Genomic DNA, 57,671 nt, shown 5'->3' on the forward strand with positions numbered 1-57,671 from the left:
CCTCGACGTCTGCGTTGACAAAGTTCAGCGTGACCGGCGTACGCGATTTCAGGGCCGGGCTGCTGATACGTGCAGCCGGTGACTTGGCAATGGAGTCGTCATTGACCTGCGCCAGCACGGGGCCGGCGGCAATGGACAGCGCCAACAACGAAAAACCGGCGCGACCCGGAGAACGACTTGACAGACGTTTCATGCTCATCCAATCGAAAAGACGGAACGGTCGCCCTGGCGGCGGCCGATGATATTCAGGAGATTGTTCAGGGCGTCTTCGCGCCCCGGGGCCGCGGTGGCTTCCAACGTGAAGCGCGGTTTGCCCTGGGTGACGCTGCCTTGGCCATTCAAGATCAGCGCGCCGTCCAGCGTACTCAGTTGCAGCAGGCTGGTGTCGACGTGACTGGCCTGTGCCGTCTGTGCGATCACGCTGAGCCGGTAGCTGCCCAAGGGCGCCAAGGTCGACACGCGGGACGACACATTGAGCAGGTCGATATCCAACTGACCGAACTGCTGCATGCGACCTTGCGCCCAACTCAGGCGAAAGTCTTTGGCGGCAAGGCGCATGGAGCCGCCGAGTTGTAGCGTGTTCCAAGGGGCGCCCAAGCCGGCCAGCCAGCCGGCGGGCCAGCGGGCGAGCCACTCAGCGGGCTGGACCACGCTGAGGTCAAAACGGTTCCAGCCGGGGCGCAGCAGGAGTTGCACGGTGCCATTGATGCAGCAGTCCTGCCGTGCGTCGAGGCGCAACCCTGCGCCTTGCAAACCCATCGACCAGCTCAGGCGCCCGGGCAACTGGCTGGCGTCATGGCTGCCTTCGCCGCCACTCAGCACCAGCACGCCGCTGCCGTGCCAGATGCTGCCACGCGAATCAGTGATCAGCAGGTGCTGCCCACTGGCCTTGGCCAGGCTGCGCGCCAGCCAACTCGCCGGGGCAAAGGCGATCAAGGCCATGAAGCCGCCGGTCAGCCCGCCTGCTACGGCCCAACGCAGCACCTTGCTCGAGCTTTTTCGTTGAGCGGTGTCAGTGTTGATGCCTAGCGTTGCTTGCGCTCCGGCGGGCTGCTTGCGCCCTGAGAATGCCCAGGCACTCATGGCGCGTTGGCTCCCAGGCTCAGCACCACGGTGCCGGCGAATCCCTTGGGTCCGCGCTGTAGTTGCGCCTCGACCGGGCGGGCCCGGGCCGCGCTGCGCACTTCGCCCAGCCAGGCTTGCAGGGCCTCGCTGCTCACGCCATTCAGGGTGAGCACCGCACGATCACCGTTCAAGGTGAGGTGGGCACCGCTGCCCAGATGGTCACTGGCCGCTTGCAGCGCCTGGGTGGCGGCTGCCGCAGGCACGGGGGGAGTGGCCCGCAGCGCTTTTGTTTCTTGGGCCAACGCTTGCATTTCCTGCAATTGCAGATCAACCGCTTCAAGCTGGGCCGGGCTTTGCGCCAAGACGTGCAGGGCCGGCTGGACGGCCACCAGCCACAGCAGCAACACGCCCAGGGCGGCGCCTGTGATTTTGAGCAGTCGGCGGTCGCGCGGGCCCAACTGCTGCCAATGGTTTTGCACATTGTGGGCAGCGGCCTGCCAGGGGGAAAGAGGGCGCTCGCTCATGTCTTGTTGGCCTTGTCTTTGCCACTGCTATTGTTGTTGTCGCGGCCATCAACGCGGGCTCCTGCGCCCCCGTCCTTGCTGTTGCGCGGGTCGATGCGGGCGCGGCTGAGTGTCAATTTGCCCTCGCTGGCATCAAGCATCCAGCCTTCGCTGCGCAGCCGGCTCCGAAATTCTTGGATTTGCGCCTCGCTCCAGCCTACGGCAGACAGCACTAGGCGCCCAGGTTCGAAACTGAGACTGTCCATCGGGCCGCGGTCGGCGGGCCAGGCGGTGGCGGCAGCGGAGAGCAGTGACTCAAGGTCGTGCGCGCCCGGGCGGCCAGCCATGGCGCGCAGGCCATCGGTCTCACGGCGCATTTGAGTCGGCGCGTCGTAGACCGCGCGAACCCGGGGATAGCTTTCCAGCAGCGTCTTGCCGAGCGCCGCCTGGCGGGTCTGCAGTTGTTGGCGTTGCTGCCAGGCCAACAGGTTGAGCCCCAACAATTGCACAAGCACCAGCCCGGCCAAGCCCCAGCGAACGGCCTGCCATTCACGTTGCATGAAGCTTCGATAGAACTGGCGCAGGGTGCGGGTGCCGCGTGTGCGTTGTGCCAACTCGAACTGGCGCAGGTTCCAGGGGCTGTCGATCACCCGCAAAGCGCGCTGGGCGGGGCTCAGCAGGGTGACGGCGGCACCCAGCCAAGCTTCGGCTGCGGCTGCGGCTTCGGGTGTGGCGCTCCAGAGGGTGTCTTGATCCGTTGCCGCAGGCAGCAGTTGCCGAGCCAGCCCGCCGTTCAAAGGCAAGGTGCTCACGCCGTCGGGGTGGCTCCAGCGCAGGGCCAGTGCGGGGGTGTCCAAGCCCGTGGTGTAAAAATGCCCGCGCGGTGACTCCGGCCACGACAGGGGGGTCACCCGGTCCACGAAAACATGAGCCGCTTCGAGTGTGCTCAGGTGTTGTTGCAGCCAATTGCGCTCGCACAGGGCCACCCAGGCCAGGTCTGCGCCTTGCGCGCCGGGCTCAAGGGCGAAGTGAAGGTGCTCGGGGTCGTCCAGCAGACTCTCTTCAAGCATGCCCGCCAAAGCGGCACGCATTTGCCGGCCCGCTTTGGGCAATTGCACCCGTTGCCACGCCACGTCGGAGTCGGCGGGGATCACGATCACTGTGTCGGCATGTGGCAATTGGCTGGCGCTTTGTGTGCCTTGGCTGAGGATGTGCTGGCCGTCTCCGGTGAGCAAAAAATCGTAGTCGCTGTTCAGTGCTGTGGCGGGCGTATGCCCCAGTCCTTCGGTGGATTGCACGGCACGGCCCTGCGCTCGCAAGCGACTGCGGGGAGGAAGAAAAACAAGCAGAGTACTCATGGGCGCAAGTTGGCGTCACTGGACCGGACACGCAGAAGTGCTTGAATCGGCCACAAAGGCTGGCGCATTCTAGGAGGGGAAAATTGCTGAATTGCGAGGGTCGTACCCGATTCACACATTATTTGAATTGAGTTCAGCGCTCCCCGGGGCGCGTTCATGGTTTGTCGGCGCGTCCGTCGAGTACCCGATTGACCCGTTCACGGTCGATGATCAACACGTCCAAGTCGCGCCTCTGGACGAGCGAGCGTTCTTCCATGACGCGTTCATCCAGGCGCATGCGGCCCCTGACGATAAAGTAGGCGCTGACCGAGTTGACCCGTTCGGCGCTGAGTACCGCTGAGCTGGGCAGGTAGTTCTTGGCCTCTTGGGGCGATTTCAAAGGGGTGGATTGACGGGCTTGTACCAGCCGCTGGGCCGAGGCCAGATCGACGCCGTCCAGCACGCCGGCAATCACTTCACGCGGCGCCGTGTTGAGGTTGACCGGCGTGGCTGTTGGCAGCAGGGTGACGAAGGGCCGCAAACGGTTCAGGGTGTCTTCACTCAGGCCAAACCAGGCCAATTGGTCCAAATTTTGGGGTTGCAGCGGCACATCGCTGCTTGTCGACGTGGTGGTTTCTGTGTTGCCTGAACTGCCTGCGGCCACCTTGACCGGAAAGGCACTTCGCAACTTGGCGATGATCAGGGCTGCGGTACCCGGGGGCGCTTGCGCGCTCTCGCAGAGGCGTTCCAGCGTGCGTTGTTCGAGCGGCGCCACCTGTGCGCCGCCTGTCAGGTTGCGCAGGTTGTACTGCGCCTGGGCATCGGTGATGCTGCCTGACAGGTAGGCTTCCGGCCCCGTGTTGGTGTCGTTGCCGTCCAGGGCCAGGAAGGTGGAGATGCGGCCTTCGGCCACCGGCACCGCCCATACCTCGTTGAGGTTGTCGGTTGGCGTGGTCCGGTTGCCCACGGCATCTTCACGCAAGATCAGGCGAGCCCAGTCCAAGGCGCCGCGCAACATCAGGGCCGACTGCGCGCGGGCGCGCTCGGCACTTTCGATCTGAACGGCACGGTACTGGCGCCACACCATGGCCGCGGCCAAGCTGGCCACCAAGGTGACGATGATCATCGCGGTGAGCAGCGCGGCCCCGCTTTGATGCGGACGCCTGGCCACCGGCGGTTTGAATGGCGGAGGTGTCATGGCTTACATCCCCAGGGTGATCTGGCGGGTCAAGGGGCCCGCAAAACCACTGGCCGGCGCGAATTGCAAGACCACGCGCACCCCCGTGGGCAAGGCCGTGCGCTGTTTGTTGTCACTGTTGCTGCCAGCGCTCTCCTGCAGGTTGTCGCTGGACTGCGCATTGCTCCAACTGTTGCCCCGGTAGTAGTAGAGCTGCCACCCGGCCACGCCCGGCAAGGCCAATAATTGGCTGGCATCTTGATTGACTTGGAGTTGGCTGCGTTGGTAGCTTTCTTCCAGGGCGGCGAGGGTCTGAACCGTGGGCCCCTCCCATCGGTACAGACTGCCGCTTCGAACGGTCCAGGCCACCACTTGCAAACCGCCGGGCTGATGGCGGGTCAGGCGCAAGCTGGCACCGTCAAAACTGAGCGCATCCACCCCGTTGGACGCTTGCACCGAGTGCATGTCTTGTTCCCACTGCGCCATCACCGTCAGCAGGCGCATGCTCTGCTCAAGGTGGGTTTGTGCAATGTCCCGGCTTTTCACCAGGGCATCAAGACCTTGCCAGGAGACCATCGCCATGATGGCCATCACCAGCAGCGCCACCAGCACCTCAACCAAGGTGAAGCCGGCTTCTTGGCTTGGGGCCCGCCGCTGACGGATGTTTTCAGCCATGTCAGTAACGCCCCAGGATGGCGCTGAGCTGCAGTTGATGGCCGCTCACGGGATCACTGACCACGGCATCAACCCGCCGAAGATTGGCGTTAGGCGTGGCACGCACGGTCAAGCGTCCGATGTAGCTGCGCCCCAGTTGGTCGCAACTGAAGTCGGTGTCGCCGATGCCGGGGAATTGTTTGCTGAGACGCAACTCGGTCAGTTGGTTTTCAGCGCACCACTGTGCGGAGCTGATGGCCCTCAGTCTTTCAGCGTTATCGGTCAAGGCGCCCGCTGCTTTGATGCCAGCACCAAGAGCGATGGCCACAATGACCAAGGCAACCAGCACTTCGATCAAGGTGAAGCCGCGAGCGCTCTGCAAGCTGCGTGGTGTGGGCCAGGGCCTATTGCTGCGCACTGCTGCTGGTGATTTCAAAGGGCGACAGACCATCGGTGGCCAAGGTGATTTGTTGCGAGCCCAAATGCAGGCGCACTTGTTGGGCGCCGATCATGGGCTCTGGGCCTAGACGCACGCTGGCGCCGTTGGCAATTTCAACGCTAAGGGGTTGGCCCAGCCAACGGTGCGGCAACTCCACGCGGCCCGGCAGACCGATGAAGCGGAATTGCTCATCGTTGTCGCTGCCGTTGTTATTGCTGGCTTGAACAGGCGCCCACTGAACCATCACGCCCGCGGTGCGGCTTTCAACCCGTGCAGTTTCGAACAAGGCAACGAGGCGCTCACCTTCCCGCTCGAGTTGATTGGCAGCGGGGTCGCGCAAGGCGAGGCTGACCGTGGCGGTGGCAATCGCAATGAGGGCCACCACGACCAGCAATTCGATCAAGGTGAAGCCGCGATTCAGGTGGCCTGGGTCAGGCAATGCGCTGGCCCGGGAGCTGCATGCCCAAACCGAGCGGGCGGCGGGGCTTGTCAGCGTTTTCAGCGCTGTCGGTGTTATTGCCACGACCCAATGTCTGCATCGTTGCCTTCGCCGCCAGCGCGGCCATCGGCGCCGTAGCTGTAGACATCAATTTCCCCTTTGATACCAGGGTTGGCGTACTGATAGGGGCGGCCCCAGGGGTCGTTGGGGAGCTTGTCGATATACGACTTCCAGTTGGGCGGCGGGGTGCCAACGGTGGGCTTTTGGACCAGCGCCTCCAGGCCTTGCTCGGCACTGGGATAGCGTTGGTTGTCAAGTTTGTAAAGTTTCAGCGCCTGCATCAGCATATTGACGTCAGTGCGTGCGGCGGTTACTCGGGCGTCGTCAGCCCGGTTGAGCACATTGGGGACCACCAACGCGGCCAGCACGCCGATGATGACAAGCACCACCAGCAACTCAATCAGGGTGAAGCCACGTTGCCGCCGCAGGGCGGGCGGTGCAGGTAGTGCAGGGACGGCGACAGAGTGTTCTAGTGTGGACATGGCAACGAGTGCGTGCGTGATGACGAAGATGTGACGACCATGGAAGCCGACTCAAGAATGGGCTGGAGGCGGTGAAGTTGGATAGCTTAGGGCACAACCCATGACACAACGCCAGTGCGGGCCAACAAGGGCCGACGAGGGCGCTACGCTTGAATCATAATCCGCCCATGCTTGCACGAATAATGGCTTTTGGGGTGTGGGGCTTGTTGGCCTGCAGTGGTGGCTATTGGCTGATCCAATTGTTGGCCAAGCCATTGCCGACGCCGGTTCAGGCTGTGGCTGTGGGTGAGCAGGGCGGGCCGGTGGCTGATTTGACACGCCTGTTGGGCGCGCCTGAGGCTGCGGCCGTTGACGTTGCACCGGCGATTGACAGCCGGTTCAAATTATTGGGCGTGGTCGCTCCCAAAAATGAACAGCAAAGCCGCGCGGGTGAAGGTGTGGCGCTGATTGCGGTGGATGGCGTGGCACGCACGGTGCGCATTGGCGCCGTGCTGGATGGTGATATCCGCCTGATTGCGGTGGACAAGCATTCGGCCAAACTGGGCGCGGCAGGGGTGGTGAGCATTCAGTTGCAGATGGCGGCGCCCGTCTCGGCGGCAACGGGTGCTTTGCCACCCGCCCAGGCCTCGCTGACCAATTTGGGTGGCGCGCCCTTGCCGGTTGGCGCGGTCGCTGGCGCACCAATTCCCGGGGCGCCTGGCACGGTTGCACAGATGGTGGGGACGTTGCCGCCGACGCGGGTTCCGGTGCCTGGACGTTTCCCTAAAATGCCGGGACAGCCGCAACAAGCGCAAACGGCCGATCCCTCGGGCCTAGTGAGCCCCTCAAACGGCGACCCGTTGGTGCCGCCACTGGACGCCACGGGCAATCCCATTCGCTGACTTTTTAGAGGTTCAGCGGATTGTCGAGGGCTTGGTGAAGGGTCGGCAACGAACTGCTGTTCAAGAAATCGGGCGACCCCGGCCCTTCGTGCAGGTCCGCCAGCAAGGCTGCAGCACTGCGGATCATGGGCCAGGCGAGGGCTGCGCCGGTACCGTCGGCGCTGTCCATGCCCAACTCGAGCAGCGCCGATGCGTGGAATTGCGCCAGGGCTTCGTCCAGGCCCCGGTGGGCGTGGCTGCGACAAAAAACCGCATAGTCGGTCACCGGTGAAGCAATTCGTGCGGCGAGTTTGAGGGCGGCGCACGCGGTGATGCCGTCCACAATGATCAGGCTGCGTTTGGACGCGGCGACCAGCATGGCACCCACCATTACCGCCATTTCATAGCCACCAAAGGCCGCCAAGACTTCCATGGGGTCTTGAACGTCCCGGTGTCTGGTTTGTGCGGCACTCAGCACCGATAGCAGGTGCGTCAGGTCCTCCTGGCGCATGTCCGGGCCTGACACCACGAAATCACGCACCGGGCAGTCGGTCAACCGGGACAGCACCAAGGCCGCGCTTTCTGCGGAGCCCTGGCCCATGCCCGCGCACACCAGCGCGTTGCCCGCCAGCTTGTCAGCGATTTCCATGCCGACGCGCACGCCAGCATGGGCTTGTTCGAGGCTCATGGCGGGGCCGACCCGGCAGTTGCGGGTGCCATGGGCGATCTTGCGAGACAGCAGGCGAGGGTGCGGTGTCAAATTTTCGGCGACACCACAGTCGATGACGCTCAGCTGCAGCCCTTGGAGTCTTGCAAAGGCCGCCAGGGGTAGCCGGCCTTGCAAGGCCATTTGCGCCTGTTCACGGGTGCTGCGGCCCCATTGGTGGCCGATACCGTCGACGACCAACCCGTGATCCGCTGCGAACAGGGCCAGCAGCGGATCGCGGAATTTCGGCGTCAGGCTGTTTTGCACCAGCCCCAGGCGCACGGCCAGGGGCTCTAATTCCCCCAGTCCCCCGGCAATCGCGGCATGCCGTTCGACGCGCTCGCGCAAGGCCTTTTCCAGGTCTGGATTGGCGGTGGGCGAAATCAAGGACTGTTGGACGGGCATGGCGGACAGGCAATCATCGAACGGCGAAGCAAGGCGTGCGGGCGCACGAAGAACTCATCGCAGGAAGAAACGGTAAACCGGATTGTTGCTCTCGTCCTCAAACGGGTAGTTGAGCGTGCCGAGGAATTGTTTCAAGGCGGCATTGTCACTCTTGGGCACTTGCAATCCAACCAAAATACGGCCGTAGTCTGCGCCTTGGTTGCGGTAGTGGAACAGGCTGATGTTCCAGTCCGGGTGCATGCTGGAGAGGAATCGCATCAAAGCGCCGGGGCGCTCGGGGAAGATGAAGCGGTAGAGGCGTTCGTCCTGGGCCAACTCGCTGCGTCCGCCCACCATGTGGCGGACATGCTGCTTGGCGAGTTCGTTGTCGGTCAGGTCGGTGGCGGCGAAGCCGGCCTTGGTGAACGCCTTCAGAAGCTTTTGCGACTCTTCGCGATTTTGAGTGGCAATGCCCACGAAGATGTGGGCTTGGGCGGAGTCTGAGATGCGGTAATTGAACTCGGTCACACTGCGCGGGCCCAGCAATTCACACAGGCGCTTGAAGCTGCCCTGCTGCTCTGGGATGGTCACGGCGAACAGCGCCTCCCGGTGCTCGCCGACTTCGGCCCGCTCGGCGACAAAGCGCAGGCGGTCGAAATTCATGTTTGCGCCGCAGGTGATGGCGATGAAGGTCTTGCCCTTGCAACCTTGCGCCGCGACGTACTGCTTCACCGCAGCAACGCCCAGGGCGCCAGCCGGCTCCAGGATGCTGCGGGTGTCCTGAAACACATCCTTGATGGCAGCGCAGACGGCGTCGGTGTCCACGCGGATGTAGTCGTCTACCAGCGCGCGGGTGATGCGAAAGGTTTCCTCTCCCACCAATTTGACCGCCGTGCCGTCCGAAAACAGGCCAACGTCTGCCAACTGCACGCGCTTGCCGGCCTTGACCGAGCGGATCATGGCGTCTGAATCGTGGGTCTGCACGCCGATGATTTTGATCTCGGGCCGCACCGCCTTGATGTAGGCGGCCACACCAGAAATCAAACCCCCGCCGCCGATGGCCACGAAGATGGCGTCGATCGGCCCTTGATGTTGGCGCAACAGCTCCATGGCAATGGTGCCTTGGCCTGCGATCACGTCGGGATCGTCAAATGGGTGGACGAAGGTCAGGCTCTGCGCATTTTCAAGCTCCAGGGCATGGCCATAGGCGTCGGTGTAGCTGTCGCCGAACAATACGACCTCGCCGCCCAAGGCCTGGACGGCGTCGATCTTGAGTTTGGGCGTCGTAACAGGCATCACGATAACCGCGCGGCACCCCAGCTTTTTGGCGGACAAGGCCACGCCCTGCGCATGATTGCCGGCGGAAGCGCAAATGACGCCTTTGGCCAACTGCTCAGCAGTCAGATGCGCCATCTTGTTGTAAGCGCCACGCAGCTTGAAGCTGAAGACGGGTTGCTCGTCCTCACGTTTGAGCCAAATCTTGTTGCCCAGGCGCTTGGACAGGCTTTTGGCTGGCGTCAGCGAGGTTTCCTTCGCGACGTCGTAGACCCGCGCGTTCAGAATTCGTTGCAAGTAGCTGTTGCTGTTGGGAATCAAGGAGGGCATGCCGGCGGCGGCTTCGCTCTTGCCTTTGCTTTTTGTAGGGGTCGGGGTCTTGCGCGCGCGGGCGGGGGTGGCCATGAAGTCTCCGTTGCAATCTATTGCAGCGCAGCATGATAAGGCAGGCGTCCGGGTCGCTGCTCAGCACCTCACCGGGCGTCAAAGCAAAAAAAACCCGAGCCTCTTGCGGGGCTCGGGCTGAATCCACCATGGAGGCGGTGGAGGAGACAAACGGTGCGCTGGAAGTTTGAGCGGGCTTGAAATCCCTCAAGAATCGGGGTTCAGCATCAAAGTTCTGAGCGCTTGGCTAGAATTTTAAGCGCAAGCAATGCTGCGCTGCAATAATTTTGCGTGACTTTTGTCGGGTCTCCAGTCTAGAACTAGGGGGTAGACCGGCGAGGCGCGTCCACAACGGAGAATTTTATGGAATGCACGGTCGATTGGATGGGCGCTGGCGGTATGGCGTTTGCGGCGGAAACCGGAAGCGGGCATCTGGTGACCATGGACGGCGCTCCCGAAGCTGGCGGCCGCAACTTGGCCCCCCGCCCCATGGAACTGCTGTTGGCCGGGACAGGGGGGTGCACGGCGTTTGATGTCGTGCTGATCCTCAAGCGCGGACGGCACGACGTGCGTGGGTGCCAAGTCAAACTCAAGGCCGACCGTGCCGACACCGAGCCCAAGGTGTTCACCGCCATTCATATGCACTTTGTGGTGACGGGCAAAGGGCTCAAGCAGGAGGTGGTGGAGCGTGCCGTCGCCATGTCGCACGAAAAATACTGCTCGGCCAGCATCATGCTGGGCAAGACGGCGGCGATTACCACGTCAGTGGAGTTGGTGGAAGGCTGAGCGCTCCGCGCCCGCAGGGTGTCGCCCTGCGCATGGTGCGCGATGCGCAGGGAAGCCGCTCCGCTCAGATGTAGTGGGCTGTCTGGGTCATGACGCCTGCGGCGAATTTCATGGCGGCCTTGATGGGCTGCGGTACGAGCCGTGCGCCCGCTGCCATCGCTTCATCAGCATGACGGGCTTCTTCTTCTTTCATTTGGGCGACGATGGCTCGTGAGGCGTGGTCCTCCTCGGGCAGACGGTCCATGTGGCTGGCGAGGTGCTGTTCGACTTGCCGTTCGGTTTCGACCACAAAGCCCAGGCTGTAGGCGTCGCCAGCCAATCCGGCCAGGCAGCCCATCCCGAAGGCGCCCGCATACCAGAGCGGGCACAGCAGGCTGACACGCCCTCCCAACTCATCCAGGCGTTGCTGGGTCCAAGCCAGGTGATCTTTTTCTTCGATGGCGGCGTGAGCGAAATGTGCGCGGAGTGCTGGGTTGCGCGTCATCAAAGCCTGTGACTGGTACAGCGCCTGCGCACAGACCTCGCCCACATGGTTGACACGCATCAATGCACTGGACAGTGCCACTTGCTTGGCGCTCGGCGGTGGCGCAACCTGCGATTCAGCCGCCCGGGGCATGGCGCGGGCGGCACCCGATTTGCCGAACACCGTGTGCAGTCCTTGCTGCACGCTTGAGAGCAGGCGGTCGAGCGGAGGGGGCGGCGGGAAGGGGGGCATAGAGGAAAGGTGTTGCTGCGGGGGGTAAAGGGCGTTATCTGCCTGCGATCCAGTCAGAAGTTTACGTGGCCCCCGAAATGGCTGCACCAAAAATGGCTGCACCTAAATGGAAAGTACTCTTAGTAATGTGTCTGATTTGTGATAGCTAACATTCGTTGTGCGATCACAACGTAAACCCTATATTTCAACCTGCGCAAGCCGGTGTAAGGCCATTCGTCTGGTGAAATAGGGCAACTTCCACTGAGGGGGTTGGTCCGGTGGGCTTGCTGTCGAGCTCTGCAGATCGGGACCTCGTTGAATTCTTAGGAGTAATCGAATGAAGAAATCTCTCGTTGCATTGGCCGTTCTCGGCTCTTTCGCTGGTGTTGCTGCCGCTCAATCGTCGGTGACCCTGTTTGGCGTGGTTGACGTTGCTGCTCGCTACACCTCGGCCAACGACCAACACGTGTACAGCCTGGCTTCGGGTGGCAACACCACCAGTCGTTTCGGCGTGCGTGGCGTTGAAGACCTGGGTGGCGGCCTGAAGGCTGGTTTCTGGCTGGAAAGCGGCATCAACGTCGACACTGGCACCACTGACTCTGCCTTCTGGGCACGTCGCTCCACCGTCAGCCTGATGGGCAACTTCGGTGAAGTGCGCCTGGGTCGCTTCAAGTCTGCTGCTCAGCTGCAGATCGAAGACTTCGACCCCGTGGCCACCACCGGTCTGGGTTCGGTTGAAAACCTGTACTCGGCTCTGGGTTCGGGCGTGAACTACAAGCGTTTCGACAACCAAGCTACGTACATCCTGCCCGAGAACCTCGGCGGTTTCTACGGCTCGGCTGAAGTGGCTGCTGGCGAAGGCACCAACGCCATGAACAAGATGGTCGGTGGCCGTCTGGGTTTCAAGGCTGACGCGTTCAACGTGAGCGGTTCTTACTTTGAAGCTGGCGTGTCGACCAAGTTCAAGCTGACGACCGTGGGCGGTTCTTACGACTTCGGCATGGTCAAGCCTGCCTTCATCTACTCGACGACCGAATTCGGTTCGTTGAAGCAAGAACTGTGGACCGTGTCCGCTACGGCACCTCTGGGCGCTGGCTCGCTGTGGGCTTCGTACACCGATGCCAAGAACAAGAGCTCCGTGGCACTCAAGGGCTTGGGTGATTCTTACCAAGTCGCTGCTGGCTACGTGTACAACCTGTCCAAGCGCACTGCGCTGTACACCACCGTGTCCTACATCGACAACGGCGCTGGCGCTACGTTCAACCTGAACGGCAACACCCCCGCTGTGGTGGCCGATGGCCGTTCCGGTGGTGTTGACGTTGGCGTGCGTCACAGCTTCTAAATCAAGAATCGGGCTTCGGTCTGATGCTTCAAAAGCCGCCTTCGGGCGGCTTTTTTTCGTTCTGAAATTGGTGGCAGTCACCCATGAGACAGGGTTATTGCTTGTTGGCGGTGTGCAACGCTATTGCCCCTAAATAAAGCGACACGTCCAGAATCAGCCATTGAGACGAATTTCAAACAGGAGACATCGATATGAAGAAAGCTACCCTGATCTTGAGCCTGCTGGCTGCCAGCACTTCCGCCGCTTGGGCCCAGTCCAGCGTGACCATGTACGGCATTGTCGATGTTGGCGTGCGCTACCTGAGCAATTCGGGCACGGTTCCCGGCACGGGCGCGCTGTGGCAGGTCGTCCCTGGCGGCATGTCGCAGAGCCGTCTGGGTTTCAACATTACCGAAGACCTGGGGGGCGGTTTGAAGGCCATCGCCAATTTGGAGCACCGTTTGAATTCGGACACTGGTACGGTGGCGGCCGCTGACTTCTGGCGTCAATCCTGGGTGGGCCTGCAGTCGGCGGACTTCGGCCGTATTACCGTCGGCCGTCAGTACAACGTCTTGTTCGACATCTACACCTCGACCTACGCATCGTTCAAATATTCGCCTTACATCGAGGCATACAAGCCTGAAATCGGCTTGTCTATGGGCGCTCGCCAAGACAATATGGTCAAGTACATGGGCGAAATGGGCGGCTTGCGTGGTGAGTTGCAAGTCAGCGCCGGCGAAGGCACGGGTCCTAACAAGTCCATGGGCGGTCTGCTGCGTTATCAGATGGGTGACTTCGCACTGGGCGGCGCCTATTTGGAGGTGACTGAAGTCAATGGCAAGAAGGCAACCGGTGGCACTTTCGGTGGCGCCTGGAGCAGCGGCCCCTGGTACGTCAATGCCTCTTGGGCCACCAATAAATTTGATGCAGGTGGCATTTTGGGCGGCGCCTATACGGCCGGCCTGATTGGCTCTGGCGTGCTCAATGCCGCTGCCAATGATGTGAAGCAGCGCGATATGTACGCCGCAGGCCTGACTTATCAACTGACCACACAATTGAATCTGGGTGGGCATTACTGGCATGCTGACCAGACGCACTATGTGGTGGGCCCCGCCACCAGCAAGGCCGACTATTTTGCGGCTGTGGCTGACTTTGCATTTTCCAAGCGTACCGATGCCTATGCTGAAGTGGACTACACCACATTCAGCGATGGCTACGTGAAGCTGGCCAACAGCGCGACGCACCGCTACGGCGCGACGGTGGGCTTGCGCCATCGTTTCTGATCCCCACGCCACTGCGTGTGTGACAAAAAGGGCCGCGATGCGGCCCTTTTTCCTTTGCGTGATGCTTGTGCTTGGGAGTCTGTTCAAATCCCGTGCATGAAGTTGTTGAAATTCGTGAGTTCAGGGCGCGCACGCCATTTCGTATGGGCGAGTTCTGGGGCTTTGCTTCGGGTGCTGGTGGCGCTTGGCTTGGTCGGTGTGCAGGCTGCATGCATGACACCAACGCGGGCGCCGGCGCCGGGGCGGGAGACGGCTCCGGCGAAGCATTTAGGTGTGGAAACCGCGCTGGCCGACTGGTCGGCCAGAGAGCTACCGGGTAAGCCGGCCACCCACTATTCGGTGATCGAGCGAAGTGGGCGTCCCTGCGTGTTGGCGCAGGCGAACGAGTCAGCCAGCCTGTGGCGGCGGGGCATGGCTTTGGATGCCCATCAAATTGCCCGGCTGCAGTTTGATTGGTGGATTGGCGGCTTTGCACCCCAAGCCAGTGTGCTTGAGGCTGAAACCGATGATGCGCCTGCGCGCATCTTGTTGGGGTTTTCGGGGGATGAGTCGCAGTTGTCTTTTCGCAATCGCATGCAATTCGAGTTGGCGCGCACCTTGACCGGCGAGTCGCCACCCTACGCCTTGCTCATGTATGTGTGGGATGCCAATGCCGCGGTGGACACCTTGACCATCAGTTCGCGCAGTGACCGCATCCGCAAGATTGTTGTGGGCACGGGCCCTCGCCAGGCGGCCAACAAGGGATGGGTTCGTCTGGAGCGCGATCCCGTTGCGGACTTCACGCGTGCGTTTGGCGAGGCGCCTGGCCGCTTGATCAGCATGGCATTGATGACGGACGCCGACAATACGCACAGCCAGGCTGACGCGTGTTATGGCAACATCCTGCTCTTGGACCCTGAGGGGCGGATCTTGCCTGGCAGCTTGCGCTTGTAGCCCTGTTGGCCACCGCCCGGTGCTGCGTGAGCCCGCTTGGCTTGTAGAGGTCGCCTGTGTCAGTTGAGTCTGAATGCTAGTTTTCATCCTTCGCCGATTGGCCCAGGCCGTTGGTGTCATGCTCTCGGTGAGTTTCATTGCCTTCATGCTGTTTCAGTATGTGGGGGATCCGGTGACCAACCTCCTGGGGCAGGATGCGACCCAGGCGCAGCGCGTGGCGCTTCGGCATGATCTTGGCTTGGACGCGCCATTTCCTGCGCAATTTGCGCGCTTTATCGGGCGTGCGCTGCAGGGTGAATTTGGTTTGAGCTTGCGTCAGGGGCGTCCAGTGGCTGAGCTCATCGGTGAACGTCTGCCGGCCACGGTTGAATTGGCGGGCGGGGCGGCACTCTTGGCACTTGGGGTAGGCGTGCCCCTAGGGGTGGTTGCGGCGCTGCGGCGGGGCAAACCGAGCGCACAATTTTTGATGATGTTTTCTCTCCTGGGCGTCTCGTTGCCGACTTTTTTGATCGGGATTTTGTTGATTCTGGTGTTCTCGGTCTGGCTGAAATGGCTGCCCAGTTTTGGCCGAGGGGAGTTGGTTCATTTCGGTGTGTGGAGCACGGGCTTGTTGACCCGTGATGGTTGGCGGCATCTGCTGTTGCCGGCAGTCACTTTGTCCGTCTTTCAGTTGGCCTTGATCATGCGCCTGGTACGGGCGGAGATGCTGGAGGTTTTGCGCACCGATTACATCAAGTTTGCCCGCGCGCGTGGTTTGAGCATGCGCAGCATCTATTTTGGCCATGCCTTGAAAAACACGTTGGTGCCCGTGATCACGATCACCGGGCTGCAACTGGGCTCGCTGATTGCGTTCTCCATCATCACGGAAACCGTCTTTCAGTGGCCGGGCTTGGGCTTGCTGTTCATTCAGGCGGTGCAGTTCGCGGACATCCCGGTCATGGCGGCCTATCTGTGCCTGATTTCCTTCATGTTTGTCTGTATCAATCTGGCGGTTGATCTGCTGTATTTCATGGTCGATCCGCGCTTGCGCGTGGACGGCCGGGGCGCTTGACGATGCGTACAGTTCTCGAAACCACAAGGCGCCATCCCGTGCGCACGCTCATGCGTTTTTTCGACGGTGACGTCTGGCATTCGTTCACGTCATCGCCGGTGGCGATGGGGGCGGCGATTGTTGCCATGCTCTGCATTTTCTGCGCGGTTTTTGCGGGCTTTGTGGCGCCGCACAATCCGTTTGACCTTGCCACCCTGGACTTGATGGATTCTCGCCTGCCGCCCTTTTGGATGGAGGGTGGGCGCCACAACTATTGGCTAGGCACTGACGACCAGGGGCGTGATCTACTGTCGGCCCTGGTGTATGGCGCACGAATTTCGCTGTTGGTAGGCTCGGCGTCAGTGATGGTGTCGATGTTGATCGGCGTCAGCCTGGGCTTGGTCGCGGGTTTTGTGGGCGGTACCTTGGACGCATTCATCATGCGGATCTGCGACGTGATGTTGTCTTTTCCGTCCATCCTCGTCGCCCTTTTGATCGATGGCATCGGGCGCACGATTTTTCCGCAAGCCCATGATGCGTTGGCTTTTGGCGTTTTGATCCTGGCGATCTCGCTGACGGGGTGGGTTCAGTACGCGCGCACGGTTCGTGGGTCGACCTTGGTGGAGCGCAGCAAAGAGTATGTTCAGGCCGCGCGGGTGATAGGCGTGTCACCGCTTCGCATCATGCGTCGGCACGTGTTGCCCAATGTGATGGGGCCGGTCATGGTGCTTGCAACGATTCAAGTTGCTTCCGCCATCATCACCGAAGCGACGCTGTCTTTCTTGGGCGTGGGCGTGCCGCCCACCAGCCCCTCCTTGGGGACGCTGATCCGAGGCGGCAATGATTTTCTGTTTTCAGGCGAATGGTGGATCGTTGTTTGGCCTGGCGCCATGCTGGTGCTCATCGCTTTGAGCATCAACCTCCTGGGCGACTGGCTGCGTGATGCGCTCAACCCGCGCCTGCGCTGAATAGCCATGAATACGCCTTTGCTGGAAGTTCGTCATTTGCGGGTTGAGTTCCCGGGCCGTCATGGTGCCTTGCTGGCGCTGGACGACATTAGTTTCGAGATTGCGCCTGGGGAAATCATGGGCGTGGTGGGTGAATCCGGTGCGGGCAAGTCGCTCACGGGCGCGGCCATCATCGGTCTCCTGGATCCGCCTGGCCGTATTGCAGGCGGAGAAATCTTGTTGCAGGGGCAGCGGATTGACAATTTGTCGCCAGCACAAATGCGCCATATTCGCGGGCGTCGGATTGGTGCAATTTTTCAGGACCCGCTCACGTCGTTGAACCCGCTGTATACGGTAGGCCGGCAGTTGGTCGAAACCATCACCACCCACCTGGATTTGAGCCCGGCACAGGCCCGTCGCCGTGCGATTGAGTTGCTCGGCCAAACGGGCATTCCGGCGCCTGAAGCCCGGCTGGACCACTACCCCCATCAGTTCTCGGGCGGCATGCGCCAGCGAGTGGTGATCGCACTGGCTCTGGCCGGTGAGCCCCAACTGATCGTGGCGGATGAGCCGACCACAGCTCTGGATGTGTCCACCCAGGCTCAAATCATTGTCTTGCTCAAACGGCTTTGCAAAGATCATGGCGCGGCCGTGATGCTGGTGACGCACGATATGGGCGTGGTGGCTGAAACCTGTGACCGCGTGGCGGTGCTGTACGCTGGCCGCATGGTCGAGGTGGGGCCTGTGCAGGAGCTCATCCATCGGCCGGTTCATCCCTATACCGTCGGGTTGATGGGCGCCATTCCGGCCATGGATCAAGACCGCGAACGGCTGCTGCAGATCGACGGGGCAATGCCGCGCTTGAATGCCATTCCTGCCGGCTGTGCGTTTCACCCGCGTTGCCCGCAAGCCATTGCGCTGTGCCGCAACGAACGACCTGAAATGCGTTTGCAGGGGCGCACGGCTGCGGCGTGTTGGCTGACGGCCAATCCTGCGGAGGCACTGCCATGAGTTCGCCTTTGCACTCCAGGGTGACGCTTGAAAATCCAGCGCTTGAACTCAAGCCTTCAGAGGCCCGGCAGCCGTTGGTCGAGGTGCGTGATCTCGTGAAGACCTTTGATGTTTCGCTGCCTTGGTTGAATCGCGTGATCGAGCGAAAGGCCCGCGAACAGGTGCATGCGGTTGACGGCGTGAGTTTTGCGATTGAGCAAGGCAAAACCTTTGCGCTGGTGGGTGAATCTGGCTGTGGAAAAAGCACTGTGGCGCGCCTGCTGGTGGGCCTATATACGCCCACCAGCGGCACGGTCAGCGTGGGCGGGGCTGACTTGTTTGAGACCTTGGCATCGCCTCAGGCGCAGACGCTGCGCCGCCGTATGCAAATGATTTTTCAGGACCCCTATGCCTCGCTCAATCCACGGTGGACGGTCCAGGAGTTGGTGGCCGAACCCCTGCGCGAGCACGGCCTGATACGCGGCGCGAATGAACTCCGCGCCCGCGTGGGTGAATTGCTCCGGTCGGTCGGTTTGTCGGAGGCAGACGCCGGCAAGTTTGCCCACCAGTTCTCAGGCGGGCAGAGGCAGCGGATTTGCATCGCGCGGGCATTGGCGGCGGAGCCGGAGTTGTTGGTTTGCGATGAGCCCACCTCGGCACTGGATGTGTCCGTTCAGGCGCAGGTGCTCAATCTCATGAAAGACCTGCAGCGTCAGCGCGGGCTGAGCTATTTGTTCATCTCGCACAACTTGGCGGTGGTTCGTCATGTGGCCGACCAGATCGGGGTGATGTACCTGGGGCGCTTGGTTGAAGTGGCGGACAAACGCGATCTTTTCAGCCGCCCACAACACCCGTACACGCGCATGTTGTTGGACGCCATCCCAGACATCCACAAGGCCGGCCGTGCGCGCGCCCCTGTGTTGGGCGAGGTGCCCAACCCGCTGCACCCGCCGACCGGCTGCGGCTTTCACCCCCGCTGCCCCCATGCCCAGCCACGCTGCAGCGCTGAGCGCCCGGCTATGACCCGTTTGAACGGCGTTCAAGTGGCTTGCCACGCGGTGCAAGAGGGGCGTCTTGTGCCCGATACGGTGCCAACGCGCTGACCTGTAAGTTGCTAAGTTTGGCCGTGAGCTGAATGGGGCGCTGCCCCGTTGCAAGTCAGGGGCGTGATGGCGCTGATGCAGCAGCCGGCACCGCTGCAGTTGCTGGCGCGGCAATCACCATAGCCAGAGGGGTTTTAGGCGGCGTCAACGGGCCCTTTTGACCGCAAGCTGCCAGCAGGCTCAGTGCGAGCGAGGCGGCCAGCAATGCCCCTGACCGTGCAGGAGCTCGCGGTGAGAGGTCTACACTGTGCTGAGTTGAAATTTTGTCCATCTTGGAAGTTTAGGATATGACCACCCCCCCACTCCCGTCTTCATCCGCGCACGCCACCGTGCCCGCGGCGACACCCCTGAGTGATGCCGACTATCAAGCGCAAACCCGTGCTGTGTTGAATCGCATTGAAGCCACTGTCGACCAATGGTTGGACAGCGATGTGATCGACATTGACACCCATCGGTCTGGCGGATTGCTAGAACTCAGCTTCCCGAATGGCAGCAAAATCATCTTGAACACCCAGGCGCCGCTTCAAGAGCTTTGGCTGGCGGCCAAGGCGGGCGGGTTTCACTTCCGCTATGTGGAGGGCGTGTGGCGCGACACCCGCGATGGGCGCGAGTTTCACGCGCTGCTGTCAAGTTTGGCTTCGGCGCAGGCGGGGCAAGCCCTCGCATTCCTGCCGGCTTGAGGCGTGCCGATGGAGGCTGAGATCGCAGCGATCTCAGCGCCGGAATAAATCGAGAATTCCTTTTTTCTCGTCATCAGTGCCAGCGGCCGGCAATTTGGCCTCGTCATTGGCCAGGCTGCGCACGCCCTCCTTGCCACTGTACTCGTCGTAATACCATTCGCCATTGAGGTTGATCACGCCCTCCGGGACGGCAGGCTCCGCGACGGGCTTGCCTCGCAGCGCAAAGTTCATGTATTCAATCCAAACAGGCAGGGACAGGCCACCGCCCGTTTCGCGGTCGCCCAATTTGCGGGGCTGGTCGTAGCCGATCCAGACCACCGCGACGAGCTCTTGCTGATAGCCGGCAAACCAGGCGTCCATCGAGTCGTTCGTAGTACCCGTTTTGCCGTAAATGTCGGGCCGCTTCAACTGCGCTTGCGCCTTGGCGGCGGTGCCACTGCGGGTCACCTCTTGCAGCAGGCTGCTCATCATGAAAGCGTTTCGCGCCTCAATGACACGTCTGTCGTCGCTCAGCGCATTGGCCGGAGCTTCATACAAAACGCGGCCTTTGTTGTCAGTCAGGCGCGCAATCAACTGCGGCGCCACCCGGTAGCCGCCGTTGGCAAACACGGCGAAGCCCTGGGCCATTTGCATCGGAGTGACCGAACCAGCGCCCAGCGCCATAGTCAGGTAGGCGGGATGCTTCTCGGGTTCGAAACCAAAACGGGTGATCCACTGTTGCGCGTAATGGACGCCAATGGCGTTCAGCACCCGGATGGACACCATGTTCTTGGACTTGGCAAGCGCCCGGCGCAAGGTGATTGGCCCGTCAAAGGTGCCGTCGTAGTTTTTCGGCTCCCAGGGCTGGCTGCCCGTGCTGCCGGCGTCGAAGAACAAGGGCGCGTCGTTGACCACTGTGGCCGGTGTGAAACCCTTTTCAAGCGCCGCCGAATAGATGAAGGGCTTGAAGCTGGAGCCTGGCTGCCGCCACGCCTGGGTCACGTGATTGAACTTGTTTTTAGCGTAGTCGAACCCGCCCACCATGGCACGTACCTGGCCATTGCGTGGGTCCAGTGAAATGAAGGCACCCTCTACCTCGGGCAACTGCGTGATGGTCCACTCGTCCTTGCCGGCGCGGGTGGACTTGATCACGCGGATGATGGCGCCCCGTCGGATGCGCGTCTTGGGGTTGCCCTTGTCTGATAGCCCCGAAGTTGCGGGCTTCAGCCCTTCGCCGGTGATGTTGAGCAACTCGCCGCTTTGCAAGGCCGCTTCGACTTTACGGGCATCGGCCTGGAGCACCACGGCCGCCAGCAGTTCGTCATTGGCGGGGTGATCCGCCAACGCCTCGGCAACGCGAACGTCCACCTCTTTGGGGTCTGCAGGGAGGTCGGCATAGGCCTCGGGGCCGCGATAAACCTGACGTCGCTCATAGTCCATGATGCCCCGACGCAGGGCCCGGTAGGCAACCATTTGCTCGTCGGCCCGCAAGGTGAGGTAGACGTTCAAGCCTCGCGTGTAGGCGTCGTCACCGTACTGATTGAAGATCAGTTGCCGCGCCGCTTCGGCCACGAATTCGGCGTGGGGCAGCGAGTCGCTCACATTGCGGTAGTGCAGTACTTCAGCTTTGGCCAGGTCGCGCTGCTCGGCGGTGATGAAGCCATTTTCAAGCATGCGCTCAATGATGTATTGCTGGCGGATATTGGCCCGGCGCGGGTTGTTGATTGGGTTGTAAGCCGAGGGTGCCTTGGGCAAGCCGGCCAGCATGGCGGCTTCGGCGATGGTGATGTCCTTCAGGGGTTTACCGAAATAGACTTCGCTGGCTGCCGCAAAACCGTGTGCGCGGTGACCCAGGAAAATCTGGTTCATGTAGATTTCAAGGATCTTTTCTTTGCTCAGTGCATGTTCAATCTTGAGCGCCAGCAGGATTTCGTAAATCTTTCGGGTGAGCGTCTTTTCGGTCGAGAGATAAAAATTGCGGGCCACTTGCATGGTGATGGTGGAGGCGCCCTGGCTGCGGGATTCACCCACATTGGCCAAACCCGCGCGAATCACGCCGAGATAGTCCACCCCGCCATGCTGATAGAAGCGAGCATCTTCGATCGCCAGCACGGCGTCTTGCATGACTTTCGGAATGTCTTTGATGGCCAGATAGCTGCGCCGCTCTTCCCCGAATTCACCCAGCAATACGCCGTCGGAAGACATCACGCGCATGGGCAGTTTGGGGCGATAGTCCGTCAGCCCGCTGATGTCCGGCAAATTGGGGTAAGCCATGGCCAATGCCAAAGCGAGCAAAAGCGCAACACTCGCCACCATGGCAAGGCCCAGGCCAGCCAGCCAGAGCAGCGCACGGGAGGCCAGTGAGCCGGCAGCGTGCCGGGATGCGGTGCGGGGCTCAGATTTGGAACTCTGAGGGGATTTCTTCTGGGTGTCGCTCATGGGCCTCCGAATGAGTCCGACCATTATAGAAACAGGGGAAAAACCCTGAGCGCCTGTTTTGTGCTGCAAATCGCCCACATTCAAGGTTGGGGCATTGCCGTGTGGATTGCCCCCTTGGCGGGCACAACAGGAGGCGCTGTTTGCGGGGTGCTTGCGAGAAATCCCCCTCTTTTTCGGCGTTTAAGAGCGATCCGTCCCGTGTATGTTTCGCAACGAGCTGTTACTCGCTGTTCTGGCGAATCCTGGGCGCACAAGGACTTTGCTGCTAGCATTCAAGTAACATATTAATAGTCCGGGCCAAAACGTTGGGGGATTCGGGGCGTGGGAATACTTGACGTAGTTTTTAGGCGTAAGCATCCGCCAATGATTGGTTTGGATATCAGTTCCAGCAGCGTTAAGTTGGTGGAATTGAGTCAATCTGCCAACGGCGATATGGTGCTGGAGCGGATGGCCACTGAGCCCTTTGAAAAAGGCTGGATCACCGATGGCCAAATCGAGAAGTTCGATGAGGTGGCCGATGCCGTGCGTCGCGTGTTGGCCCGCAGCGGCAGTAAAACCCGCGACGCGGTGCTGGCCATGCCGCAGTCGGCCGTGATCACCAAAAAAATCATGTTGCCAGCCGGGCTGCGTGATGAAGAGCTTGAAATTCAAGTCGAGGCCGAGGCCAATCAATACATTCCTTTTTCGCTGGATGAAGTGAGCCTGGATTTTTGCGTGATCGGGCCCAGTCCGACCTCGGTGGGCGATGTTGAAGTGTTGATTGCCGCATCGCGCAAAGACCGCGTCCAAGATCGTCAAGGGTTGGCTGAAGCAGCAGGCCTGCGCCCTGTCATCCTAGATATTGAATCGCACGCGTCGCGCATGGCCATGGGGCGTTTGATCGCCAACCTGCCCGGTGGCGGCAAAGATGCCCTGGTGGCCTTGTTTGAAATCGGCGCCGATACGACCAGCCTCAAGGTATTGCGTGACGAAGAAATGCTCTACGACCGCGATCAGGTATTTGGTGGCTCGCAGTTGACGCAATTGATTTCTCGTCAATACGGGTTTTCGTTCGAAGAGGCTGAGCAAAAGAAATTGGCAAATGACTTGCCGGAAGATTTCGAGGCGGCGGTTTTGAATCCATTTGTCGACAGCCTTTCGCAGGAGATCGGGCGGGCATTGCAGTATTTCTTCACCAGCACACCCCATCACAAAGTGCATTACGTAATGTTGGCGGGGGGGACGGCAACCCTGCCGGGCTTGAAGGAGCGCGTGACTGATTTGACCGGTTTTGCCTGCATGGTGGTCAATCCCTTTGAAAACATGACCTTGGGCTCGTCGGTCCGGGAGTCCAAGCTGCGCCGGGAGGCTCCTGCCTATTTGACGGCCTGTGGCTTGGCGATGCGGAGGTTTTTCCAGTGATTCTGATCAACCTACTGCCCTACCGGGAAGAAAAACGCAAACGCCGCAAAGCGGCGTTCTTCGCCGGGCTCGGCTTGTCGGCGCTGGTGGGAGTCGGTTTGCTGATGGCGACATTTGCATTGCTGCAGTACCTGACTTCGGAGCAGCAGCGGCGCAACCAATTTCTCAGCGTTGAAATTGGCAAGCTCGACAATCAAATCAAGGATATTGCCAATCTGCGCGCAGAAATTGAAGCGCTGAAGTCGCGCCAACGTGCCGTTGAAGACTTGCAAACGGACCGCAATACACCTGTGCAATTGCTCAATGAGTTGGCTCGCCATACGCCTGAGGGCGTCTACCTCACCGCGATTCGGCAGTCCGACAAGATCGTGACCGTCAATGGCATTGCCCAGACCAATGAGCGCGTCTCTGAGTTCTTGCGCAACACCTCGCACAATTCTGAGTGGCTGGACAAACCCGAGCTGGTCGAGGTCAAGGTGGCAAATCTGAGCACCAGCAGTCGCGACCAGAAGCGGTTGTTCGATTTTTCGCTGCGCGTCTCCATCAAGGAGCCGGTGCGCGAAGCCCAGGGCAAGGATGCAGCACGAGGCGGCCCCGCAAAGGCGGCCAGCGCACCCGTGGCCAATAAGTCATAACGCAGGCTCAAACAAGCATGGCAGCCCATTCACTCAATTTGAAATTCGATCTCAATGCCGCAATGGAAGGCGTTGCCGATCAGTTTCGTGGCCTCAATCCCAAAGAACCCGGCCAGTGGCCGGTGTTGCCAAAATTGGCGGCGTTTTCAGCCATGGTTGTGCTGGTTTGCGTCCTGGGCTGGGTGTTTGTGCTTGCGGATGAGCAAGCCAACCTGGATACCGAGCGGGGCCGTGAGCCCACCTTGAAGGCCGACTACCAGAACAAGCTCGCGCAAGCCGTCAATCTGCCGGAACTTCGCAAGCAGAAGAGCCAAGTCGAAGAGTATGTGACGCAGCTAGAAAAGCAGCTTCCCGGCAAGGCCGAGATGGACGCTTTGCTGTCCGACATCAACCAGGCTGGCTTGGGACGTGGCTTGCAGTTTGAATTGTTCCGGCCAGGGCAAGTCGTCGTGAAAGACTATTACGCGGAGTTGCCCATTGCACTGCGCGTCTCCGGGCGATATCACGATATCGGCTCGTTTGCAGCCGATGTTTCGAATCTCTCGCGCATTGTGACCTTGCACAATCTGGTGGTCTTGGCACCTACCGGCAAAGAGCTGGGCAGCGGAACCCTGAGCATGGAAGCAACGGCGAGAACTTATCGATATCTGGATGCGCTTGAAGTCGCTGAACAAAAGAAGAGCGTTGCCAAAGCTGCTGCGGGGGCCAAGAAATGAGGCGCGCATCGCGATGGACTGGTGTGGCCGCTGCTCTTGTTGGCGCGATGCTGCTGGGCGCATGTTCAGCCGATATGGATGAGTTGTCGCAGTGGATGGAGCAGCAAAAGCGTGACGCGCATCCGACGGTAACGCCTTTGGTTGCGCCCAAGAAATTCTTGCCGCAGCCCTACGAGGCCGCTGGCGGTGTTGATCCTTTCAGCGCCCAAAAGCTCAGCGTGGCGATCAAGCAAGAGGCCGCACAACCCAACTCTTTGCTCACGGCAGAAATGAATCGCCGCAGAGAGCCCCTGGAGTCGTATCCGCTGGACAGCATGTCCATGGTGGGCAGCATCACGCGGCAGGGCGCGCGCTATGCCTTGCTCCGGGTGGACAACCTTCTGTACCAGGTCAAGACGAATGACTATTTGGGCCTGAACTTTGGTCGCATCATGAAAATCAGCGAGACCGACATCACCTTGCGAGAAGTTGTGCAAGACGCAGCGGGCGAGTGGGTTGAGCGGAGCAGTACCCTCCAGCTTCAGGAGCAGGGACGATGAACAAGAATTATCAGGAGTATTCGAGGATGAGCCTTTGGCGCAATATGGCTGTGGCCATCGGCATAGGGGTGCTGGCCACGGTGCAGGCCTTCGCTCAGACCGAGATCAAGTCGATCACCAGTTTGCAGCAGGCGGGTGTTGAGGTGGTGCGCATTGAATTGTCGCAACCCCTGACCGAATTGCCCAAAGGCTTCACCGTTCAAACGCCGCCGCGCATTGCCATTGATCTGCCGGGTGTGGTCAACGGTATGGGCCGTGCCATGGTGGACATCAACCAGGGTAATTTGCGCTCCGCGAATGTGGCGCAGGCCGGTGAGCGCACTCGCATTGTGTTGAACCTTCGCCAGGCCTCGGGCTATCGCGCGGAGTTGCAGGACAAGGCCTTGTTGCTGGTGCTGGATGCCGCGCCAACCGCAGCCGCCAAAGGCCGTGACGACACCGTTCATTTCTCCCAAAGCCTGAATGCGGAGCCCGAGTCGATTCGGGACATCGACTTCCGCCGGGGCCAGGACGGCGCCGGTCGCGTGATCGTCAATCTGCCCAGCAATCAGGTGGGTGTGGATATCCAGCAGCAAGGCAAGACCTTGGTGGTCGAGTTTTTGCGCTCTAGTTTGCCGGAGGCGCTGCGCCGCCGCATGGACGTGAGTGATTTTGGCAGCCCGGTGCAGTTCATCAGCAGCAGTCAGACGGGTGACCGTGTGCGCATGGTGGTCGAGCCCAAAGGTGCCTGGGAGCACAGCGCCTATCAAAGCGACAACCAATTCGTGCTTGAAGTGCGCCCACAAAAAGTCGACCCGAACAAGTTGACCGCTGGCCCCGGGTATGCCGGCGACAAGCTGTCTTTGAACTTCCAGAACATCGAAGTGCGCGCCCTCTTGCAGGTGATTGCCGACTTCACCAACTTCAACGTGGTGACCAGCGATACCGTCACCGGCAATGTGACCCTGCGCTTGAAGGACGTGCCTTGGGATCAGGCCCTGGACATCATCATGCAAGCCAAAGGCTTGGGCCTGCGCAAGTCGGGCAATGTTTTGTGGATTGCCCCCAAGGATGAGTTGGCCGCCAAAGAAAAGCTGGACCTCGAGTCCAAGGCGCAGATCTCCAGCCTTGAGCCGCTTCGCACGCAGGCAGTGCAGCTGAACTACACCAAGGCCGAGGAAGTCGCCAAGGGTTTGACGGGCCACTCCGTGGGGGGCGCCAACAGTGGTGGTGGGTCGTCCGGTGGCAGCAACGCGGCCACGCGTTTGCTGTCGCCGCGCGGCAGTGTGATGTTCGAGACCCGGACCAATCAGCTCTTCGTGACGGACATCCCGTCCAAGCTTGAAGAGGTCATGGCCATGATCGCCAAGATCGATATTCCGGTGCGTCAGGTGCTGATCGAGGCGCGCATTGTTGAGGCCAATGACACCTTCGGGCGTTCCTTGGGCGTGAAATTGGGTGCCAGCGATCTGCGTGCACAGCAGGGCGGCATTCCGGGTTACAACGTGGGTGGCTCGAACTACGTCACCATCGGTGGCAACTACAACGCGGTGGGCTCGCAGACCAACCAGGGCGCATCCAGCAGCTACAGCAACACCCAGTTTGTGAATCTGCCCGCCAATGTATCGGCGGACGCCTTCGGTGCTTCTGCCTCTGCACAGACATTTGCGCTGTCACTGTTCAATGCAACAGCCAACCGCTTCTTGAATTTGGAGCTCTCGGCGCTTGAGGCCGATGGCAAGGGCAAGATTGTTTCCAGCCCCCGTGTGATCACCGCCGATCAGGTCAAGGCCTTGATCGAGCAGGGCGAGGAGCTGCCCTATCAGGTGGCCACCTCCAGCGGCGCCACCTCCATCCAGTTCAAGAAGGCCGTGCTGAAGCTGGAAGTGACCCCACAAATCACCCCTGAAGGCAGCGTGATTCTGGACGTCGACGTCAACAAGGACAGCCGCGGCACCTTGACGCCACAGGGCTACGCCATCAACAACAAGCACGTGAAGACGCAAGTGCTGGTGGAGAACGGTGGCACGGTAGTGATCGGTGGCATATTCACGCAAGACGAGGCGGAGCAAGAGCAGAAGGTGCCGATGCTGGGCGATATTCCCTATGTCGGGAACTTGTTCAAGTCCAAGTCACGCACCTCGCAAAAGACCGAGCTGCTGATTTTCCTGACGCCTAAAGTGGTGACTGAGCGTGCCACGGTGCGTTAATCAAACGATCACCCCAGGCTTTGCTTGATCAAATGCCTGCATGAAAGATAGTGCGCTGCAACGATGTGAGCGCGGTAGGCGCGCTGCCTCGTAGGCAAAGCAGGAGATTGCTAGAAATGAGCGACAAGAAATTTTCAATAGGCCACGGCCTGATGGTGTGGCTGGGGGGTGCGATCTGCGCGCTGGCCTTGACGGCTTGTGGCGGCGGCGGGTCGGCGGGCACGCCGATTCTCGGGACTGGCACCACCACTGGCTCCACGGGGACAACCACCGACAGCGCCGTGGTGACCATCTCCTTGTCGTCGACCACGGTGACGGCTGGTGCGCCAGCCACTGTGACGGTCAACGTCAAAAACGTTGCGGGCACCGCTTTGGCCGGGCAAGTGGTCAAGTTCAGCTCCGACGCCAGTATGGCCGCTTTCAGCGCGCCCTCAGCCTTGACTGACGGTAACGGCGTGGCGACGGTGATTCTGTCGCCTGCGGTGGCAACTTCCACCGGCGCTGACACTGTCAAGGCCACGGTCAGCTATTTGGGCAAGGACTACAGCGGATCCACCGGCTTTCAACTTACCGCCACCAACGTCACCATTGCCTCCTTTACGTCTGACGTAACCGGCACCTTGTCGGCCTATGGGCAGGCCAATTTGACCGTCACTTTGGCGGGCACGGTGCCCAGCAGCCCGGTGAATCTGGTGTTGACGTCGTCCTGCGCGTCGCTGTCAAAGGGCACCCTGACCCCTGCCAGCCAGAGCACAAGTACGGGTACGGCGACCTTCACATTCCGCGATGGCGGCTGCGGCGCCTCGCAACCCTCTGACAACCTGCAAGTCTCCGTCACTGGCACGGCCTTGACGAAATCGCTCACCCTCCCGGTGAGCTCGCCGGCAGTGACCAGCATTGGCTTTGTTTCCGCGGCCCCGACGAACATCTTCTTGAAGGGGTCGGGCTATGTTGAAAATTCCAATGTGACTTTTGTCGTCAAGGACGCCAACAACAATGGCGTTCCTGGGCAAGATGTGGTGCTGGAGCCGAGCGTTTTGGTGGGCGGCTTGACCCTGGACGGCTCCAATTCAGCCGTGACCAAAAAGACGGACTCGACGGGCCAGGTAATTGTGCGCATCAACTCTGGCACGGTGCCCACGCCAGTTCGGGTGAAGGCCACGTTGGCCAATAGCAATATCTCCACTGTGTCCAGCAGCTTGGCGATCGCGGTGGGCCTGCCTTCGCAACTGGGTTTTTCGGTGGCGCAGGGCACGATCAATATCGAAGGCTATGACATTCAAGGCACAAGCAACACCTACACCGTGATTGCGTCTGACCGCCTGGCCAATGCGGTGCCGGATGGCACGGCAGTGAATTTCATCAGTGAAAGCGGTCAGGTGCAGGCCACCAAGCAAACTGCGCTGGATGCATCAGGCATTGCGACGGCCACGGTCAACTTCAAGAGCGCGGCCCCCATTCCTGCGGATGGCCGCATGACGGTGCTGGCTTATGCCCTGGGTGAAAAGTCTTTCTTGGATGTCAATGGCAACAACGTCTACGACACGGGTGAAGACTTCCAGGATCTTGGCGATATCTTCCTGAACCGCAAGTTCAATGGCACTTACGACGCTGCAGCCGATCAGTACATTTCGCTGAGCACGGGCGCCAGCGGCGCCTGTGCCACGTCGACATCGACGTTGTTGGCGCGAGATACAGCAGCAATTCCTGTTGTTCCCAATACCTGCAGCGGGGCCTGGGGGCGTGCTTATGTTCGCCGTGCGGTGCAGACCATTTTGTCCACTTCAGCAGCCAACCCGGTGTGGGGCAAATCCTGGCCGAAGTTTTCGGATGGCACATCGATGGTCGCAGCGCCAACCGGTAGCTGCCCCTCCTCCATCACCCGCATGACCAGCTACGACGCGGCGGGCAATATGGTCACCAGCAACTACTACCCCTTTGGCACTGCGGGTCTTTACGGGGTGGGCTCTTCGGGGGCCTTGGCCTTCATGGCATCCGACGCGAACTCTGTGGCTTTCAACCCGATGGCTGCAGGAACCACGGTCGGCGTTGCCGCAACGGACGGACTCACCGTCGGTGTGATCGGCGGGTCACCCGTTCCGAGCACGGCCAATCCGACGGCTGTCTTGATCAGCTACAAGTTCACCGCGCCGGCCACTTCGGGCACGATTTCGGTCACCTTCACCTCGCCCAGCGGCTTGGCCACGACGGTGGGGCAGTACGTCACCTCTGGTGCCATGCCGGCGGGCTTCTCGGCTTGCAACTGATCATTTCCCTTGTTGGTATGCCTGGCAGTGGCAAGTCCACGGTTGGGCGGCAGATGGCGCGCCAAATTGGCGTGCCATTTGTCGATTCAGATGCCGAGATTGAAGTGCGCCTTGGCGAAACCGTTCGCGAATTTTTTGAGCGGTCGGGCGAAGACGCCTTTCGTGATCTTGAAAGCGAAGTCATTGCCGACCTTTTGAGCGGGCCTGGTGATTTCGTGCTCGCCACCGGCGGCGGCGCGGTCCTGCGGGAGGCCAATCGGCAGGCTTTACACCAACATTCTGCCGTTTTGTATTTGCGTTCTTCACCGGAAGAGTTGTTCAGGCGTTTGCGCCACGATACGCAGCGCCCCTTGCTGCAGGTTCGTGACCCTTTGCAAAAGTTGCGCGAGCTTTATGCGCAGCGTAATCCGCTCTACCGGAGCTGTGCCCATTTCGTGCTGGAGACCGGGCGACCGACCGTGACGGGCCTCGTCAATATGGCGCTGATGCAATTGGAGTTGGCAGGCTTGCTCGACCCCGCGCGGGTTGCGGCCACCGTGGGCGCTGAGAGGGCTGAACGGAATTGAACCGACATAAGGCCCCGGCCGCTTGAAATGTCGCGGGCCGGGCACGCCCTGCCACCAGGGTTTCTGGTCGGGACCGTACACTTGGGCCCATGACCGCAGCCCCTCACACTGAAAACCGCGTTTCGCCAGCAGTGCAATGTGTTCGCATTGATCTGGCCCAGCAAACCTACGACATCTTGATTGGCTCCAACCAGTTAGGCGATGACGCCAGCTGGAAGAACTTGCCTCGCGCGGGCACCGCCGTGATCGTCAGCAATGACACCGTGGCGCCCCTGTACCTGGCGCAATTGACACAGCGCTTGCAGCCGCACTATGCGCGTGTTGAGTCGGTGATCTTGCCCGACGGCGAGGCGCATAAAACTTGGGACTCGTTGAACCAGATTTTCGACCACCTGTTGGCGTCAGCCTGCGATCGAAAGACGGTGCTGTTCGCCCTGGGCGGCGGCGTGATTGGTGACATGACGGGCTTTGCAGCCGCCGTTTATATGCGTGGCGTGCCCTTTGTGCAGGTACCCACCACCCTGCTGGCCCAAGTCGACTCATCGGTAGGCGGCAAAACGGCGATCAACCACCCGCTGGGCAAGAACATGATTGGGGCGTTCTACCAGCCCGAGCGCGTGATTGCCGATCTGGATTCGCTCGACACTTTGCCGCAACGCGAGTTGTCGGCCGGTTTGGCCGAGGTGATCAAGTATGGCCCCATTGCCGACGCCGATTTTCTGCAATGGATTGAAGACAACCTGGACGCCTTGCTATCGCGCGACAAGGCAGCGCTGGCCTACGCAGTCAAGCGCTGCTGCGAGATCAAAGCCTGGGTGGTTGGGCAAGATGAGCGGGAGCAGGGCTTGCGGGCGATCTTGAATTTCGGCCACACCTTTGGGCACGCCATTGAAACCGGCATGGGATACGGCGCTTGGCTGCACGGCGAGGCCGTGGGCTGTGGCATGGTGATGGCGTGCGATCTGTCGGTGCGGCTGGGTTTGATGCCACCAGATTTTCTGCCTCGCATGCGTCGCCTGATCGAGCGGGCAGGGCTCCCGGTGATCGGCCCCAAGTTGGGGACGGATCGATATTTGGAATTGATGCGGGTGGATAAAAAGGCCGAGTCCGGCGAGATCCGGTTTGTGCTGATCGAGGCGCTTGGGCGTGCGGTCGTGCGATCGGCGCCCGATGCCCTGGTTGCCGAAGTCATCGGCAGTCATTGCGCTTGATCAGGACCCATGGTGCTTGCCCTCTACGCCAGTCATCCGTCGCAGAGCCTGGGGCGCCGTTACCCAGAAATCCCTGCGCCCACCCGGAGCGAATTCCAGCGTGACCGGGACCGCATCATTCACAGCACCGCTTTTCGGCGTTTGGTCTACAAGACCCAGGTCTTTCTCAATCACGAGGGAGACCTCTTTCGCACCCGCTTGACCCATTCGTTGGAGGTGGCGCAATTGGGCCGCTCAGTGGGGCGGAGTTTGGGCCTGGATGAAGACCTCATCGAGGCGATCGCCTTGGCGCATGATCTGGGCCACACCCCGTTTGGCCACGCCGGCCAAGACGTGCTGGACGAATGCATGAAAGCCCATGGCGGGTTTGAACACAACCTTCAGTCGCTCCGGGTGGTGGACAAGCTGGAGCAGCGGTACCCCGCGTTCGACGGCTTGAATCTGTGCTTCGAGACACGTGAAGGAATTTTGAAGCACTGCGCCAAACGCAATGCTCAATTCCTTGAGGCTGCGGAGCCCGGTGGCGTTGCCGCGCGTTTTTTAAACGGTGGGCAAGCCAGTTTGGAGGCGCAGCTCTGCAATCTGGCGGATGAAGTCGCCTACAACGCGCACGACATCGACGATGGCGTGCGATCCGGCCTGCTCGAGTTGGAGCAGTTGGAAGAGGTGCCCCTGGTGCAGCGCTTTTTGCGGCAAGCCTTGGCAGAATATCCAGCGCTGCAGGGCAAGCGGCTGCTGTTCGAAACCATCCGGCGCATGTTGTCGGCGCAGGTCTACGACTTGATCGCCTCCACCGACGCTGCGTTGAAGACTGCGCAAGTTGAATCGGCCGACGCTGTCCGTAAAGCCGGCCCCTTGGTGTGCTTTAGCGCAGAAATGCGTGCCGCCAGCGCCGAGCTCAAGCGCTTCTTGTTTGCCAAGCTCTACCGGCACCCCCAGGTGCAAGACACCCGAATTCGTGCAGAAAAGGTGCTGCGCGACCTGTTCGCCATCTACACCGCCGAGCCGCAACAACTCCCCAGCGACTTTGCCGGCGCCCCAGACGCTCCGCGCGCCTGCGCCGACTACATCGCCGGCATGACCGACCGATTTGCCTTGCGCGAACACCATCGCCTCACCGGCCAGACCTTGTTTTAAAATAATTAGGGTCAGAGTCGAATTAAACGGAGGCCTCATGGCAAGACCGCCCCGCTTGATCCTTGCCGATCAAGCCCATCACGTGATTCAACGCGGCAACAATCGGCAAGTCATTGTTCAGAGCGATGCTGATCGCCAGCAATTCATGGACATGCTGCGGGATTCGGCAGCCACACACAAAGTGGCCATCCACGCCTATGTGTTGATGGACAACCACCTCCACCTGCTGGCCACGCCGGCTGACGCGCAAGGTATCAGCCGGCTGATGCAGTCGCTGGGGCGACGTTATGTGGGTTGGTACAACTTCAAATATCAGCGCACCGGCACGTTGTGGGAAGGGCGGTTTCGGGCTTCTCTGATCGAAAGCGAAGCCTATTTCATGGCCTGCCTGCGGTACATCGAACTCAATCCTGCGCGGGCGGGGATTTGTTCTCGCCCTGAAGATTTCAAATGGTCCAGCTGTGCCGCCCACCTGGGGCAACGCAGCGACACCACTTTGAGTGATCACGCTTTGTTCTGGTCCTTGGGTAATACGCCTTTTGAGCGTGAACACGCCTACCGGGCCTTCTTGGAGCAGGGTGTGTCAGAGGATGAGCGAAAACGCCTGACCGAATCGGTGCTCAAAGGGGCGCCTTTGTGTTCGGCCGTGTTTTTGAAAGAACTGACCCCTCAAGCGCTGGAATCGATGCAACCCAAGCCGCGTGGGCGCCCTCGGGGAACGGTCAAGAAGTTCAAAAAAATCGACTCTGACCCCATTTAATTGATGTGTGCCTGTGGTTCGATTAATAAATCGACTCTGACCCTAATTATTTTTACTTGATCCAATTGCTGCGGCGCAGTAATCTCCGGGCGTCGTCGAATTTCCAGGAGTGCGCCATGACCAAGGCAGCTGAATTTCAAGTCGAGAAGCAAGACCTGAGTGCCAATGGCCTCTACCGTCCACAGAACGAGAAGGACGCTTGCGGCCTGGGTTTTGTGGCGCACATCAAGGGCCTGAAGGCGCACAGCATCGTGCAGCAGGGTCTCAAGATTCTTGAAAATCTGGACCACCGGGGTGCGGTGGGTGCCGACAAGTTGATGGGTGATGGTGCTGGCATCCTGATCCAGATCCCTGACGACTACTACCGTGCCGAGATGGCGCGCGCGGGTGAGGCACCTGATGGCTCCATTGGCGTGGCGCTACCGCCGCCTGGTGAGTACGGTGTGGGTATGATTTTCTTGCCCAAAGAGCACGCCTCGCGTTTGGCTTGTGAGCAGGAGTTGGCCCGTGCCATCAAGGCCGAAGGCCAGGTGCTGTTGGGCTGGCGCGATGTGCCGGTGGATGCAGACATGCCTATGTCGCCCCTGGTGCGCGAGAAAGAGCCCATCATCCGGCAGATCTTCATCGGCCGTGGCCCGGACATCATTGTTCCCGACGCTTTGGAGCGCAAGCTCTACGTCATCCGCAAGACCGCCTCCAGCGCGATCCAGGCGCTGCAGTTGACGCACAGCCGCGAGTACTACGTGCCCAGCATGAGCTGCCGCACGGTGATCTACAAGGGCTTGCTGCTGGCCGATCAGGTGGGGCGTTACTACAAGGATTTGGCCGACACACGCGTGGTCTCGGCCATCGCTCTGGTGCACCAGCGCTTCTCGACCAATACTTTCCCCGAGTGGCCGCTGGCCCACCCCTACCGCATGGTGGCGCACAACGGTGAGATCAACACCGTCAAGGGCAACTTCAACTGGATGCGCGCCCGCGAAGGCGTGATGAAGTCGCCGGTGCTGGGTGACGACCTGCTGAAGCTGTACCCGATCAGCTTTGAGCACCAGTCCGACACGGCCACCTTCGACAACGCCATCGAGCTGTTGACCATGGCAGGCTATCCTCTGGCCCATGCCGCCATGATGATGATCCCTGAAGCCTGGGAGCAGCATGAGCTGATGGACGAGCGCCGCCGCGCCTTCTATGAATACCACGCCGCCATGATGGAGCCGTGGGACGGCCCGGCCGCCATGGTCTTCACCGATGGCCGCCAAGTCTGCGCCGCGCTGGACCGCAATGGCTTGCGCCCCGCCCGATATTGCATCACCGACGATGACTTGGTGGTTTTGGCCTCTGAGTCAGGCGTGTTGCCGATTCCTGAAAACAAGATCGTCAAGAAGTGGCGTTTGCAGCCGGGCCGCATGTTCTTGATCGACCTGGAGCAGGGCCGCATCATTGATGATGAAGAGCTGAAGAACCAATACGCCAACGCACGCCCCTATCGCCAGTGGATCGAGAACGTTCGCGTCAAGCTGGACGATATCGACGCGGTGGAAGGGGCGCCTGCCGCCTTCGCCTCTACCTTGCTGGATCGCCAGCAGGCTTTTGGTTTCACGCAGGAAGACATCAAATTCCTGCTGGCGCCCATGGCCAGCGCGGGCGAAGAGGCCACCGGCTCCATGGGCAACGACTCGCCCCTGGCCGTGCTCTCGAGCAAGAACAAGCCGCTGTACAACTATTTCAAGCAGCTGTTCGCGCAAGTGACGAACCCGCCGATCGACCCGATCCGCGAGAGCATCGTGATGTCGCTCAACAGCTTCATCGGGCCCAAGCCCAACCTGTTGGACATCAATGCGGTCAATCCGCCCATGCGTCTTGAAGTCTCCCAGCCCGTGCTGGACTTCAAGGACATGGCGCGCCTGCGCCAGATCGAAGCGTACACGAACGGCAAGTTCAAGAGCTACGAGCTGGACATCAGCTACCCACGTGCTTGGGGTCCGGACGGTGTGGAAGCACAGCTGGCCTCCCTGTGTGCGGAGTCAGTGGACGCGATCAAGAGCGGCCACAACATCCTCATCATCACCGACCGCAATCTGAGCGCTGACCGCGTGGCCATCCCGGCTCTGTTGGCCCTGAGCGCCATCCACCACCACTTGGTGCGTGAAGGTCGCCGCACCACGGCGGGCCTGGTGGTTGAAACCGGTACGGCTCGCGAGGTGCATCACTTCGCAGTGCTGGCGGGCTTCGGCGCCGAGGCGGTTCACCCCTATCTGGCACTCGAAACGCTGACCGACATGGCGGCAGAGTTGCCCGGCAATCTGTCGGCTGACAAGGCGATCTACAACTACATCAAGGCTGTGGGTAAGGGCCTGTCGAAGATCATGTCCAAGATGGGCATTTCGACCTATATGTCTTACTGCGGCGCGCAGATCTTCGAGGCCATCGGCCTGCAGACTGATTTTGTCGAGAAGTACTTCCGCGGTACGCCCACGCAAGTCGGCGGCATCGGCGTGTTTGAGGTGGCTGAAGAAGCCATTCGCCTGCACCAAAGCGCTTTTGGCGACGACCCTTTGCTGGAAAACATGCTGGACGCTGGCGGCGAGTACGCCTGGCGCAACCGCGGTGAAGAGCATATGTGGACGCCGGACGCCATTGCCAAGCTGCAGCACAGCGCGCGCAGCGGCAAGTTCGATACCTACAAGGAATACGCTCAGATCATCAACGACCAAAGCAAGCGTCACATGACCTTGCGCGGCCTGTTTGAGTTCAAGTTCGACCCGACCAAGGCGATTCCGCTCGACGAAGTCGAGCCTGCCAAGGAAATCGTCAAGCGCTTCGCTACCGGCGCCATGTCGTTGGGCTCCATCAGCACTGAGGCCCATGCCACCCTGGCCGTGGCGATGAACCGCATCGGCGGCAAGAGCAACACCGGCGAAGGTGGCGAGGACCCTGCGCGTTATCGCAACGAGCTCAAGGGCATCAAGATCAGCGCGGGCACCAAGGTCAGCGATGTGATCGGTGGCAAGGTCATTGCAGTCGACTATGAGCTGAAAGAGGGCGACTCCCTGCGCTCCAAGATCAAGCAGGTGGCGTCAGGCCGTTTCGGTGTGACCACCGAATACCTGGTCAGCGCCGATCAAATCCAGATCAAGATGGCCCAGGGCGCCAAGCCGGGCGAGGGGGGGCAATTGCCCGGCGGCAAGGTGACCGAGTACATCGGCATGCTGCGTTATTCGGTGCCGGGCGTGGGCTTGATTTCACCGCCGCCGCACCACGACATCTACTCCATTGAAGACCTGGCGCAGCTGATTCACGACCTCAAGAACGTCAACCCCAAGGCCGACGTGTCGGTCAAGCTGGTGAGCGAAGTGGGTGTTGGCACGATTGCCGCAGGCGTCACCAAAGCCAAGGCCGATCACCTGGTGATCGCCGGCCATGACGGCGGCACGGGCGCCTCCCCCTGGTCGTCTATCAAACACGCGGGTACACCGTGGGAGCTGGGCCTGGCTGAAGCGCAACAGACCTTGGTGCTCAACCGCCTGCGCGGCCGTGTGCGGGTGCAGGCCGACGGCCAAATGAAGACCGGCCGCGACGTGGTCATTGGTGCGCTGCTGGGTGCCGATGAATTCGGTTTTGCCACCGCACCTCTGGTGGCCGAGGGCTGCATCATGATGCGCAAGTGCCACCTCAACACCTGCCCCGTGGGCGTGGCCACGCAAGACCCAGTGCTGCGCGCCAAGTTCACGGGCCGGCCTGAGCACGTGGTCAACTTCTTCTTCTTCATCGCTGAAGAAGCTCGCCAGATCATGGCGCAACTGGGCATCCGCAAGTTCGATGACTTGGTGGGCCGCAGCGACCTGCTGGATACCCGCAAGGGCATTTCGCACTGGAAGGCCAAGGGCCTGGACTTTGCTCGGGTGTTCCACCGCCCGGTGGTGCCGGCCGACGTGGCTCGCATCCACAACGATGTGCAGGATCATGGCCTGGAGCGCGCACTCGACGTCAAGTTGATTGAAAAGTGCCTGCCCGCTTTCGAGCGCGGCGAGAAGGTGCAATTCATGCAGGAGGTGACCAATGTACGCCGCACTGTGGGCGCCATGCTGTCGGGTGAGTTGATTCGTCGCCGCCCCGAAGGGCTGCCTGATCACACCATTCACATCCAGATGGAAGGCACGGGTGGCCAAAGCTTCGGCGCCTTCCTGGCCCAGGGCATCACCTTCTACCTGATCGGTGAAGCCAACGACTACACGGGCAAGGGCTTGTCCGGTGGCCGCGTGGTGGTGCGCCCGTCGATCGACTTCCGGGGTGATGCCACACAAAACATCATCGTCGGCAACACGGTGCTGTACGGCGCGACCCGCGGCGAGGCCTTCTTCCGCGGTGTGGCGGGCGAGCGCTTTGCGGTGCGCCTGTCGGGTGCCTCGGCGGTGGTTGAGGGCACGGGCGACCATGGTTGCGAATACATGACCGGCGGTACGGCGGTGGTGCTGGGCAAGACTGGCCGTAACTTTGCCGCCGGCATGAGTGGTGGCATTGCCTACGTCTACGACGAAGATGGCCAGTTCGCCAAGCGCTGCAACACTGCCATGGTGGCATTGGACAAACTCTTGTCCGCCACTGAGCAGGAGGCCACGGTCGAGAAAGCCCTTTGGCATCATTTGGGTGACGCGCCTGCGCAGACCGACGAAGCCATCCTCAAGAAGATGCTGGAAGACCATCACCGCTGGACGGGCAGCCAGCGCGCTCGCCACATCCTCGACCACTGGGCCGAATCGCGGGCCAAGTTCGTCAAGGTCTTCCCGCACGAGTACCGTCGCGCCTTGGGCGAAATCCACGCCGCCAAGCAAGCCGCCCAGACGATTGAGCATGCCAAGGGCCAAGACGGTGGCAAGTCCGCCGCCAAGCCCGTCAAGGCCTGATCACGAACACACAAGGAATAAAGCACCATGGGAAAAGTCACTGGCTTCATGGAGTACGAGCGTCTGGACGAAGGCTATGAGCCGGTCAACGCCCGCGTCAAGAACTACAAGGAATTCGTCATCGGCCTGAACGCCGAGCAGGCGAAGCAACAGGGCGCTCGTTGCATGGACTGCGGCACGCCGTTCTGCAACAACGGCTGCCCGGTGAACAACGTCATTCCGGACTTCAACGACCTCGTGTACCGCGGTCGCAATGAAGACTGGGCCAATGCCATCACCATCCTGCACAGCACCAACAACTTCCCCGAGTTCACTGGCCGCATCTGCCCCGCACCCTGCGAGGCCGCCTGCACCTTGAACGTGAATGACGACGCCGTGGGCATCAAGTCCATCGAGCACGCCATCATCGACCGCGCCTGGGCGGAAGGCTGGGTCAAGCCCCAACTGCCCAAGCTCAAGACGGGCAAGACGGTGGCCGTGGTGGGCGCGGGCCCCGCAGGCTTGGCAGCTGCACAGCAGTTGGCGCGTGCCGGCCACAGCGTCACGGTGTTCGAGAAGAACGACCGGGTCGGTGGCCTGCTGCGCTATGGCATTCCGGACTTCAAGATGGAGAAAAGCCACATCGACCGCCGCGTGGCGCAGATGGAGGCTGAAGGCGTGGTGTTCCGCACCGGCGTGATCGTCGGCGCGCTGCCCGAAGATAGCAAGATTACCAACTGGGCCAAAGAGAGCATCAGCCCTGACGAGTTGAAGGCGCAGTTCGACGCCGTGCTGCTCAGTGGTGGCAGCGAGACCTCGCGCGATCTGCCTGCGCCCGGCCGTGAGCTCAGCGGTATCCACTTCGCGATGGAATTTTTGCCGCAACAGAACAAGGTCAACGCTGGCGACAAGCTCAAGGGTCAAATCCGTGCTGACGGCAAGCATGTGATCGTCATCGGTGGCGGTGACACCGGCAGCGACTGTGTGGGCACCAGCAACCGCCACGGCGCCAAGAGCATCACCCAGTTCGAGGTGATGCCCCAGCCACCCGAGGTGGAAGACCGCCCCCTGACCTGGCCCTACTGGCCGCTCAAGCTGCGCACATCCAGCAGCCACGAAGAGGGCTGCGAGCGCGAGTTTGCTATCTCCACCAAAGAATTTCTGGGTGAAAAGGGCAAGCTCACCGGCGTGAAAACGGTGCGCGTCGAGTGGCAAGCCGGCAAGATGGTGGAGGTGCCGGGCTCCGAGCAAGTGCTCAAGGCCGATCTGGTTTTCCTGGCCATGGGCTTTGTGTCGCCCGTTGCGACGGTGCTTGATGCTTTTGGCGTCAACAAAGACGCACGCGGCAATGCCAAGGCGAGCGTGGACTTGATCGGCGGCTATCAAACCAATGTGCCCAAGGTGTTTGCCGCGGGCGACATGCGCCGGGGGCAGTCCTTGGTGGTGTGGGCAATCCGCGAAGGTCGCCAAGCCGCCCGTGCCGTGGATGAATTCCTGATGGGATCGAGCAACCTGCCGCGTTGACCCGGCTCCGCACCTTTGAAAAGCCACTCTTGAGTGGCTTTTTTCATGGCCTGAAGCCCGCGCAAGCCGGGCAATATGGCCGCTGCACGGTCGCGTGTGGCTGCCTTGGCGCGCGCGCTCAACCGTTCATCGCAAGTGTCGGCGCGTTTGTCGCCCGGAGGCTGCGAAATGAGCACTAGTGCACAACTCTTTCATGCAGCACTGCCGAAAATGGCACCAATCCGCCTCTTCAAGCGGTCGCAGGGATGGCGTCCCGGACCGGTAAGAGGCGCAACTTCACAAGGTTTCGTCATGCGCCCAGTCCAGTCTTCGTCCTCTGCCGCTGCTGCGGGCTTCACCTTGGTTGAATTGATGATCGTGGTGGCGATCGTTGGCATCTTGGGCGCCGTGGCGCTGCCGGCCTACAAGGACTACATTCGGCGCGGCCAGTTGCCTGAAGCCATGGCCACCATGGCAAATGGCCGCATCCTGCAAGAGCAGTACTACCAGGACAACCGCACCTATGGCGCCGGCGGCAGCTGCGGGGCGAGCCTGCCCGCCAGCACCACGCATTTCACCTACGCCTGCTCGGCAAATGGGCAGACTTACACCCTTACCGCCACAGGCTCCAGCGGCGCGGCGGTGGGCCATGTCTACACCTTGGATCAAAGCAATGCCCAGGCGACGACGCTGTTCAAGGGATCCGCTGTTACCAAAGCCTGCTGGCTGATCAAGGGGGACGAATGCTGAATGCAGCAACTCCTTTGCGGCAGCGCGGCGCGAGCTTGATCGAAATCGTCGTGGTGATGGCGATTCTGGCGGGCTTGCTGTCCGCCGTCATGCCTTCGGTCAGCGACTGGTTGCGTGGCTTGAAGGTGCGCACCGCGGCAGACTCCATGCGCAACGGCATGGAGATCGCGCGCATGGAAGCACTCAAGCGCAACACCACCGTCACCTTCTGGCTGGTGCAAGACGGCACGGCGCAGGTGCCAGGCAATGCCTGCGTGCTGTCATCGAGCTCAGCGGCCTGGGTGGTCAGTGTGGTCGACCCCACGGGCGCTTGTGGCGTGGCAGCTTCATTGACGGAGACGCCGCAACTGGTTCAACACTCCACGGGCGGTGAAAACGCGCCGGGCCTATCAGTCAGCGCCATTTCTGCCGCCGGCAACGGCGCAACCCGCGTCAGTTTTGACGGTTTGGGACGGGTTGCGAACACCGCCGCTGGCATTCACCTGGTGGATGTCACGGCCGCGTCCGGCACGGCCCGCCAGTTGCGGGTCATGGTGGACTCGGGCGGCGCGATCCGCATGTGCGACCGGGGTGTGACTGCTCCCGATCCGCGCGCCTGCCCAAGCACTTGAAGGAGTTGGTCATGATCCCTCGTCATTCTTCTTCACGCGCCCAAGGCGGCGTCGTTTTGCTTGAAGCTTTGATCGCCATGCTGATCTTCGCGTTCGGGGTTTTGGGGCTGCTGGGGCTGCAAGCCTCGATGACGTCGGCGCAAACCACCTCCAAATTCCGTGCGGATGCGGCTGATCAGGCCTCGGACCTCTTTGCGCTGATCCAGACCGACAACTTCGCCAACCTGGCCTACTACAGCACCTCCGGTTGCGCGGGTTATGTGCGCTGTGCCGATTGGTTGCGCAAGGTGAAAGCGAGTTTGCCGGGCGCTGAATTCACGCTGACGACGGACGCCGCTGCTGGCACCGTCAGCTTGAAGCTGACCTGGCAGCAAGGCTCCCAGGCAAGCAACAGTTACAGCACTTCTATGGTGTGGCAGCAATGATCGCAACTTCGTTTCATGCGGGCGCTTCTCGTCGGCATTCAGCGGGCTTCACCTTGGTCGAGTTGATGGTGGGGGCTGCAGTCGGCCTGCTCGCCACGCTGGTCATCGCGCTGGTGATGTCCAAGGCCGAGGGGTTCAAGCGCAGTGCAGCTTCAGGCACTGACGCCCAGGTCAACGGTGGCATGGCGATATACGCCCTGCAGCGTCAGCTCAAAATGGCCGGCTATGGCCTGATCACCGCCAGCGCCGCCCAGGGCTGCACCTTGTCGGCAAAGCAGGGCATGGGCACCTTGCCCACCACCTTGGCACCGGTCTTGATCACGGCGGGCGCCAACGGGGCCTCCGATCAGATCCGGGTTTTGGGGAGTTCCAAAACCAGCTATTCCTTGCCGACCAAGGTCATCGCGCCGTATTACGACCCCCACGACACGACGGGCAAGGCCCTGCGCTTTGCCGTGGCCACAGCCCTGGGGGCCAATGGCGGGGATTTGATGGCGGTCATCTACGGGGCCGACAAGCCCTGCCAAATTTTTCAAGTCAGTGCGGACCCCAGCATCATTCGTCAAATTGACCGGGTTGACGACGGCAAATGGAATCAGCCGGGCTTCCCGGACACGGCAACAACGCCGTTGTCCAGTTCATTCACGCCTTTTTTGGTCAATCTGGGCGCCTTGAGTGACGTCACCTATTCGATCAGCGCAGATTTTCGTCTGCAGCAAAGCACGGTGGACTACACCACCTTGCTGACCAGCAGTCAGGATGTTCAATCCAATATCGTGGTGTTGAAGGCCCTTTACGGCAAGGACACCGACATGAATGCCACGGTGGACACCTACGACAACGTCGGGCCCAAGAACAACGCCGAATGGATGCAGGTCAAGGCGCTGCGGGTGGCTGTGTTGGCGCGCAGCGCGCAGTACGAGAAGGACGAGGTCACCACCACGCTGCCGCAGTGGGACGTGGGCTCGGTGGGCACCATTCCGGACGCCTCGACCTGCGGTACCAGCAAGTGCATTACTTTGCACGCCGATCTTGTGTCGTCGGACTGGAAGCACTACCGCTACAAGGTCTTCGACACCCTGGTGCCGCTGCGCAATCAAGTCTGGTCTGACTTTGTGACAACGCCTGGGGCGGCCACCAGTTCGGGGCAATGATGAATACATATCCTCATTTGGCACGGGTGCTGCGGGCATCCCCCTTGCAGCGCGCACAGCGCGGCGTGTCCTTGATCTTCGCCTTGATGGCTTTGGTGGTCTTGACCCTGGGCTCCGTGGCCCTGTTGCGTGCGGTGGATACCGGCATGCTGGTGTTGGGCAATCTGGGCTTCAAGCAAGATGCCTTGGCAGCAGGCTCGGTGGGCACGGAGACGGCTGTTGCCTGGTTGCAGGCCAATGCGGGTACCACCTTAGATTCGACACATGCCGACAAAGGTTATTCAGAAATCGCCTATTCGACTTTGGACCCCACCGGGCGGGGTATTGCGGCCGGTGTGGTCAATCCGGTGCTGGTCGACTGGGACGGCAACAGTTGCAAGGTGGCCGGCGTGAAGGGGACGCCGGTTTGTGTCAAAGCGTCGCCGGCCATTGTGGCGGCGGGTGGCAACAGCGTGAACTTTGTCATCACCCGCTTGTGCGCGAAAAATGGGCCGCCAGACAGTACCAACGATTGTGCGGCACCCATCTCCACCACCACCACCACCAGCGTCAACAAGGGCGGGTTTGGCTATGCCAGCGCGCGTCCGCTCGGCGGGGCGTCCAGTTTGGGCACCTACTACCGCATCGTCACCCGTACTGCGGGTGTGCGGGGGACGGTGAGTTACACCGAAACCCTGGTTCATTTCTGACCTGATCCGTGATCCGCGAGGCCATCATGAAGAACTCCCGCTTGTACCCGCTCGCCGCCCTGTTGGGCTTGTGCCTGGGCCTGGTGGCCGCCGAGCCTGCGCTCGCCGCAACCGACATCGCCACCGCGCCCTTGTTCACGACCACCACCACCAACGTCAAGCCGAACTTGATGTATTTGATGGATGACTCCGGCAGTATGGCCTGGGACTTCATGCCCGATGACGCCAGCTTTGGCACGGGCGATTTCAATTCTGTCTACGGGCGCCGTGCCGCGCAATGCAATGGCGTGGCCTTTAACTCAGACAGTGCCAAATATCCCTACACCCTGCCTGTCGATGCCTCGGGCAACAGTCTGGCCAATGCCAGTACGGCCTTTCTCGGCGGCACGGCCACCAGTTCAGGCAGCCCCAACTATTTGACCAGCGGCAGTTTGAACAATCTGGCGGGCAGTTATCGCGCCACCAGTCTTTCATCCAATGCAGTGGTCAGCAGTGGCTCCGTGACCGCCACGATGTCGAGCAGCACCTACACCTACACCGCCGGCATGGTGGTGACCCTGTACGGCAACAGCAGCAGCACCTACATGATTGGCAAGGTGACCAGCTGGAATTCATCCACCAAGGCTTTGGTCATCAATGTGGCGATGTCGGTGGGCTCGGGCAGCTTGAGTGCCTACTACTACGTCGGCCTGGGATCACCCATCGACAATGTGTACTACACCTACAGTGGTACCCAGACGGCCCTCAATTACCTGTACCCCAACAATGCGCTGAACACCTCGACCACCTTTTACAAGGAGTGCAACAGCGCCATCGGCAGCAGCCCCGGGGCAGCAGTATTCACTGCGAATATCGTCACGCCAGGCTCTGACATTGCGCAGCGCTATGCCAATTGGTACTACTACTACAGCATTCGCATCAGTATGCTGAAGACCAGCATGTCGCTGGCGTTCTCAAAGATCGACAACAACTTCCGCGTTGGCTTCAGCACCATCAATGAAACCACGGCGCTGCCGACCCTGGGCCTCGCTGACTTTGATGCCACGCAGAAGACCACCTTCTACTCCAAAGTCAACGCCATCGTGCCCAATCACAGCACCCCCCTGCGGGCGGGCTTGGCGAAGATGGGGCGCTACTACGCTAAAAAGCTGACGGGGCAAACCGTCGACCCGGTGCAGTACTCCTGCCAAAAGAATTTCACCATTCTGTCGACCGACGGCTACTGGAACGGCTCTACCGGCGAGGACGTGGCCCTGGACGGCACCAGCACCGTGGGTCAGCAGGACGCAGGCACCACATTGCGGCCGATGTATGACGGCGGGGTGACGACGGCCACGACCACCAAAACCTGGAAGATTTCCGCCACAGGGACGCGCACGATTGCGACGACAGGCAATTCGGTCAGCACCACCAGCAGTTCGGTCACCACCACCACCACCACGCCGCACACGACCAAGACCTACAGCCTGACAACGCCAGCCGCTCAAACCCATTACAACATCACTGGTTTGTCGCGGTGCAGCTCGGGTAGCCCCTGCCCGATCACAGTCACAACCAGTACAGCGACGGGCTATACAGTCGGCACACCGATCACGGTCAGTGTCGGCGACGCAAACTATGACGGGAATTGGACCGTTGCAAGCATCAGCGGCACGACATTGACGTTCAATATGTCCAGTCGCCCTAGCAGGCCGACGAGTACGACGGGTACGGTGAGCAAGGCCGTGGGCGGTTCAGGGTGCCCGGTGGGTCAGGGCTACCTGATCACCGCCACGGCCACATACAACAGTTTTGCCACCAGTCTCAAAACGACAACGCTGACCACCACGACACCAGCGACCTCAACGTCGATTTATAACTTGACGCAAACGACACCGATGACGGAAGTCATTACGGTGGTCAACGGCGTGCAGAGTTCTGACGTCACTACGGCCGGCACCGTTGCCAAGACCCAAGGCAGCCTGGTCAGCGGCCCGACGATCGTGTTGGGTGCACCGGGGCAACCGCAATCCAGCGTCACCACCACCCCGGGGACATTGCCTTCTTCCAGCCCGGTTGCAGCCACGGGCAGCCCGAGCACAGGCAATACTTGCACCGCGTCACCGCCCACCAATACCGACACGACCAGCTCCCCCAGCAACTCAACGGGCGCGACCGTGGTGGGCACACCTACCGGGCCAACTTTTGTTGCCGGCAATGGCACACCCCTGACCACCGACAGCCTGGGTGCCGGCGTGACGGGCCCAGTCACCACGACCACCAGTTCATCCAACAGCGGAGGCAGCAGCGACAGCCTGGCAGACGTGGCCATGTACTACTACATGACCGATTTGCGCGATACCGGCTTGAGCAATTGCACCGGTGCGCTGGGTACCTCGGTGTGCGACAACAACGTTCCTGCCAATGGTTTGGACAGTGCTCAGTGGCAACACATGACCACCTTCACCATGAGCCTGGGCGTGAACGGTACCTTTCAGTACGACCCCAATTACGAGACCCAGGCCAGCGGCGATTTCTACAACATCGTATCGGGTAGAGCAAACTGGCCGGTCCCAGACATCGATGCGGGCGCGGTCAATATCGATGACTTGTGGCATGCCGCCGTCAATGGGCGGGGGCATTACTTCAGCGCCAAAGATCCTGCAACCTTGTCTTCAAGCCTTCTGTCGGCCTTGAATACCATCAAGGCGGTGACGGGGACTTCTTCCGCTGCGGCGACCAGCACCTTGCAGCCGGTGACAGGCAACAACGGGGTGTACATCGCCCAATTCACCTCATCGCAGTGGACGGGTGATTTGCGAGCCTACACCATTGATCCGGACTCCGGGGCTATTGTCACGAAACTGGCTGACGGCACTGATACAGCAGTCTGGTCCGCTGCGTCTTTGCTTTCCCCCACCACCACGCGCAATATTTATTACTTCAAATCAGGCTCCGGCAATGCCGGTACCCTGCGCAGTTTTACTTACGACAATTTGAAGACGGACAGTCTTAATGGACTCTTCGACAACGCTTGCAGCAAAACCCCTGCGCTCACGCAATGCGGCGGGTTGACGGGCACGAACGCAGACCCTGTCAATTCAGGCAGCAATATGGTGAGCTTCCTCTCTGGTCAAGCCCAGTCGCAGTACCGCACCCGTACCCAAGTGCTGGGCGACATCGTCAACTCCTCGCCGGTCTATGTGGGCGCGCCGGGGTTGTCGTATTCTGAAAACGCCTATGCCACCTTCCAGACGGCGCAGGCCAGTCGCGCTGCGACCCTGTATGTCGGGGCGAATGACGGCATGTTGCATGCCTTTGACGCCAAGACAGGGGTAGAGCGTTGGGCCTACATTCCCGGCATCGTGATGCCCAAGCTCTATCAACTGGCCGACCAGTACTATCAATCTCTGCACCAATACTATGTGGACGCGACGCCGGTGGTGGGCGATGTCTATATTGGCGGCGCCTGGAAGACGATTCTGGTGGGCGGGCTGAATGCTGGCGGCGCAGGGTACTACGCCCTCGATATCACCAATCCCAACGCGCCCGTTGCCTTGTGGGAGTTTAAGGACTCGAAGTTGGGCCTGAGCTTTGGCAACCCGGTCATCACCAAACGCAAGAATGGCGCCTGGGTGGTGGCCTTCACCTCGGGCTACAACAATGCCGACGGTGGTGGCCATCTCTTCATGGTGGACGCCGGCACGGGTGCACTGCTACAGACAATCGATACTGGCGCGGGCTCTGCGGCCAGCCCTAGTGGGCTGAACAAACTCAACGCCTGGGTGGACTCCGACATTGAAAACCTGGCCACCCGTTTCTACGCTGGTGACTTGCTGGGCAATATCTGGCGCTTTGACACTGACGGATTGCTCGAACCTAAAAACAAAGCATTCAACGTGGCTCAATTGTTGGTGGCCGGTGTGCCCCAGCCCATCACCACGCAACCCCAGTTGGGTTTGGTGACCTATAAAGGCAGCGACTTTGTGGTGGCGTATGTGGGCACCGGCGAGTACCTGGGCAAGACCGATGTCAGCAACACCGCGCAGCAAAGCATCTATGCCGTCAAGGATGCTTTGGGCACGGTCAGCCTGGGCGATGTGCGAGCCAGTGGCACTTTGGTGAAACAAACTCTGGTGACCAATGGCAGTCTGCGTACGGTGGACAACGCCAATCCGGTGGACTGGACCGTGAAGAACGGCTGGTACGTTGACTTGCCCAGTGCAGGCGAGCGAGTCAACATCGACATGCAACTGGCCTTCAATATCTTGACGGCGGCCGGCAACATCCCAGGCACCACGGCCACCGATTGCACCAAGGCAGGTGACGGCACTTCATGGTTGTATCAACTGGACATTCTGACGGGCAAAGCCACGGCGCAATCACTCACCTCCACGGTAGCGGGCCTGGCCGCAGTGATGCTGAACACCCGGGTGCCGGTGACCATCGTTACGAAGACTGATGTGTCGCCGCCCTTGCCGGTGGTGGGCTCCGCCTCGGGTTTGACGCAGGGCCCTCCGCGCCGCAGTTCATGGCGTGAGTTGATCGACTGACGCCGGGGTGCTTGAAACGCAAAGTTGCATGAATTTTCGTCAAGGGCGCGCCTGGTTTTGGTGTGCTGCGGCTGCCCTGGCGGGGCATGGCTTGGTCTTGCTTGCCTTGGCGTGCCCTGCGCCTGCTTGGGTGCCGGCGTTCTCCCGCGATAGTGCGGGTGAGCCTGCAAGCACCGCCGGGCATCGATCCGACAAGGCGGTGCGCATTCGATGGAATGCTGAGTCAGACTGGCGTTTGGCTCGGCCGATCGTCGAGGTGACGACTGAAGTGCCCGAAGCAGCCTCAGCGCCTATCACCATGCCCGCGGACGCACCGTTGCCTGAGCGCCTACGCGGCGACCCGACACTTGGCGATGCACCCGCCCCGGTGCAGGCACTGGCGCTCATCGGCTCGGCGTCAAAGACCCCGGCGGATGGCAGTGAATGGGATGGTTATGTCCCGAGGCCCAAGCTCACACAGCCGCCGGTGATGCGGGAATCCCCCATGCTGCCCTGGCCAGATGGCTGGACGGCGGACGGGCATTACCGCGAAATTCTGGCCCTGTATATCGATGAGAAAGGGGTGGTTCAACGCGTGCGGGTGGAGGGGGAAGGCCTGCCGCCGGCGTTTCAGGACCTCGCCAGAAAAACCTTTATGGGTGTTCAGTTTGTGCCTGGGCAGTTGACGGGGCGCGATGTCAAGTCGTTGATTCGCGTTGAAGTAAATTTTGATGAAGATCCTCACGCCAAAGCCAAGGGGCTTCGTTGAGCGGCCCCAACGTGGGTTCGGGGATTCCCCTATGATGTCACCTTTGCCAATCGGGCGTTGAGCCCATCCGTCCAAGGCTCATGGCGCCCCAATCAAGCTCACAATCTCCTCTCGCTACTCCTATGATCGAACTGCGCGATGTCAGCTGCGGTTATGGGGATCGGGTGATTCTGGAGTCCGTCAACCTGAGCCTGCCACGCGGCAAGGTGCTTGCCTTGATTGGCACATCCGGCGGAGGCAAGACCACTGTGCTTCGCCTTCTGGGGCGGCAGATCCGGCCGCTCAAGGGGCAGGTTTTGTTCGACGGGCAAGACCTCGCGCCCCTCCAGTTGGACCAGCTCTATGCCGTGCGTCGCCGCATGGGCATGTTGTTTCAGTTTGGCGCCTTGTTCACCGATCTTTCGGTGTTCGAGAATGTTGCCTTCCCGTTGCGTGAACATACAACGCTGCCCGAGTCGATGATTCGTGACTTGGTGCTGATGAAGCTCAACGCCGTGGGCCTGCGTGGCGCACGCGACTTGATGCCCGCCGAGGTTTCGGGCGGCATGGCTCGCCGTGTGGCCCTGGCCCGGGCCATCGCCCTGGACCCCGATCTCGTGCTGTATGACGAGCCTTTTGCGGGCTTGGACCCAATTTCTCTGGGTGTTGCTGCCCGTTTGATTCGTGATTTGAATGACGCTTTGGGGCTGACCAGTGTCATCGTTTCGCATGACATCCATGAAACCTTCGCGATTGCCGACGAAGTGGTAATGATTGCCAATGGTCGGGTGGTGGCGCAGGGCACGCCGGATGAGTTGCGCCACAGCGAAGATCCCTTGGTGCAGCAATTCGTGGGTGCTCACGCCGATGGGCCGGTGCGCTTTCATCAACCCGCGGTGCCGGTGGCACAAGACTTTGGCCTGGGGGCAGCGGCATGAGCGGCGCGTTGAGCGGATTTCTGGCGTCCGTGGGGCGGGCGACCCGATCCCATCTGGCCGCTGTTGGCGCGGGCACGCGACTGCTGATGCAGTTGTTGATGCGCACGCCGCAAGCCTTGCAGCGATTTGGGCTGGTGCGTGAGCAGGTTTACTTTCTGGGCAACCGGTCCTTGTCCATTATTGGTGTCTCGGGCTTGTTCGTCGGTTTTGTGCTGGCCTTGCAGGGCTACTACACCTTGCAGCGGTACGGCTCGGCGGAGGCCGTGGGTTTGTTGGTGGCGCTGAGTTTGGTGCGTGAGTTGGGGCCGGTGGTGTCAGCGCTGCTGTTCGCCGGGCGGGCAGGCACTTCGTTGACCGCAGAAATCGGTTTGATGAAGGCTGGCGAGCAACTCACCGCGATGGAGATGATGGCGGTCGACCCGCTCACCCGGGTGCTGGCGCCGCGGTTCTGGGGCGGCTTCATTGCCATGCCTTTGTTGGCGGCCTTGTTCTCGGCCGTTGGCGTGGTCGGCGGGTGGTTGGTAGCGGTGGTGTTGATTGGCATCGACCCCGGCGCGTTTTGGTCGCAGATGCAAGGCGGCGTTGAGGTTTTTGCCGACGTGGGCAACGGGGTCGTTAAGAGCCTGGTGTTTGGCGTGACCGTCACCTTTGTGGCATTGCTGCAGGGCTACACCTGCCAACCCACACCTGAAGGCGTGGCGCAGGCCACCACACGGACGGTGGTGGTTTCTTCGCTGGCGGTGTTGGCACTTGATTTCGTGCTGACAGCCATGATGTTTTCGATCTGATTTTGCAGAACACACAAGTTTTTGGAGCACGGCATGCAAGCCTCTCGACATGACGCAAGCGTAGGTTTTTTTGTGGTGCTGGGCGCCGCGGCCTTGCTGTTTTTGGCCTTGAAGGCCGGCAATCTGCTGAGCCTGAATTTCGATGAAACCTATCAAGTGACGGCCAAGTTCGACAATATCGGCGGGCTCAAGGCGCATGCGGCGGTCAAGAGTGCTGGCGTGGTTGTGGGCCGCGTGGAGTCCATCGTTTTTGACGACAAGACCTTTCAGGCCAAGGTCATCATCAATTTGCAAAAGAAGATGGCCTTCCCCAAAGACAGCTCGGCCAAGATTCTCACCGCCGGTTTGCTGGGCGAGCAGTACATTGGGCTGGAGGCTGGTGCTGAAGAAAAGAATCTCGGCGCGGGCGACAACATCAGCCAGACCCAGTCCGCTGTGGTGCTGGAAAACCTGATTGGCCAATTTCTCTACAACAAGGCGGCGGACAGCGCCCCTGCGTCTTCGGGATCCAAGCCATGAGCGAGCACAGATCGTGGCGTCGTCTGGCGGTGTTGCTGATGGCGCTGATGCTCAGCGCTTGCGCCAGCTTGCGCGGCCCGGGCGCCCAGGGGCAAAAACTCGACCCTTGGGAGTCCTGGAATCGCAAGGTTTTCAGCTTCAATGACGCGTTGGACGAGCATGTGCTGGTGCCCGTGGCTACCGCGTACAGCGAGTTGGTGCCGGCGCAGATTCGCCTGTCCATCGACAACTTTTTCGGCAACGTCAACGATGCCTGGTCCACGGTGAACCTGCTGTTGCAAGGCCGTTTCAAGTCGGGCGTTGAGCAGGGCATGCGTTTTGCCGTCAACACCACCCTGGGGTTTGGGGGCTTGCTCGATATCTCCACCGAGGTGGGACTCGAAAAGAAGAGTGAAGACCTGGGCAAGACGTTTGGCCGCTGGGGGTTTGGCACCGGGGCTTACATTGTGTGGCCGCTGTTCGGCCCTTCATCGGTGCGCGACACCTTGGCCATCCCTTGGGATTGGGCTGCCTCGCCCTCCATGCTGTTCGAAGACGGCAGTGCCAAAGTGGCCATTTACAGCTTGCAGACCATCAATGCGCGCGCCAACTTCTTGCGCGCCAGCCAAATGCTTGAAGGCATTGCGCTGGACAAATACACCTTCTACCGCGACGCTTATCTGCAGCGTCGGGGCAGTTTTTCGGACGATGACGAGTTCGAAGTGCTGACGCCTGAAAAGCCGGTCAGCGAAAATCCCCAGGCTGGGCCGTAAAACTTTGTAGCCGTGGTGCACCAAAGAGTGCCCGCGGCGTTCAAGAACGTGGCTCCCTGAACCCCTGTAAGAAAGAATAATCACACCATGATTGCAAGCAAGCGTCTGTTTTTGATCTGCGGTTTCCTGTCGGCGGGCGTGATGGCTGCCTTGAGCTTGCCCGCGCATGCGGCGGATGCCTCGGCGCCGGATTTGCTGATTCGCCAGCTGTCCCTGGAAACACTTGAAGCCGTGAAGTCGGACAAAGCCATTCAAGGCGGCGATGTCCAGCGGATCATTACGCTGGTGGACACCAAGGTCATGCCTCATGTGAACTTCCAACGCATGACCTCGTCAGCCGTGGGCCGCTTCTGGCGACAGGCCACGCCCGAGCAGCAAAAGCGCCTGCAAGAAGAGTTCAAGACCCTGCTGGTGCGGACCTATGCAGGCGCCTTGACGCAGGTGAAGGATCAGAGCATCGCCCTCAAGCCGCTGCGCGCCAGCCCGACCGATACCGAGGTGGTTGTGAAGACGGAAATCCGTGGCAAGGGTGATCCGATCCAGCTGGATTACCGCCTTGAAAACAATGCCGGCGTCTGGAAGATCTATGACGTTAACGTGTTGGGCATTTGGCTGGCGGACCAGTATCGCAACAGTTTTGCCCAGGAAATTGGTGCCAACGGCATTGATGGTCTGATCAAGACCCTGGTCGAAAAAAACCAGAAGGCCAGCGGCGCAAACACTGCCAACGCCTCGGGTGCCAAGGCCTGATGTCTGAGCAAAGCATGCTCAAATTGCCGGCCACCGTGCGCCTGCATGATGTGCCGGCCCTGTGGCAGAGCTGGCAGGCCATTCTGCAAGTTGAAGCGCACCAGCTGTGCAATGCGGCCTCGGTGCAGCTCAAGATCAGCGCCGCTGAATTGCAAGACTTTGATTCCGCCGTGCTCACCCTGCTGCTGAGCGCCTCCCGCTTGTGTCGCCAAGAAGGCGTGCAGATGCAGGTCTGCCATGTTCCCCTTCAACTGCGCGAGTTGGCCAGGGTGTACGGCGTGGCAGAAATTTTGTGGCCTGAGTTGGTCGAGGCCCGCGCAGACTGATTTCCGGTGAAGGCATACGCTGCCGCAGTGCTTGCCTTCGCGCCGCGGCCTCGTCCGCCTTGATCAGCTGGCGTAGCGTTTGCTGCGCAGATTGCGCTTGATTTCCTGCAGCATGGGGCGCAGGGTTTGGCCCAAGCGCAAGGCCACGCCGGTGGTGAGAATGTCCACCGCAACAAGGTGCAGCAGGCGTGACACCATGGGGCTGTAGCGGTCGTAATCTTCGGGGTGGTCTACTGCCAGCAGAATTTGCCCCTGGCTTTGGGCCAAGGCCGCCAACGGTGAACCGCTGGCCGTGATGAAGATAAGCGTGGCGCCCTTTTTGCGGGCGATGTCGGCCACGTCCAGCATGTCGCGGCTGCGGCCTGAGTTGCTGATCAACACCGCGCAGTCACCCGCTTGCAGCATGGTTGCACTCATCAATTGCACGTGCCCGTCGCTGCACGCTGCGGTGTTGACGCCGAGCCTGAAGAATTTGTGCTGCGCGTCTTGCGCCACGATGCCGGAATTGCCCACGCCGTAAAACTCGATCCGCCGCCCGTTCACCGCCGATTCGGAGAGCGCGTTGACGGCGCGCTCAAAGGCGTGGCTGGCTGCGTCGTTGCGGTAGTGCAGCAGTGCGGCGACGGCGTTGTCCACCACCTTGACGATCAAGTCGGCCGGCTTTTCGTCTTCATCCACCGCCCGGTGCACGAAGGGCACGCCTTCATTGACGCTACCTGCGAGCTTGCGTTTGAAATCAGCCAGCCCGTCGTAGCCCACGCTGCGGCAAAAGCGCACCACGGTCGGTTTGCTGACATGGGCGCGGTCGGCCAGTTCACTCACCGGCAGATTCGTGAAGGCGCGGGCGTCGTTCAGCAGCAACTTGGCCACCCGCTGTTCGGCGGGCGGCAGGGCGGGCAAAGCCGCCTTGACGCGTTCGAGAATGCTCATTTCAGCCCCCTGCGGACGGTGGTTTTAGCGCCGGTATGCTGCAAGTGAACGGTGATGGTGCTCACTCTTCTTCGCCCCAGGCGAAGCCGTCACGCGCCACCAAAGCGCTCGAAGCTGCCGGCCCCCATGAGCCCGCGCTGTAAGGTCGTGGGCCGCTGTTGTCGGCCTTCCAGGCGTCCAGAATGGGCTCGACCCAGCGCCAGGCCTGCTCCTGCTCGTCGCTGCGCACGAACAGGTTCAGGCGGCCCGCGATGGCGTCCAGCAGCAACCGCTCGTAGGCGCCGACGCGGTTGGCGGCAAAGGCCTTGTCAAAGTCCAGGTCCAGGGAGACGGGTGCCAGGGCTTCGCCATGCGCGCCCCCTTTGGCGGCAAGCAATTGCAGTTCCAGGCCGTCCTCAGGCTGCAGCTTGATCACCAGCCGATTGGCTTGGTTGGTGCCTTGGAAAATCGGGTGCGGCACCTGCCGGAAGTTGATGACGATCTGCGCATCGCGCTCCGCCAAACGCTTGCCGGTGCGCAGGTAGAAGGGCACGCCGGCCCAGCGCCAGTTTTGCACCTCGGTACGCAGCGCGACAAAAGTCTCGCACGGGCTGTCCGAGGGAACTTTGGCTTCGTCCAGATAGCCCACCACCGGCTGGCCATCAGCAGTGCCGGCGCGGTACTGGCCGCGCACCACATCGCGCGCCACGCTCTCGGCCGTGAAGGGCTTGAGCGAGCGCAGCACCTTGAGCTTTTCGTCGCGGATGGCGTCAGCGTCGTTGGTCGATGGCGGCTCCATGGCAATCATGGTCAACAATTGCAAGGCATGGTTTTGAATCATGTCTCGCAGGGCGCCGGTCTCGTTGTAGAAGGGCCCGCGGGTGCCAACGCCCAGGCGCTCGGCCAGGGTAATCTGGATGTTGGCAATGCTCTCTCGACGCCACAGCGGTTCGAAAAAGGCATTGCCAAAGCGCAGCGCCATCAAGTTTTGAACCGACGGCTTGCCCAGGTAGTGGTCAATGCGGTAGGCCTGTTCTTCCTTGAAGACCGAGCGCACGACACGGTTGATCTGTTGCGCGCTCGCCAGGTCATGGCCCAGGGGTTTCTCGAGCACCACGCGCACCCGGTCGTGGTTCAGGCCGGCGGCGCCCAGTTGCTCGCACACCTGCGTAAACAGGTGCGGGCTGGTCGCCAGGTAGAACACCACGGTGTCGGCTTGGCGCTCGTCCAGCCAGTCTTTCAGGCGTTGGTAGTGCTCGGGCTGCGACAAGTCCATGCGACGGTAATGCAGCAGGGCGGCGAATTTCTCGAACTCTTCGTCATTGGGTCGTTTGGAACCGTCGACTTCTTGAAACCGCTCTTTCAGCCACTCGCGGTAACGCTCGTCCGGCATGTCGTCACGCGCCACCGCCAGAATCCGCCCGCCGGCCGGCAGCTTGCCGTGACGGAAGGCCTGAAACAGGGCCGGCATCAGCTTTCTCCAGGTGAGATCGCCGGTGCCGCCAAAAAATACGAGGTCGAATGACATAACGCGTTGAAGCCTTGAGAGAAGGGCGCTCGCTTCACCCGGAGGTGGCACGGCGGACAAAGAATTGTTGATGTAACAAAGTTTCTGGAATTATGATGCCGGAGTTTCGTGATTCGGTCAATGCGGCTTGCCCTTTTGACAGGTTTCATGGGGGTTTTGTCGCGGCTTAGTCTGTAACCGAACCTCAGGCGCTTCCACCCAGGCCAGCCTGGAAGTGGTGAAACGGTTCTAATACGGGATTGCCCTCACACACTGCAATAGCCATGAATCAACTCGACCAACTCAAGTCTTTCACCACCGTGGTTGCCGACACCGGCAATTTTCTGCAACTGGCGCAGTTCGCGCCGCGCGACGCCACGACCAACCCGTCCTTGATCTTGAAGGCGGTGCAGTCGCCTGACTATGCCCCTTTGCTGAAGGACACCGTGGCCGCCCACAAGGGCAAGCCGCTGGATGAAATTGTGGATGCCGTGCTGGTGCGCTTCGGCCTCGAAATTCTCAAGGTGGTGCCGGGCCGGGTGTCGACCGAAGTGGACGCACGGCTGAGCTTTGATGCTGCCGCCACCGTGGCGCGGGCCCGCCGCGTCATGGCGCTGTATGAAGCGGCCGGCATTGGCCGCGACCGCGTGTTGATCAAGATCGCCTCCACCTGGGAAGGCATTCAGGCAGCGGCCGAGCTGGAGCGCGAGGGCATTCACTGCAACCTCACATTGCTGTTCTCCTTCTGCCAGGCGGTGGCCTGCGGCGATGCTGGTATCCGCTTGATCTCGCCGTTTGTTGGCCGTATCTACGACTGGTACAAGAAGAGTGCTGGCGCGGCCTGGAACGAAGTGGCCAGCAGCGGCGCCAACGACCCTGGTGTGAAGTCGGTGGCGCAGATTTTCAATTACTACAAAAAGCACGGCATCAACACCGAGGTGATGGGCGCCAGTTTCCGTAATGTGGGCCAAATCCAGGCGCTGGCGGGTTGCGATTTGTTGACCATCAGCCCCGATTTGCTCTCGCAGTTGCAGGCGCTCGACGCGCCGCTGCCTTGCGCTCTGGACGCTGCGGCAGCCCGTGCCGCGGATGTGCCCAAGGTTTCTTTCGATGAAGCGGGCTTCCGCTTCGCCCTCAACCAGGATGCCATGGCCACCGAGAAGTTGGCCGAAGGCATTCGCCTCTTCGCCGTCGACTCGGCCAAGCTGGATCAGATGATTGTGAGTTGAACGTTATGTCGGTTTCGCGTTGTGATCAAAGCCCCGCCTGGGGCCTGCTGCAAGCTCGATTCAAGGCCCAGGGCCAGCACTTTGATGTGCGCCAGGCCTTGGCTGACGAGCCGGAGCGGTTTGCGCAATGGAGCTTGCGTGTTCCTGAGATTTTTGCTGATCTCTCCAAGAACCGCATTGACGCCTCCACGCTGGATTTGCTCCTGCAACTGGCCCGCGATGTGGGCCTGGAATCACAACGCGATGCGCTGTTCAGCGGCCAACCGGTCAATCTGACTGAAGGCCGTGCCGTGCTGCATACGGCCTTGCGCGCACCGGCCGGGCAGGGCCTGTTCAGCGACGAGGTACAAGCCTCTCTGAACGCCATGCTGGCCTTTGCCGAGCAGGTACGCGACAGCGCCCGCAGCGGCATCACGGACGTGGTGCACATCGGCATTGGCGGCAGCGACCTGGGCCCGGCCATGGTGGTGGGGGCCCTGCAGGCCTTCACCCAGGCGGGGCTGAAGATTCATTTCGTCTCCAACGTGGACGGCCACGATCTGGCTCCAGTGCTGCGCGATTTGAAGCCGGCCAGCACCTTGTTTGTCGTCGCTTCGAAGACCTTCACCACGCAGGAAACCTTGGCCAATGCACTGGCCGCCAAGGCGTGGTTTGTGGCGAATGGCGGGACCGATGTGGCGCGTCACTTTGTCGCTACCAGCAGCAACACGGCTGCTGCTGGTGCGTTTGGTATCACCACCACGTTTGGTTTTTGGGACTGGGTGGGGGGGCGTTATTCGCTGTGGTCGGTGATCGGCCTGCCGATCGCCATTGCCATTGGCGCTGAGAATTTCCGCGCGCTGCTGGCGGGTGCGCATGCGATGGACGGGCATTTTGCACAGGCGCCGCTGGCAAAAAACCTGCCGGTGCTACTGGGTTTGCTGGATGTCTGGTACCGCAATTTTCACGGCTTCACCAGCCGCAGCGTGGCGCCGTACCACCAAGGCCTGCGCCGCTTGCCGGCGTATCTTCAGCAATTGGAGATGGAGAGCAACGGCAAGGGCGTGGATCGGGCCGGGCAAAGCTTGCCCTATGCCACCAGCCCGGTGGTGTGGGGGGAGGCTGGAACCAACGGGCAGCACGCCTACTTCCAGATGCTGCACCAGGGCACGGATGTGATCCCGGTTGAATTCATCGCCGTCAAGACGCCCAATTTCGGCCCGCATGTGTGCGGCGAATTGGCGGCTTGCCTGGCCGATCAACACCAAAAATTGTTGGCCAATTGCCTGGCGCAATCGCAGGCACTGATGCAGGGCAAGGCGTTTGACG

At 60.8% G+C, this 57,671-nt stretch carries 53 protein-coding genes (2 of these 53 cut by a window edge); 37 read left to right on the forward strand and 16 right to left on the reverse strand.

The window, feature by feature from the left end; translation table 11 throughout:
* The 9 genes from gspD to gspG form a co-directional block, all read right to left on the reverse strand.
* Positions 1-193: the start of a type II secretion system secretin GspD gene (gene gspD, locus PRZ01_RS09650; protein WP_273596568.1), read on the reverse strand. It extends 2,048 nt beyond the left edge of the window; only the first 193 of its 2,241 coding nucleotides appear in the window; the start codon lies at positions 191-193; its stop codon lies off the left edge, out of view.
* 2 nt (positions 194-195) lie between these two features.
* Complete coding sequence (locus tag PRZ01_RS09655; RefSeq protein ID WP_273596569.1) at positions 196-1,083, reverse strand: type II secretion system protein N; 888 nt, start codon at positions 1,081-1,083, stop codon at positions 196-198.
* The gene (gene gspM, locus PRZ01_RS09660; protein ID WP_273596570.1) at positions 1,080-1,589 is read right to left on the reverse strand and encodes a type II secretion system protein GspM; all 510 of its coding nucleotides are present in this window, start codon (positions 1,587-1,589) and stop codon (positions 1,080-1,082) included. Before gspM ends, PRZ01_RS09655 begins: the two co-directional genes overlap by 4 nt.
* Complete coding sequence (gene gspL / locus PRZ01_RS09665; RefSeq protein ID WP_273596571.1) at positions 1,586-2,926, reverse strand: type II secretion system protein GspL; 1,341 nt, start codon at positions 2,924-2,926, stop codon at positions 1,586-1,588. The genes gspM and gspL overlap by 4 nt, the downstream gene beginning before the upstream one ends.
* Positions 2,927-3,080: 154 nt before the next feature.
* Positions 3,081-4,103, reverse strand: coding sequence for a type II secretion system minor pseudopilin GspK (gspK, locus tag PRZ01_RS09670; RefSeq protein ID WP_273596572.1), 1,023 nt, complete (start codon positions 4,101-4,103; stop codon positions 3,081-3,083).
* A 3-nt stretch (positions 4,104-4,106) separates the two neighbouring features.
* Positions 4,107-4,757, reverse strand: a complete 651-nt coding sequence (locus PRZ01_RS09675; RefSeq protein WP_273596573.1) for a prepilin-type N-terminal cleavage/methylation domain-containing protein — start codon at positions 4,755-4,757, stop codon at positions 4,107-4,109.
* Between the two features lies 1 nt (position 4,758).
* Positions 4,759-5,118 carry a type II secretion system minor pseudopilin GspI gene (gene gspI, locus PRZ01_RS09680; protein WP_273596574.1) on the reverse strand — a complete coding sequence of 120 codons (360 nt, stop codon included), beginning with the start codon at positions 5,116-5,118 and terminating at the stop codon, positions 4,759-4,761.
* Positions 5,119-5,140: 22 nt separating this feature from the next.
* The gene (locus tag PRZ01_RS09685) at positions 5,141-5,614 is read right to left on the reverse strand and encodes a pilus assembly FimT family protein (protein ID WP_273596575.1); all 474 of its coding nucleotides are present in this window, start codon (positions 5,612-5,614) and stop codon (positions 5,141-5,143) included.
* A gap of 74 nt (positions 5,615-5,688) precedes the next feature.
* A complete protein-coding gene (gene gspG, locus PRZ01_RS09690; RefSeq protein WP_273596576.1) occupies positions 5,689-6,156 on the reverse strand; it encodes a type II secretion system major pseudopilin GspG in 468 nt (155 codons plus the stop codon).
* 167 nt (positions 6,157-6,323) lie between these two features.
* Between gspG and PRZ01_RS09695 the strand changes: the two genes are divergently transcribed.
* Positions 6,324-7,037, forward strand: coding sequence for a hypothetical protein (locus PRZ01_RS09695; protein WP_273596577.1), 714 nt, complete (start codon positions 6,324-6,326; stop codon positions 7,035-7,037).
* Between the two features lie 4 nt (positions 7,038-7,041).
* Here the strand turns inward: PRZ01_RS09695 and PRZ01_RS09700 are convergent, their stop codons facing one another.
* Together PRZ01_RS09700 and ilvA are read right to left on the reverse strand one after the other, a co-directional pair.
* Positions 7,042-8,127 carry a nicotinate-nucleotide--dimethylbenzimidazole phosphoribosyltransferase gene (locus tag PRZ01_RS09700; RefSeq protein WP_273596578.1) on the reverse strand — a complete coding sequence of 362 codons (1,086 nt, stop codon included), beginning with the start codon at positions 8,125-8,127 and terminating at the stop codon, positions 7,042-7,044.
* 54 nt (positions 8,128-8,181) lie between these two features.
* Complete coding sequence (gene ilvA, locus PRZ01_RS09705) at positions 8,182-9,711, reverse strand: threonine ammonia-lyase, biosynthetic (protein ID WP_409993832.1); 1,530 nt, start codon at positions 9,709-9,711, stop codon at positions 8,182-8,184.
* Positions 9,712-10,128: 417 nt separating this feature from the next.
* Here ilvA and PRZ01_RS09710 point away from each other — a divergent pair, with 417 nt between their 5' ends.
* Positions 10,129-10,551, forward strand: a complete 423-nt coding sequence (locus PRZ01_RS09710) for an OsmC family protein (RefSeq protein WP_273596580.1) — start codon at positions 10,129-10,131, stop codon at positions 10,549-10,551.
* Positions 10,552-10,615: 64 nt separating this feature from the next.
* Here the strand turns inward: PRZ01_RS09710 and coq7 are convergent, their stop codons facing one another.
* The gene (gene coq7, locus PRZ01_RS09715) at positions 10,616-11,266 is read right to left on the reverse strand and encodes a 2-polyprenyl-3-methyl-6-methoxy-1,4-benzoquinone monooxygenase (RefSeq protein WP_273596581.1); all 651 of its coding nucleotides are present in this window, start codon (positions 11,264-11,266) and stop codon (positions 10,616-10,618) included.
* Between the two features lie 316 nt (positions 11,267-11,582).
* Between coq7 and PRZ01_RS09720 the strand changes: the two genes are divergently transcribed.
* From PRZ01_RS09720 to PRZ01_RS09750, 7 genes are all read left to right on the forward strand, one after another.
* Complete coding sequence (locus PRZ01_RS09720; protein WP_273596582.1) at positions 11,583-12,587, forward strand: porin; 1,005 nt, start codon at positions 11,583-11,585, stop codon at positions 12,585-12,587.
* Between the two features lie 191 nt (positions 12,588-12,778).
* Positions 12,779-13,849, forward strand: a complete 1,071-nt coding sequence (locus PRZ01_RS09725) for a porin (RefSeq protein ID WP_273596583.1) — start codon at positions 12,779-12,781, stop codon at positions 13,847-13,849.
* Between the two features lie 96 nt (positions 13,850-13,945).
* Positions 13,946-14,782, forward strand: a complete 837-nt coding sequence (locus tag PRZ01_RS09730) for a DUF3047 domain-containing protein (RefSeq protein WP_273596584.1) — start codon at positions 13,946-13,948, stop codon at positions 14,780-14,782.
* A 73-nt stretch (positions 14,783-14,855) separates the two neighbouring features.
* Positions 14,856-15,833, forward strand: a complete 978-nt coding sequence (locus PRZ01_RS09735) for an ABC transporter permease (protein ID WP_273596585.1) — start codon at positions 14,856-14,858, stop codon at positions 15,831-15,833.
* A gap of 50 nt (positions 15,834-15,883) precedes the next feature.
* Positions 15,884-16,780, forward strand: coding sequence for an ABC transporter permease (locus PRZ01_RS09740; protein WP_273596586.1), 897 nt, complete (start codon positions 15,884-15,886; stop codon positions 16,778-16,780).
* A 6-nt stretch (positions 16,781-16,786) separates the two neighbouring features.
* Positions 16,787-17,770 carry an ABC transporter ATP-binding protein gene (locus tag PRZ01_RS09745; protein WP_273596587.1) on the forward strand — a complete coding sequence of 328 codons (984 nt, stop codon included), beginning with the start codon at positions 16,787-16,789 and terminating at the stop codon, positions 17,768-17,770.
* Positions 17,767-18,852 carry an ABC transporter ATP-binding protein gene (locus PRZ01_RS09750; RefSeq protein ID WP_273596588.1) on the forward strand — a complete coding sequence of 362 codons (1,086 nt, stop codon included), beginning with the start codon at positions 17,767-17,769 and terminating at the stop codon, positions 18,850-18,852. The genes PRZ01_RS09745 and PRZ01_RS09750 overlap by 4 nt, the downstream gene beginning before the upstream one ends.
* Before the next feature lie 55 nt (positions 18,853-18,907).
* On the opposite strand, the gene lptM is transcribed toward PRZ01_RS09750, so the two are convergent.
* Complete coding sequence (lptM, locus tag PRZ01_RS19300; RefSeq protein ID WP_409993825.1) at positions 18,908-19,123, reverse strand: LPS translocon maturation chaperone LptM; 216 nt, start codon at positions 19,121-19,123, stop codon at positions 18,908-18,910.
* Between the two features lie 76 nt (positions 19,124-19,199).
* On the opposite strand from lptM, the gene cyaY reads away from it, so the two are divergent.
* Positions 19,200-19,532 carry an iron donor protein CyaY gene (gene cyaY / locus PRZ01_RS09755; protein WP_273596652.1) on the forward strand — a complete coding sequence of 111 codons (333 nt, stop codon included), beginning with the start codon at positions 19,200-19,202 and terminating at the stop codon, positions 19,530-19,532.
* Positions 19,533-19,565: 33 nt separating this feature from the next.
* Here cyaY and PRZ01_RS09760 read toward each other — a convergent pair whose 3' ends face one another.
* Positions 19,566-21,950 (reverse strand): penicillin-binding protein 1A, encoded by a 2,385-nt coding sequence (locus tag PRZ01_RS09760; protein ID WP_409993826.1) that lies wholly within the window; start codon positions 21,948-21,950, stop codon positions 19,566-19,568.
* A gap of 363 nt (positions 21,951-22,313) precedes the next feature.
* On the opposite strand from PRZ01_RS09760, the gene PRZ01_RS09765 reads away from it, so the two are divergent.
* From PRZ01_RS09765 to PRZ01_RS09885, 25 genes are all read left to right on the forward strand, one after another.
* A complete protein-coding gene (locus PRZ01_RS09765; RefSeq protein ID WP_273596589.1) occupies positions 22,314-23,351 on the forward strand; it encodes a pilus assembly protein PilM in 1,038 nt (345 codons plus the stop codon).
* The gene (locus PRZ01_RS09770) at positions 23,348-23,986 is read left to right on the forward strand and encodes a PilN domain-containing protein (protein ID WP_273596590.1); all 639 of its coding nucleotides are present in this window, start codon (positions 23,348-23,350) and stop codon (positions 23,984-23,986) included. Before PRZ01_RS09765 ends, PRZ01_RS09770 begins: the two co-directional genes overlap by 4 nt.
* Positions 23,987-24,003: 17 nt before the next feature.
* Entirely contained in the window at positions 24,004-24,702 is a 699-nt protein-coding gene (locus tag PRZ01_RS09775) for a type IV pilus inner membrane component PilO (RefSeq protein WP_273596591.1), read from the forward strand.
* Positions 24,699-25,241 carry a pilus assembly protein PilP gene (locus PRZ01_RS09780; protein WP_409993827.1) on the forward strand — a complete coding sequence of 181 codons (543 nt, stop codon included), beginning with the start codon at positions 24,699-24,701 and terminating at the stop codon, positions 25,239-25,241. Before PRZ01_RS09775 ends, PRZ01_RS09780 begins: the two co-directional genes overlap by 4 nt.
* Complete coding sequence (gene pilQ, locus PRZ01_RS09785; RefSeq protein ID WP_273596592.1) at positions 25,238-27,430, forward strand: type IV pilus secretin PilQ; 2,193 nt, start codon at positions 25,238-25,240, stop codon at positions 27,428-27,430. The genes PRZ01_RS09780 and pilQ overlap by 4 nt, the downstream gene beginning before the upstream one ends.
* A gap of 116 nt (positions 27,431-27,546) precedes the next feature.
* Positions 27,547-29,697: a hypothetical protein gene (locus PRZ01_RS09790; protein WP_273596593.1), complete on the forward strand. Its 2,151-nt coding sequence runs from the start codon at positions 27,547-27,549 to the stop codon at positions 29,695-29,697.
* Positions 29,694-30,263: a shikimate kinase gene (locus tag PRZ01_RS09795; RefSeq protein WP_273596655.1), complete on the forward strand. Its 570-nt coding sequence runs from the start codon at positions 29,694-29,696 to the stop codon at positions 30,261-30,263. Before PRZ01_RS09790 ends, PRZ01_RS09795 begins: the two co-directional genes overlap by 4 nt.
* An 89-nt stretch (positions 30,264-30,352) precedes the next feature.
* Entirely contained in the window at positions 30,353-31,474 is a 1,122-nt protein-coding gene (gene aroB, locus PRZ01_RS09800; RefSeq protein WP_273596594.1) for a 3-dehydroquinate synthase, read from the forward strand.
* A gap of 9 nt (positions 31,475-31,483) precedes the next feature.
* Complete coding sequence (locus tag PRZ01_RS09805) at positions 31,484-32,611, forward strand: deoxyguanosinetriphosphate triphosphohydrolase (protein WP_273596595.1); 1,128 nt, start codon at positions 31,484-31,486, stop codon at positions 32,609-32,611.
* A gap of 37 nt (positions 32,612-32,648) precedes the next feature.
* Complete coding sequence (locus PRZ01_RS09810; RefSeq protein WP_273596596.1) at positions 32,649-33,371, forward strand: transposase; 723 nt, start codon at positions 32,649-32,651, stop codon at positions 33,369-33,371.
* A gap of 116 nt (positions 33,372-33,487) precedes the next feature.
* A complete protein-coding gene (locus PRZ01_RS09815; protein WP_273596597.1) occupies positions 33,488-38,275 on the forward strand; it encodes a glutamate synthase-related protein in 4,788 nt (1,595 codons plus the stop codon).
* Positions 38,276-38,302: 27 nt separating this feature from the next.
* On the forward strand, positions 38,303-39,778 hold the full coding sequence (locus tag PRZ01_RS09820) for a glutamate synthase subunit beta (RefSeq protein ID WP_273596598.1): 1,476 nt from the start codon (positions 38,303-38,305) through the stop codon (positions 39,776-39,778).
* 291 nt (positions 39,779-40,069) lie between these two features.
* Positions 40,070-40,507: a type IV pilin protein gene (locus tag PRZ01_RS09825; protein ID WP_273596599.1), complete on the forward strand. Its 438-nt coding sequence runs from the start codon at positions 40,070-40,072 to the stop codon at positions 40,505-40,507.
* Positions 40,501-41,118, forward strand: a complete 618-nt coding sequence (locus tag PRZ01_RS09830) for a GspH/FimT family pseudopilin (RefSeq protein WP_273596600.1) — start codon at positions 40,501-40,503, stop codon at positions 41,116-41,118. The genes PRZ01_RS09825 and PRZ01_RS09830 overlap by 7 nt, the downstream gene beginning before the upstream one ends.
* A gap of 11 nt (positions 41,119-41,129) precedes the next feature.
* Complete coding sequence (locus PRZ01_RS09835) at positions 41,130-41,543, forward strand: type IV pilus modification PilV family protein (RefSeq protein ID WP_273596601.1); 414 nt, start codon at positions 41,130-41,132, stop codon at positions 41,541-41,543.
* On the forward strand, positions 41,540-42,697 hold the full coding sequence (locus PRZ01_RS09840) for a PilW family protein (protein ID WP_273596602.1): 1,158 nt from the start codon (positions 41,540-41,542) through the stop codon (positions 42,695-42,697). The genes PRZ01_RS09835 and PRZ01_RS09840 overlap by 4 nt, the downstream gene beginning before the upstream one ends.
* Positions 42,697-43,386 (forward strand): pilus assembly PilX family protein, encoded by a 690-nt coding sequence (locus PRZ01_RS09845; protein WP_273596603.1) that lies wholly within the window; start codon positions 42,697-42,699, stop codon positions 43,384-43,386. Before PRZ01_RS09840 ends, PRZ01_RS09845 begins: the two co-directional genes overlap by 1 nt.
* Before the next feature lie 26 nt (positions 43,387-43,412).
* Complete coding sequence (locus PRZ01_RS09850) at positions 43,413-47,918, forward strand: PilC/PilY family type IV pilus protein (protein WP_273596604.1); 4,506 nt, start codon at positions 43,413-43,415, stop codon at positions 47,916-47,918.
* Between the two features lie 28 nt (positions 47,919-47,946).
* Positions 47,947-48,666: a hypothetical protein gene (locus tag PRZ01_RS09855; RefSeq protein ID WP_273596605.1), complete on the forward strand. Its 720-nt coding sequence runs from the start codon at positions 47,947-47,949 to the stop codon at positions 48,664-48,666.
* 122 nt (positions 48,667-48,788) lie between these two features.
* On the forward strand, positions 48,789-49,583 hold the full coding sequence (locus tag PRZ01_RS09860; RefSeq protein WP_273596606.1) for an ABC transporter ATP-binding protein: 795 nt from the start codon (positions 48,789-48,791) through the stop codon (positions 49,581-49,583).
* A complete protein-coding gene (mlaE, locus tag PRZ01_RS09865; protein ID WP_409993828.1) occupies positions 49,580-50,371 on the forward strand; it encodes a lipid asymmetry maintenance ABC transporter permease subunit MlaE in 792 nt (263 codons plus the stop codon). Before PRZ01_RS09860 ends, mlaE begins: the two co-directional genes overlap by 4 nt.
* 33 nt (positions 50,372-50,404) lie before the next feature.
* The gene (gene mlaD, locus PRZ01_RS09870) at positions 50,405-50,890 is read left to right on the forward strand and encodes an outer membrane lipid asymmetry maintenance protein MlaD (RefSeq protein ID WP_273596607.1); all 486 of its coding nucleotides are present in this window, start codon (positions 50,405-50,407) and stop codon (positions 50,888-50,890) included.
* Positions 50,887-51,642, forward strand: coding sequence for an MlaA family lipoprotein (locus PRZ01_RS09875; protein ID WP_273596608.1), 756 nt, complete (start codon positions 50,887-50,889; stop codon positions 51,640-51,642). The genes mlaD and PRZ01_RS09875 overlap by 4 nt, the downstream gene beginning before the upstream one ends.
* Before the next feature lie 87 nt (positions 51,643-51,729).
* A complete protein-coding gene (locus tag PRZ01_RS09880) occupies positions 51,730-52,392 on the forward strand; it encodes an MlaC/ttg2D family ABC transporter substrate-binding protein (protein ID WP_409993829.1) in 663 nt (220 codons plus the stop codon).
* Positions 52,393-52,406: 14 nt separating this feature from the next.
* Entirely contained in the window at positions 52,407-52,718 is a 312-nt protein-coding gene (locus tag PRZ01_RS09885; RefSeq protein ID WP_273596609.1) for an STAS domain-containing protein, read from the forward strand.
* A gap of 63 nt (positions 52,719-52,781) precedes the next feature.
* On the opposite strand, the gene PRZ01_RS09890 is transcribed toward PRZ01_RS09885, so the two are convergent.
* Positions 52,782-53,642 (reverse strand): MurR/RpiR family transcriptional regulator, encoded by an 861-nt coding sequence (locus PRZ01_RS09890; RefSeq protein WP_273596658.1) that lies wholly within the window; start codon positions 53,640-53,642, stop codon positions 52,782-52,784.
* Positions 53,643-53,709: 67 nt separating this feature from the next.
* Complete coding sequence (gene zwf, locus PRZ01_RS09895; RefSeq protein WP_273596610.1) at positions 53,710-55,155, reverse strand: glucose-6-phosphate dehydrogenase; 1,446 nt, start codon at positions 55,153-55,155, stop codon at positions 53,710-53,712.
* 263 nt (positions 55,156-55,418) lie between these two features.
* Here zwf and tal point away from each other — a divergent pair, with 263 nt between their 5' ends.
* A complete protein-coding gene (tal, locus tag PRZ01_RS09900; protein ID WP_273596611.1) occupies positions 55,419-56,363 on the forward strand; it encodes a transaldolase in 945 nt (314 codons plus the stop codon).
* Positions 56,364-56,368: 5 nt separating this feature from the next.
* Positions 56,369-57,671, forward strand: partial view of a glucose-6-phosphate isomerase gene (gene pgi, locus PRZ01_RS09905; protein WP_273596612.1) — the 5' portion only. Its footprint extends 323 nt past the window's final position; the window shows 1,303 of its 1,626 coding nt (coding positions 1-1,303); it begins with the start codon at positions 56,369-56,371; the stop codon falls past the right edge of the window.

The sequence above is a fragment of the Roseateles koreensis genome (assembly GCF_028595305.1).
Classification (GTDB): domain Bacteria; phylum Pseudomonadota; class Gammaproteobacteria; order Burkholderiales; family Burkholderiaceae_C; genus Paucibacter_A; species Paucibacter_A koreensis.

Coding starts and splice junctions, on each gene's coding strand:
- PRZ01_RS09655 (WP_273596569.1), bottom strand. CDS start 1,083: ATGAGTGCCTGGGCATTCTCAGGGCGCAAGCAGCCCGCCGGAGCGCAA.
- gspM (WP_273596570.1), bottom strand. CDS start 1,589: ATGAGCGAGCGCCCTCTTTCCCCCTGGCAGGCCGCTGCCCACAATGTG.
- gspL (WP_273596571.1), bottom strand. CDS start 2,926: ATGAGTACTCTGCTTGTTTTTCTTCCTCCCCGCAGTCGCTTGCGAGCG.
- gspK (WP_273596572.1), bottom strand. CDS start 4,103: ATGACACCTCCGCCATTCAAACCGCCGGTGGCCAGGCGTCCGCATCAA.
- PRZ01_RS09675 (WP_273596573.1), bottom strand. CDS start 4,757: ATGGCTGAAAACATCCGTCAGCGGCGGGCCCCAAGCCAAGAAGCCGGC.
- gspG (WP_273596576.1), bottom strand. CDS start 6,156: ATGTCCACACTAGAACACTCTGTCGCCGTCCCTGCACTACCTGCACCG.
- PRZ01_RS09695 (WP_273596577.1), top strand. CDS start 6,324: ATGCTTGCACGAATAATGGCTTTTGGGGTGTGGGGCTTGTTGGCCTGC.
- PRZ01_RS09700 (WP_273596578.1), bottom strand. CDS start 8,127: ATGCCCGTCCAACAGTCCTTGATTTCGCCCACCGCCAATCCAGACCTG.
- ilvA (WP_409993832.1), bottom strand. CDS start 9,711: ATGCCCTCCTTGATTCCCAACAGCAACAGCTACTTGCAACGAATTCTG.
- PRZ01_RS09710 (WP_273596580.1), top strand. CDS start 10,129: ATGGAATGCACGGTCGATTGGATGGGCGCTGGCGGTATGGCGTTTGCG.
- coq7 (WP_273596581.1), bottom strand. CDS start 11,266: ATGCCCCCCTTCCCGCCGCCCCCTCCGCTCGACCGCCTGCTCTCAAGC.
- PRZ01_RS09720 (WP_273596582.1), top strand. CDS start 11,583: ATGAAGAAATCTCTCGTTGCATTGGCCGTTCTCGGCTCTTTCGCTGGT.
- PRZ01_RS09725 (WP_273596583.1), top strand. CDS start 12,779: ATGAAGAAAGCTACCCTGATCTTGAGCCTGCTGGCTGCCAGCACTTCC.
- PRZ01_RS09730 (WP_273596584.1), top strand. CDS start 13,946: ATGAAGTTGTTGAAATTCGTGAGTTCAGGGCGCGCACGCCATTTCGTA.
- PRZ01_RS09735 (WP_273596585.1), top strand. CDS start 14,856: ATGCTAGTTTTCATCCTTCGCCGATTGGCCCAGGCCGTTGGTGTCATG.
- PRZ01_RS09740 (WP_273596586.1), top strand. CDS start 15,884: ATGCGTTTTTTCGACGGTGACGTCTGGCATTCGTTCACGTCATCGCCG.
- PRZ01_RS09745 (WP_273596587.1), top strand. CDS start 16,787: ATGAATACGCCTTTGCTGGAAGTTCGTCATTTGCGGGTTGAGTTCCCG.
- PRZ01_RS09750 (WP_273596588.1), top strand. CDS start 17,767: ATGAGTTCGCCTTTGCACTCCAGGGTGACGCTTGAAAATCCAGCGCTT.
- lptM (WP_409993825.1), bottom strand. CDS start 19,123: ATGGACAAAATTTCAACTCAGCACAGTGTAGACCTCTCACCGCGAGCT.
- PRZ01_RS09760 (WP_409993826.1), bottom strand. CDS start 21,950: ATGAGCGACACCCAGAAGAAATCCCCTCAGAGTTCCAAATCTGAGCCC.
- PRZ01_RS09765 (WP_273596589.1), top strand. CDS start 22,314: ATGATTGGTTTGGATATCAGTTCCAGCAGCGTTAAGTTGGTGGAATTG.
- PRZ01_RS09775 (WP_273596591.1), top strand. CDS start 24,004: ATGGCAGCCCATTCACTCAATTTGAAATTCGATCTCAATGCCGCAATG.
- PRZ01_RS09780 (WP_409993827.1), top strand. CDS start 24,699: ATGAGGCGCGCATCGCGATGGACTGGTGTGGCCGCTGCTCTTGTTGGC.
- pilQ (WP_273596592.1), top strand. CDS start 25,238: ATGAACAAGAATTATCAGGAGTATTCGAGGATGAGCCTTTGGCGCAAT.
- PRZ01_RS09790 (WP_273596593.1), top strand. CDS start 27,547: ATGAGCGACAAGAAATTTTCAATAGGCCACGGCCTGATGGTGTGGCTG.
- aroB (WP_273596594.1), top strand. CDS start 30,353: ATGACCGCAGCCCCTCACACTGAAAACCGCGTTTCGCCAGCAGTGCAA.
- PRZ01_RS09805 (WP_273596595.1), top strand. CDS start 31,484: ATGGTGCTTGCCCTCTACGCCAGTCATCCGTCGCAGAGCCTGGGGCGC.
- PRZ01_RS09810 (WP_273596596.1), top strand. CDS start 32,649: ATGGCAAGACCGCCCCGCTTGATCCTTGCCGATCAAGCCCATCACGTG.
- PRZ01_RS09815 (WP_273596597.1), top strand. CDS start 33,488: ATGACCAAGGCAGCTGAATTTCAAGTCGAGAAGCAAGACCTGAGTGCC.
- PRZ01_RS09820 (WP_273596598.1), top strand. CDS start 38,303: ATGGGAAAAGTCACTGGCTTCATGGAGTACGAGCGTCTGGACGAAGGC.
- PRZ01_RS09825 (WP_273596599.1), top strand. CDS start 40,070: ATGCGCCCAGTCCAGTCTTCGTCCTCTGCCGCTGCTGCGGGCTTCACC.
- PRZ01_RS09830 (WP_273596600.1), top strand. CDS start 40,501: ATGCTGAATGCAGCAACTCCTTTGCGGCAGCGCGGCGCGAGCTTGATC.
- PRZ01_RS09835 (WP_273596601.1), top strand. CDS start 41,130: ATGATCCCTCGTCATTCTTCTTCACGCGCCCAAGGCGGCGTCGTTTTG.
- PRZ01_RS09840 (WP_273596602.1), top strand. CDS start 41,540: ATGATCGCAACTTCGTTTCATGCGGGCGCTTCTCGTCGGCATTCAGCG.
- PRZ01_RS09845 (WP_273596603.1), top strand. CDS start 42,697: ATGAATACATATCCTCATTTGGCACGGGTGCTGCGGGCATCCCCCTTG.
- PRZ01_RS09850 (WP_273596604.1), top strand. CDS start 43,413: ATGAAGAACTCCCGCTTGTACCCGCTCGCCGCCCTGTTGGGCTTGTGC.
- PRZ01_RS09855 (WP_273596605.1), top strand. CDS start 47,947: ATGAATTTTCGTCAAGGGCGCGCCTGGTTTTGGTGTGCTGCGGCTGCC.
- PRZ01_RS09860 (WP_273596606.1), top strand. CDS start 48,789: ATGATCGAACTGCGCGATGTCAGCTGCGGTTATGGGGATCGGGTGATT.
- mlaE (WP_409993828.1), top strand. CDS start 49,580: ATGAGCGGCGCGTTGAGCGGATTTCTGGCGTCCGTGGGGCGGGCGACC.
- mlaD (WP_273596607.1), top strand. CDS start 50,405: ATGCAAGCCTCTCGACATGACGCAAGCGTAGGTTTTTTTGTGGTGCTG.
- PRZ01_RS09875 (WP_273596608.1), top strand. CDS start 50,887: ATGAGCGAGCACAGATCGTGGCGTCGTCTGGCGGTGTTGCTGATGGCG.
- PRZ01_RS09880 (WP_409993829.1), top strand. CDS start 51,730: ATGATTGCAAGCAAGCGTCTGTTTTTGATCTGCGGTTTCCTGTCGGCG.
- PRZ01_RS09885 (WP_273596609.1), top strand. CDS start 52,407: ATGCTCAAATTGCCGGCCACCGTGCGCCTGCATGATGTGCCGGCCCTG.
- zwf (WP_273596610.1), bottom strand. CDS start 55,155: ATGTCATTCGACCTCGTATTTTTTGGCGGCACCGGCGATCTCACCTGG.
- tal (WP_273596611.1), top strand. CDS start 55,419: ATGAATCAACTCGACCAACTCAAGTCTTTCACCACCGTGGTTGCCGAC.